We start from the raw sequence: 57,671 nt of genomic DNA, 5'->3' as shown, positions 1-57,671 counted from the left end.
GTCACCGACGGCTCGTGGAGCGCCCAGGACAACGCCGTGCTCGACGACGACCTCTACGACGGTCAGCGCAGCGACTTTCGCCTCGCGCCACCTCGGCGTCGCAGCGGCAGCCCGTCGACATACTCGACGAGGGCCTGTCCCGCTTGGTCGTACCGGACGGGCCGCAAGTGCGCGTCACCGAGGTGCTTGCGGCCGTCGCGGTCACGATGTCGCCCTCCGGTCGGACGCGGGTCGACTTCGGGCAGAACTTCTTTGACCGGGTCCGGCTGCGGGTGCTCGGGGGGCGGCATTCTCGCCGCCCGGTTCCGCCTACACGTCCTGCAGCGGGAGGGTGAGGCTCACCTGGGCGGATGGACAGACTTCCCTGATCGCGCGGCGCGCCGCCACGCGTGCTCGCTTGCCCAGGCCCAGGCCGGTGTCGGCCCAGGTGAGCAGGAAGATGTTCACCTTGTCGGGCGTAGTCCCCAGGGCGTCCGCGGCGGCCCGCCGACCACTCGCTCACCCCTGCGGTCTACGCTGGCGGTCCCGACCGGCGCCTGCTCGGCCCCAGGGGACTGCGAGGCCTTCGCACCGGTCATGTCCTCGATCATCCGGCGCGTGAGGCCCGTGATTTTGGCCTCGTTGATCGTGGCCATGTACGGAATCAGCGAACCCAATTCGGTCATGACCAGGCGGCAGTAGGCCGCGAACCGCGGCGTGCCCTCGTACTCCCAACCGCCCAGCTTCATCAGCCGGTGCGGGCTGCTGAAGTGGTGCAGCGTCACCATGGGCGTGATGCCGAACTCGTGGCACGCCTCCAGCACGTCCCGGTAGTGCTCGATCGCCGACCTGGAGACGAGGCCGTCCTCGGCCTGATCCGCGCCCACTCGATGGAAAAGCGGTAGCTGGTGAGGCCCAGATCTTGAGCAGGGCTAGATCCTGGCGGTAGAGCCGGAAGTGGTCGCAGGCGTCACCGCTCGGCTCCGCGAACCGCGAGACCCGGGCATGCTTCAACGCCCAGAAGCCACGGGCGATGTTATTGCCCTCGACCTGGTGAGCGGCGGTCGCTGAACCCCACAAGAAGGCGCCGGGAAGGTCACGTACGTACACCTTGTGGATCTTCTGTACCACCGCGGAGGCTGCTCGGCAGGCAGCTGTCATGTCAGGCAACTCATTCTTCACGCGCGGGTGTTGGGAGGGCCCGACCGTCGGCGTGCCGGAGGGTACCGCTCCCGTCGACGACGAACCGGATGATCCCGGCCACCCGGAGCATGGCCGAGACGAGGTCGACGAGGTACCCGTGCCGCCAGACGCCGAGGCGTCGACCATCAGTGGCCGCCGCGTGACGATCGCCGTACCGATCCGGACGACGTCCGCTGTCCAGACCGCTCGTCCCCGGCCGCGGGAATGATGAGTTCCTGAGGTGTCAGTCAGTCGTAGTCCTCGATCCGCCATTCGTCGTGCCAGTCCACGAAGGCCGTCTCTCCTTCGAAGCGGAGGGGCAGCCAGACATAGTCCGCGATCGACGTGTCGGGGTCGAGCAGTTCCGGGGGGAGTGCGACAGGGGTGTCGGAGGCATCCTCCGGCTCATCGCCGGAGAAGCGCCTGCGCATTTCTTCCTGGATCGGCTCGGCCAGCTCGGGTGCCAGGTGGGGCAGCCACCTGTCGGCCAGGGCGATGTAGAGGTCCTTCTTGTGCGGATGCTTGAACACCGAGCTGATCTGGGAGCGGTACGAGGTCCCGGAGGCATCGTGGGGGTGTGGGTCGCCCAGCACGGTCCACGGGCCGTGGAAGGTCCGCGCGACGGCAACCTCCGACCGGTTGGGGGCGTAGCCGGTTGTGCCCGAAGTGATCAGGTAGTGCAGTCCGTTGCGCGTGAAGTAGGCCGGCGCCTCACGGACGTACGGTGGGTGCGGGTGCGGGAAGTGGGTCGAGTAGTAGCCGGTGACGTCGGTGTAGTCCTCGGTCAGGTCGGCGCAGATCAGCTCACTGTGTACGCGCTCGAAGTAGTAGTACGCCTTGCCGTCGTCGGGATGGACGGCGAGGTCGAAGTCGCCGGCGTTCATCCCGAGGGGGCGGAGCCCCGTGCGGACGACACGGTAGGGGCCGAGGAAGTCGTCGGCGACGAGGACGGTGCTCTCTTGTGTGTGTCCCTCACCCATGATCTTGATCCAGCACACGTACTGCTTGGTCGCGGCGTTGTAGATGATGTGGGGCCGGTCGACCTGCTGGGCCGGGTGGAGAGGAGACTTCGGGTCGCCCGGCTCGGGCGGGATGATGAGTCCCCGGTCCTCCCAGTTGTAGAGGTCGGTGGAGGCGTAGCAGCGGATTCCCCAGTGCCAGATGCCGCTTCCGGGTTTCGTCTTCTCCTTGTTCTCTCCGTACCAGTAGAACGTTCCGTCGACGTACGTGATCGACCCGCCGTGCGCCTGGATGCGGTGGCCGGTCGTGTCGTACCAGAACTGGCCCGGGCGAATCGACGAGTGTGGCGCTGTACTCACGGATGGTTCCTCTTTCGGTGTGGTGGGCGGGCGGCTGCGAGGGAGTCGGCTGTGGACAGGGCCTGTTGGCCGGGAGGCAGGTCGGCAGCAGGCTCTCGATCAGCGGGCGGTATCCGGTAGGTGTCGTGGTCGCGGTCTGCCAACAACGCGTCCCATCGCCGCCGTGGTCGGCCGACGACTCCGGCCACGGCGGCGATTTTGTCGAGCGGAGGGAGCAACTGCGTGACGTCTCCGGCGGTTACCACCGGTTGGTGTCACCGCGAGCGGGAGCGGAGCCTCGCCCTTCGACGAGGACGTGGTGCTTTGCTGCACGGACATGCGCGATCGCTCCGGCTCGGTCCGTTTTCCCGCGGCCTCAGTCTTGTCCGGGTCGGGACGACTTCGGGCTGCGCGGGATGGGGTCGAGTGCGTCGACGAGCTGCCAGACAGACCGGGCTCGGGCGTATGCCGCGTAGCGGGAGATGTTCACGTCGTCCACGAACCAGGATTCTGGCGTGGCGAAGGCATGGCCCTTGGTCGTGGCACCGTCGTCGTAGATCCGGTTCGCCACGGCTTCACTCATCTTCAGGGCCTTGGTGATGAGTTTCCTGTCGCCGGTCGCGCGGCCGATGTGGACGGCGGCCGCCGTCGCCATCCAGGTGGTGCCGGGCCACACGTCGGCGATCTCAGGGACGAAGCCGCCGGGAGGCTGGATGTAGTCCATCGGGTAGTGCTTCAGGTTCTCGTCCAGAATGATGGGTGGTCCTGTGGGGATGCCGTCTGAGTCCTTGGGCGCCAGGAAGGCATCCAGGGTGTTGTGCCAGTGCGTCCGGGCGCGTTGCAGATTGATCAGATTCGGCAGGCCGAGCTGGGAAGCGATGCCCTGGGCGTAGAACGCGTCCAGGAAGACGGCGTCCGTGGGCAACACCGGCTTCTTGATGCCGAAGATGTTGCCCGTCCGTCCATCGATCCCGCCGGTACCGTCGGAGAAGCGATAGCGCCCGGTCCCGGGGTTCCAGAAGATCCTTTCGAACTCCGCTTTCGCCGCCGCCAGTTCGGTGTCGATCTCCTTCTGGACCGAGGCCGTGGCTTCGGGTATTCCGAGGGTCCTGGCCGTGGGCGTGAGCGTCGAGAGGATTTGGAGCGACAGGAGGTACAGCTGGCAGTTGTAGATGCCGTGGCCGTTGACCAGCAATTGGTCGTAGGTGTTGGCCGGATTGTTCGACGGCGGATCCGCTGGTAGGTGGGAGCCGGGCGGGCGGAAGAACTGCGAGTGCTTGAGCGTCCGCAGCATCTGGGGGTAGCCGTAGGCCAACAGGCTCTTGTCGTCTGTCTCTTGGTACAGCGCGTACACCCGGTAGATGAGCTTGTGGAAGCAGTCCCGGAACGCGTCGCCGCCCGCGGGATCGAAGAGTGCGCCGAGGTCGTCGGTGCCGGCTGGCGGTGCGCCGAAGACGGGTTCGGACGTTGCCGAGGGGGCGCCCTGGTTGGCACCCGTGGCAGTGATGAAGGGGCCGGTGTCGAACATGATCTGCTGCGGGACGCGCCCCCACTTGTCCTGCTTGGTCAGCTGTAGCCAGCCGCGTAGGCGACCGAGTTCGATGTTGGGGAACAGCTTCGTGTACAGCAGGTAACCGAAGCTGTCGACGTCCATCTCGTTGGCCGGAGCACCGCCGCTGCCGGCGTCGATCGTGTAGAAGAGGTGGGTTCCGGGGATCTCCGCGCCCAGACGTGGACCGCCGGGGGCCGGAGTGACGGTGCTGCTGACCAGGCCGGCCTCCCAGAACGAGGCATCGAAGACCATCCCGAACAGCTCGTTCAGGGCCGCCTTCCGCAACCACACCGGGTACTTCTTGTTCTCGGCGATCGGCTTCCACCACGCCTCGACAGCCGTGAGGGAGTCGTCGTGCCGCGCCAACTCGCGCTGGGCGATGGCGAAGGCCTGCTTGAACGGATATGAGTTCGGGACGTAGTCGTTGGAGGCCGTCGATGCGGCGCCGAGGAACTCGGTGTACCGGCGCATCCAGACTGCCCGACCCTCGGGCGCGGCGTCGTAGTACACCTGTGGGAAATCCCAGGACAGGGCGTAGCGGACGGTTGTCTTCTGGCCCGGCCGCAACTGCGCGCTCACGGTGACGGCGCCTGCCGAGTTCGAGTTGTCCAGCGCTTTGTTGGGCAGCTTGCCGGTGGAGGAGAACGGCCCGTAGATGTCGCCGCCGTCGCCCGCCCCGTCCCACGAGGTGGCGTACGTGAGTTTCTGGCCCGAGGCGGGCAGGGCGGCGATCGTCCACTCGGACTTGTAGGCGTCGGGCGTGTTCGTCGGGTGGTCGGAGCCCAGCGTCACACCGGCGACGCCCGACCGGGCGTCGGTGTCGAACCGGCTGTAGAAGCCGGTGCGCGTCGTGCCCGTGTCATGGGGAGTGGCGTTCGGGAAGGTGAACATCACCGAGAGGTCGATCACCTTTGTGGTGGGGTTCGCCAGTTCCACGTCGAAGAAGGCCACCGGCATCGAGGTGCGCTCGTCCTCGCGGGCCACGATCGGCGACCAGAACCGCATGGACACCTGTGACTGGAACGCGCTGTAGGTGGTCCAGCCGAACGGGTAGAGCGCGGCGTAGGTGCCGTCACCGGGGGCCAGTTGGTTCCAGCCGGGCAGGACTCCGGCGAAGTCGCGCTGCGGGGCAATGTTGTCGTGCCGGGTGGCGAGGGTTTTGACGGTCGGGGCGCCCGTGGCACCCGCGACCTGCTCACGGATGTGGAACGCCGCCTGGGGGAGTGTGCGCATCTCCCACCAGTTCGATGACTGCGAACCACCCATGTTCCACGGCCCGAAGGTCCCGAACAGGTTGTACTGGAACGATCCGGCGCCCACGCCACCGAGCGGGATGCCCAGACCGGGCACGCTCATGCCGCCGGCGAGTCCGCGCAGGCCCGTGGGCTGCCCGGTGTGGCACTCGGGATCGGCTGCAGCCTCGCAGGGGCCGTCCGGTGCGAGGCCCCAGGCGCGGACGTATGCCGCCTCTGGCACTCTCGCCGCGTTCAGCGGCGACGCATGGGTGGTCGGAACCGAGGCCAGCGCCTGGAATCCGCCGAGTTCGCCCGCGGCGACGAGGGCGGCGACGGAGAGAGCACCCCCACGGATGAACGCCCTTCGTGGAAGGGCTTCGGGTGTCGGGTCCTGGTGGGAATTGTCGGGTGAGCTCATGGGGCGTCATTGCTCCTAGGTTGCTCTTGGATGGTGCGGCTCTTGGGCAGCGGTCTGGTGACGGCGAAGGCATGCGGGAGAGCGCTGAAGAATCCGGCTCTGTCGATCGGCCTGCCTGGCGTGACCTGCTGCCTTACTGCTGTGGCACTGCGTTCTGCGCTTCGGGCTCAGGCCGAGAGAGGATCGCGTCCACTTGGTGTCGGAAGGATGTCGAGTAGGGAGAGAACTCATCTGCTTCGAGCGCCCGCACAAGGTTGGCGGCGGGTGCGTCCAGGTGCGCTCCAAGTCGTCCGGCGGCTTGGGCCTCGCCGGCTGGTGCGATGCCGCCGTCCGTGGCGGCGGCCACGACCGCGGACCATGTGATCGGGTCGTCGAGCACATCGCGGATGGTGGCGAACTCGCCTGAGGCAGAGGGGAGTTGGACCGGATCGGCGGTCTTCCAGTGGTGGTCGCCGTGCTCGACCTTCTCCGGCGTGGTGGCACCGGGCAGCTGCACGTGAGCCGTGACCCCGACCGGAACGTGTACGTCCAGTCGGAACTGCCCGTCGGCGCGTGCCCAGGCGACGCGGGCCTCGCCGTAGGGGGTGAGGTGCCGGGCCGACGCGGAGGTGAGTGCGGCGGACGGCAGGGGACGGACGAGGATCTCGCGGTAGCCGGGTGCGGCCGGTGCGAGGCCGGCGACTCGGCGGTGCAGCCAGTCCGCCACCGCACCGAGCGCGTAGTGGTTGAAGGAGGTCATCTCGCCGGGATTGATGCTGCCGTCGGGGAGCATGCTGTCCCAGCGTTCCCAGACCGTGGTCGCCCCCATGGTCACCGGGTAGAGCCACGAGGGACAGCCCGTCTGCAGAAGCAGGCGGTAGGCGACGTCGCTGTGTCCGGTCGAGGCCAGCGCGTCGGTCACCAGCGGGGTGCCCACGAATCCGGTGCTGATCCGGAATCCGCTGGCGCGTACGAGGTCCGCCAGCCGTCGGCCGGCCTCCGCGCGCTGTTTCTCGCCGGGCAGCAGTGCCCACTCGATGGCCAGGGCATAGACGGTCTGCGCGTCGGAGAGGACGCGTCCGGCGGGCGTGACGAAGGCGCGGGCGAACGCCTCCCGGACCTCGGTCGCCAGGGCGTGGTAGTGGTCCGCTTCCTGGCATCGGCCCAGTACACGGGCCGTCGCGGCCACGATCTCGGCCGAGCGGGCCAGATGCGCGGTGGCGACGACGTCAGGGTCGGCCTTTGCCCGAGCAGGGTCTTCCGGCGGTGCGTTCGGGTCCAGCCAGTCGCCGAACTGGAAGCCGCCCGTCCACAGACGGTCGGGGCCGGCGAGTTCGGTTAGCCGATCCACCCAGCTGCGCATGCTCGGCAACTGTCGCTCCAAGAGACTCTGGTCCCCGGTGCGTTGGTACAGGACCCACGGCACGACGGTCGCAGCGTCGCCCCAGGCGGCCGCGGTCGGGGACGGAGTGTGCAGCACGTCCGGCACCACGAACGGGACCGAGCCGTCGCCATTCTGTTCGGCCGCAAGGTCGGCCAGCCACGAGTCGAGGAAGCCCGCGGTGTCGAAAAGGAAGGTCGCAGTCGGCGCGAACACCTGGATGTCGCCGGTCCAGCCGAGCCGCTCGTCCCGCTGCGGGCAGTCAGTGGGCACGTCGACGAAGTTGCCGTGCATGCTGCGGACCACGTTCTCGTGGAACCTGTTGAGGAGTTCGTGAGATGAGGTGAACCAGCCCGTACGCCGCAGATCCGAGCCGATCACCACCGCCTCGATGTCCTCACCGCGCAGGCCACCTGCTACGCCCGAGACCTCTGCGTAACGGAAGCCGTGGAACGTGAGGGACGGTTCGAGCTCCTCCTCACCCCCGCCTGCCACTAGGTAGCTGTCGGTCGCCTGAGCCGTGCGCAGTGGACGGGTGCCGAGTTCCCCGTTCTCCAGGACCTCCGCGTGCCGTACGACGACTTCGCTGCCCGGCGCCAGGCCGCGAACCCGCAATCGCACCCAGCCGACCGCGACCTGGCCGAAGTCGACCAGGGTCCGGCCCGACGGTGAGGTCCACACGCGCTCGGGCGCCAACAGCCGGCCGGCGCGGACGGGAGGCCCTGTCGGGGCGACGAGCCTGTTGAAGTCGGCCGCGACCACCTCGACTCCGCCCGTGGCCGGCCGCCGTCCCGTGCCACGTCGTCGTAGGTCGGTGCGCTGGCCGTCGTAGAGGTCGTCGGCGAGGACTTCGCTCTCGCGCGCGGTCCACGAGCCGTCCGTGGCGAGGATGTGCACCTGGCCGTCGGCGGTTGTGACCTCCAACTGCGCCAGCAGCGCCAACCGGTCCCCGTAAAGCGCCCGTTCGCCGTTGAAGCCGAGCCGGCCCCGGTACCAGCCGTTGCCCAGCAGGACATCCAGCGAGTTGCGCCCCTTGTGGACCAGGTCCGTGACGTCGTACGTCTGGTAGCGCAGCCGGTTCTGGTAGGCGGTCCAACCCGGTGTCAGGACGAGGTCGCCGACTCGGCGCCCGTTGAGCGTGGCGACATACAGACCGTGGGCGGTGGCGTAGAGCCGTGCCTTGACCACTTCACTCGGTACCTCCAACAAGCCGCTCAGCACTGGAGCGGGTGAGTGCAGATCCCCGACGCCGGTCGGGCTCACGAAGGCCGCGGTCCAGTCGGAGACGTCGAGCAGACCGGCCTCCACGACGGCTGGCTGGCCCCACTCGCTCCACTCCTCCTTGTGCGCGACGCGGACCCGTACCTCGGCGGACTCCCGGGATGCGAGCGGCTCGGCCGGCCAGGGCACGAGCACCTGCTCGTTGCTGTCCACCTGGTACCTCTCGCAGTTCCCGTCCCGCGTGACCTCGACCTCGTACGCCGTCTGCTCGTAGCCCTCGTCCGCTTGCGCAACGGTCCACGACAAACGGGGTGTACAGGCGCCCATGCCAAGCACGGGGGAAGCGTCGGTGCGGTGTTCGAACCGGGGCGCGGTGGGGGCGGCAGCCACTGCCATGCGAGTCTCCAGACTTTTCAGCACATGAGGCCGGGCCCGAGACGGTGCGTCCGCGTTGCCGCGTAGAAACACCTTGCAGGCTCCCGGAAGGAGCCGCGTCGCTGGGGCCTACAGCGCTTTGCATCGTTCCACGAACGGATGGGCTTCGGAAGATGTCGGAGCTCAGGAAACCGTGATCGGCGAATGATGGTCCGGAGCTGCGCTGTAGCATGGCGTGCGTGGGAAACGATGCTGATAGGCCTGAATTGCCGGACGACGTGCGTGTTTCGGGTGATGGGACGAGGTCGCGGGGCGTTGGTGTCGCCACCGGCGCGTCAAAGTCTCCCAATGCTCGCCGTGCAACGATCCAGGACGTCGCACGGGAGGCGCAGGTCTCGGTTTCCACTGTCTCCAACGTGATTCGCGACGCCCCTGGTGTCCGTCCTCAGATGAAGGCCAAGGTCTCCGCGGCGATCAAGAAGCTGGGCTACCGGCCACAGGCCGGCGCCCGAGCGATGCGAGGACGCTCCTACACCATCGGCGTCATGCTCACCGAGTTCTCCGCACCCTTCCAAACAGAGATCGCGGAGGGCATTGCCGACGAACTGGAGCCGAGTTCGTATCAGGAGATCTTCGTCGCCGGAGGCCTCTCCACCGAGCGCCAGCAAAAGAGCATCGAAGCGCTCTCCGACCGGCAGGTGGACGGGCTCATCGTCATCGCGCCGACGATGGCCACCTCGTGGCTGGAGAAACTCGGGTCGGGAGTGCCGACCCTGGTGATCGCCCGGCACGGCGGCTCCGCCCACTACGACACGATCGTGGATGACGACCAGGGCGGCGCGCGTCTCATGGTTGATCACCTTGTGGCACTGGGCCACAAGCGCATCCTGCACACAAGCCATCCGGCGGGACGTTTGAAGAGGCCCTTCGTCCTGTCCCACACCGCGCGATGTGACGGCTACGTCAGCGCCATGAAACGGCATGGTCTTGAGCCCGACGTCATCGAGACCTCCTACTCGGAAGCAGGCGGGTACCAGGCCGTCAAGGAAGCCCTCGACAGGCCGACACCGCCGACGGCCGTCTTCGCCGGCGCGGACATCGCCGCGTTCGGTGCCCTGCGTGCAGTGGAGGAGCGCGGCTTGAGGGTGCCGCAGGACATCACCATCGCCGGATACGACAACGTCTACGCCTCGACGATCGGCCGCGTCTCCCTCACGACGGTCGATCAGTCCGGCCACCTCACGGGCCAGATGAGCGCGCGACTTCTGTTGGAACGCCTGAACGGCCGGACCCAGCCCGTGCACTACGTCGTCTCACCACGGCTGATGCCGCGTGGCACGAGCGCGGCCCCGTCGCGCAATTCCGCCCGCCGATAGCCCTGAAGGCAGACCGTTTTCGAGCACCGTCTGCACTTCGACGTTCCGTGGAACGATCTATTTCTGACTTGAGTCGACAGTGCCGCGCGTACCTCGCATCGACTGGTCGGTCGATCGTCGATGTGCGGATGAAGGTGCGCCTTTGGCGGAGAGCACCAGGTGAGAGGTGCTGTGACGTGGCCATTTGAAGAGTGCACTACGAGGGCGTTGCGGAAATGTTACCCCGCAATCACAGCGCCGTCCCTTGACGCATCCCTGCCTGCTACCTAGCCTCCATTTGAAACGTTCCAGAGAGCATTTTCGTCCGGTACGCGCCCCTTTCGGTTGGGCGCGGGACGCTTCCGCTGCGGCCTGCGGACACCCCAGGCCGAGCCTCTCTCGCGTCCGAAGGAGCCAACCATGCGGCGCACCACAAGACCTACTTTCGTAGCACTGACCATGGCGACGACCATGACCACCCTGGCGGCGCTGAGCGCATGCACCAGCACGGACTCCGGATCGGGTGGTGCGGGAGGGAAGAAGGGCACGCTCACTCTCGGAATGTCCGCCGACATCCAGGGCTGGGACCCGTCGAACCAGCCCGGCTATCAGGGCTGGACGGGCGAGGCGGTGTATCAGTCCCTGATCCAGTGCGACGCCCAGGGCAAGCCCCACCCGGACGCTGCCGAGAACTGGACGTTCAAGAAGGACAACACCGGTGTCACGTTTCACCTGCGTTCCGGTATGAAGTTCTCGGACGGGACACCGGTCGACTCTGCGGCCGTCAAGGCCTCCATCGGATACATCGGGAAGCATGGCGGCCAAGCCGCCCGCTTCGCAGCGATGAAGGTTGCCACTCCGGACGCCAGGACGGTGGCGATCACCCTTCCGAAACCGAACCCGACGCTCATCCTGCGCATGTGCGAGGCGAAGCTGGCGAGCCCGAAATACCTGGCCTCGGGACAGGTGAACAAGGCGCCCGTCGGCTCTGGCCCGTACACATTGGACAAGTCGGCGACCACCAGCGGCTCGGTGTACAGCTTCGTCAAGAACGACTCGTACTGGAACGCCAAGGCCTACCCGTACAAGAAGCTCGTCATCAAGAAGATCACCAGCGAGACGGCTGCTCTCAACGCCCTGAAGACCGGGCAGATCGACGGCTCCCTCATCACGCAGGCGACGTACAACGAGGCCAAGGCATCCGGGCTCAAGATCCTGACGCTGCACGGCACCACCACCCGGCTGCTCGTGACGGATCACCAGGGCAAGAAGATCCCGGCCCTTGGGAACCTGGACGTCCGTCGCGCCATGAACATGGTGTTCGACAAGGAAGCCATGGCGAAGGACCTGTACCGAGGGTTGGCCACCCCGGCAGCCCAGATCTTCCGGCCGGGAAGCGCGGCCTACATCAAGAACCTCAAGGATCCCTACGCTTACAACATCCAGAAGGCCAAGGACCTGATGGCCGGGGCGGGTTATGCGAAGGGTTTCACCATCGAGATCCCCTTCATGCAGGGCCAGAACCTCGAGACGCTGATTCCCGTCGTGAAGCAGCAGTTGGGGCTGCTCAACATCAAGGTCAAGCAGGTGACGCTGTCCGGTCCGAACGCCATCAGCGAACTGCTCAGTGGCAAGTACCCCATGCCTCTGTGGCAGCTCGGTAACTATGGTGAGTCGCTTCAGGACATCGCCGACTACGTGCTGCCGGACGGCATCTGGAACGTCGAGCACCAGTCGGATCCGACGGTGACGAAGCTCTATGCCAAGGTCCTGACCAGCTCCGGCCAGGAGTCGGCCGACGCCCAGCAGGACATCAACCGCTACATCACCGACCAGGCCTGGTTTGTTCCGATGGTGTACCCGGACGGCTTCTACGCCTACAGCTCGAAGGTCAGCGTTCCCACGATGAGTGATCTCAACGCCCTCAACCCACTTCTGCGGGACTTCAAGTAACCGACCGGGATGAGCGATTGGAGCCGCAGGTGTTCGGTTCTGTGATGAAAAAGCTGGTCCGGACGCTGGCTGTGCTGCTCGTCGTCAGCTTCGCGACCTTTGTGCTGATGTTCGGAAACGGGCCGGGGATCGCGCGGGCGGTCCTGGGGACGAAGGCCACCGAGTCCGACGTTCATGCGGAGATGGTCCGGCTGGGACTCGACCGGCCGCTGCTCGTGCAGTACGGGGACTGGCTCAAAGGGGTGGTCACGGGCAATCTTGGCGACTCGTTCTTCACGGGGCAGTCCGTGACGTCCACGCTGTCGTCGCGCGTGCCTGTGACGCTCGCGCTGATCGTCCTGGCACTGGTCCTGACGGCTGTGGTGAGCGTCCTGCTCGGCATCGTGGCCGCCGTCCGTGGAGGGTGGCTCGACCGGGTGGTCCAGTTCCTGGCCGTCCTGGGTGCGGCGGTCCCGCCGTTCATCGTCGCGATTGGGCTGGTCCTCGCGTTCGCCGTCTCGGTTCGGTTCTTCCCGGCGACCGGATACGTGTCCCCGGACCAGAGCATGACGGGCTGGCTCAAGTCGATAACGCTTCCGGTGCTCGCGCTGCTTGCCGGGTCGATCGCCAGCGCGGCGTCGCAGTTCCGGGGGGCGGTCATGGACACGCTCTCCCGGGACTTCGTCCGCACGCTGCGGGCACGCGGAATCAGCGAGTCCCGGGTTGTCTTCCGCCATGTGCTGCGCAATGCGGCCGGCCCCGGTCTCACCGCCCTGAACCTGCAGACGATCGCCCTTGTCGGCGGCGCCATCTTCATCGAGCAGGTCTTCGCCCTCCCTGGCCTGGGCGAGCTGAGCAACACCGCTGCCCAGCAGGGCGACGTCCCGGTGGTGATGGGAGCAGTCCTGGTGACCATCGTCATCGTGCTCGTCGTCAACGTGTTGGCCGACCTGGCGAATGCGGCGCTCAATCCGAAAGCGAGGACACGATGAGTGTGCCCGAGCCCGTGCAGCCACTCGACCCGCTGATCGAGCCAACCGCGAAGGATCGATCCGTCCTCCGCCGGATCGTGTCCGATCCTCTCGGCGTCGGCTGCCTGGCCTTCCTGCTCTTCGTCATCTTCCTGGGGCTGTCCAGCCCTTGGCTGGCACCGGTGTCCCCCAACGTCGCGGAACTCGGAGCGGTGAACGCACCCCCGTTCTCGGCAGGTCATCTCCTGGGCGGCGACGCATCGGGCCGGGACATCCTGTCGAGGCTGATGTGGGGCACCCGGCAGACGCTGCTGGCCTGTGTGGTCGTCCTGGCCGTCTCGGTCGTGCTCGGCGTGACCAGCGGCCTCGTCGCCGGCTTCTACCGGGGCAAGTTCGAAGCCATCTCCAACTGGCTCTCCGACGCCATCATGTCGATGCCCGGGATCGTGCTGCTCATCGCGCTCTATGCCAGGACCGGCCCCAACATCGTGGCCGCCATGACCGTGTTCGGCTTCCTCATCGCACCGTCGTACTTCCGACTCGTCAGGTCCGTCGTGGTCGGCGTCCGAGGTGAGCTCTACGTCGACGCGGCGAAGGTGGTCGGCCTGTCCGACCTACGGATCGTCGGCCGGCACGTGCTCTGGGCGGTTCGTGCACCAGTTGTCATCCACAGCTCGTTCGTCCTCGCCGCGGGCATCGGCATCGATGCCGGCGTGGGCTTCCTCGGTCTCAGCGATCCCGACAAAGCGTCCTGGGGCGGTGTGTTGCAGGAATCCTTCGGCAACCTCTACAACAACAAGGCTGGCGTCCTGTGGCCGGCCCTCCTCATCAGCCTGACAGTCCTGGCGCTCGTATTGCTCGGTAACGCCCTTCGCGACGTGCTTCAGTCGTCCCAGCACAGCAAGACTCTGTCGTCCCGCCAACTCAGGGAGGTGATCGGGCAGGCGCGTGGGTCAGCCGGGCCGGAAGCAGGGAAACGGTCGGCACCCGAAGCGGATGCGGTGCTGTCGATCCGGGGCCTGCGCATCGCGTACCCAGATGGTGACGACGGTGTGCGGGAGGTGGTCCACGGCGTCGATCTGGCCGTACGGCGCGGCGAGATCCACGGTCTGGTGGGCGAGTCCGGGTCGGGCAAGTCGCAGATCGCCTTCTCGACGCTGGGCATCCTGCCCCGCGAGGCGGTCATCCTCGGCGGAAGCATCCTGCTGGACGGAGAGGACCTCTTGGCGAGCGAGGACCACATGCGCCAGGCGCGTGGCCGGCGCATCGCGTACGTGCCGCAGGAGCCGATGTCGAACCTCGACCCCTGCTTCACGATCGGCGCGCAGCTTGTCCACGGGCTGCGCGCGGTGAAGAAGATGACGAAGCGCGAAGCCGAGCGAGAGTTGCTCGCCCTGCTCGCGCGGGTCGGGATCAAGGACCCCGAGCGGGTCTTCCGGCAGTACCCGCACCAGATCTCCGGCGGCATGGCACAGCGCGTACTCATCTGCGGCGCGGTCGCCTCCGACCCGGAGCTGATCGTCGCCGACGAGCCGACGACCGCCCTGGACGTAACCGTGCAGGCCGAGGTGCTGGAACTGCTGCGCGAGCTGCGCGACGAGCGCGGACTCGCGATGATTCTGGTGACCCACAATCTCGGCGTCGTGGCGGACCTCTGCGACACGGTCAGCGTGATGAAGGACGGATTGATTGTGGAGCGCAGCGAGGTGGACGTGCTCTTCGAAGCGCCCGCTGAGGAGTACACACAGGAACTGCTCTCGTCAGCACGCCGTGTCGAGATCGCGGAGGTGTGACACAGGTGGCAGAGCCGGTCCTGAAGGTCGAAGAGCTCGTCGTACGCTACGGCGGACGTCGGGGCACCGGCAGCACGGTGATCGACGGCGTTTCCTTCGAGCTGAGCGCGGGGGAGACGCTGAGCCTGGTGGGCGAGTCCGGATCGGGCAAGACGACGATCGGCCGTGCTGTTCTCGGGCTCGCACCGGTGACAGCGGGCTCCGTCTCCTTCCGCGGGGAGACCATCAGCAACATCTCGCGGGCCAGACGGCGAAAGGTCGCGCGTGACATCCAGGTCGTGTTCCAGGACCCGTATTCCTCGCTGAACCCGTCGATGGCGGTCGAGGACATCCTGGTCGAACCCCTCCTCGCCACCGGTTCCGGCCACGGACGGACGCGTGTACGGGAACTGCTGGAGGCCGTCGGCCTCCCGGCCGACTCCGGCCGAAGGTATCCCCGTGAGTTCTCCGGCGGCCAGCGGCAGCGCATCGCCATCGCCAGGGCACTCGCCCTCGACCCCTCGGTCATCATCTGCGACGAACCCACCAGCGCCCTCGACGTGACCACACAGGCCAGGGTTCTCACACTCCTTCATGACCTCCAGCGCGAGACGGGTGTGGCGTACCTGTTCATCAGCCACGACCTGGGCGTCGTGAACGAGATCAGCGATCGCATCGCAGTCCTCCACCAGGGGCGCATCGTCGAGATAGGCAAGGCACAGGACATCGCGACGAACCCCGAGCACCCCTACACCCGCAAGCTGCAGATGGCGGCTCCCGTCGCGGACCCGAAGAAGCAGCGCCTACGCCGGGCCAAGCGCCTGCAGTTCATGGCGGAAGACCCTTCTTCTGCTGGGAGCAGATCATGAGACGCATGGGCCCGCCTGCGCTGGTCGGAGAAGGCTTCCGGACTCCGGCACGGTCCCGCCGACGGCCGGACAGGCGCGTGGCGCCGGTTGCCACAGATCGCCGGCGCGGAGAACAACACGTGCACCATCCAGATCACGGTGACTTTCGGCTGGCGGGCCCAGCCGGCGGCGGCCGGGTTCGCCTGGTCGCCGCTGCGGACATCGTGTCGACGGCGGGAGGGAGACGGCGGTGATCCGTTGGGGTGTGGTGGGGCCAGGCACCATCGCGGCCGGGTTCGCCGAGGCGATGGGATCCGTCGAGGGCGGCGAGATCGTCGCGGTGGCATCCCGCTCGCTTGTACGGGCGGAGGCATTCGCAGACAAGTTTGGGATCCCGCGCAGGTATGGGGAAGCTGCCGCCATGGCCGATGACCCGGATGTCGACGTGGTCTATGTGGCGACCCCGCCGTCACGGCACGAGCAGGACACCGTCGCCTTCCTCGCGGCCGGCAAGCACGTGCTGTGCGAGAAGCCCTTCGCGCTGAACGCCGAGCAGGCCCGGCGGATGGCCCACGAGGCCCGGGCACGGAGGTTGTTCCTGATGGAGGCGATCTGGAGCCGTTTCCTGCCGTCCTACCGCACGCTGGTCGACGTGCTCGACAGCGGCCGCATCGGCGAGCCGCTCCTGGTGGAGGCCGACTTCGGGTTCCGGATGCCGGTGGATCCCGCGCACCGCCTTTTCCGGCCGGAGTTGGGTGGCGGCGCCCTGCTCGATCTCGGTATCTATCCCGTTCAGCTCTGCTTGTCGGTGCTGGGCCCGGTCGTGCATGTCGTCGCGGACGGCGAGATCGGCCGGACCGGTGTCGACGAGCAGGTCGCAGCGGTGCTCCGCCATTCCGGCGGGGGACTGGGAGTGGTCAAGGCGGCGATCCGCACGAGCATGTCATGCACCGCTCGCATCGCGGGCAGCGACGGCACCATCGACATCCCGGCGCCCATGCACTGGCCCCAGGCGCTCACCGTCACCACGCACACGGGCGGGTCCGAGCGGATCGATGCCTCCTACGAGGGCAACGGGCTGCGGTTCGAGATCGACGAGGTTCACCGCTGCCTCGCTCACGGCCTGACCGAAAGCCCGGTCATGACCCTGGACGAGACCATCGCACTGGCCTCGACCCTCGACGCCGTCCGCGCCCGGATCCCGGCCGGCGGCACACGCTCCACCGCATCCTCAAGCGGCGCCGGGCTGGCCCAATGACGACCGTGACCTGCGCTCCCACTCTGCCCGGTCGGCGCACCGCACCACATGCACCACACTCCTGACGAAAGGCGGACCCGATGGACCGTTCACCGATCGACTATTACGCCGACCCCGACTCAGGGGCCTGGGCCGAGGTCGGATTCGATCCCTACCCCGCGGGCCGCCCGCCCGTCGAGATACCACTGGTAGCCCGCCCGCCCGTACGGGTGCTGCGCGACCTGCGCGAGTACTACGACGCGATCGTCGTCGGCAGCGGCGCAGGCGGCGCAGTGGCCGCGTTTGTCCTGGCCGAGAGCGGAGCGTCCGTCCTGGTGGTCGAGCGCGGCTCGTGGTTCGGCGCCCGCGATCTGGCGATCGACCACGTCCGTAACCACCGGTTCTTCTCCGGTGGCGACCTCGACACCCCGCCCGGGCACCCTCGGGCCGTGCTGGGCGAGGACGGCGAAACGGCTGTGCAATCCGATGACGTCCGCTACCACCACAACGCGATCACCGTCGGCGGCGGCACCCGCTTCTTCGGAGCGCAGGCATGGCGGTTCCTCCCGGACGACTTCCGGATGGCCGCGTTGTACGGCGTCCCCGAGGGGTCGGCGCTCGCCGACTGGCCCATCTCCTACGACGACTTGGAACCGTTCTACGAGAAGGTGGAATGGGAAGTCGGTGTGGCCGGACGCGCCCACTTGGGCGAAGGGGTCCGCAAGCGCGACTACCCGATGGCGCCTTTCCCGCCAACCTCCGAAGCCAATGTGCTCGAAGCCGGAGCCCGAGCGCTCGGCTGGCCGACCGGCCCCGTGCCGCTACTGCTGAACACCGAACCCCGAGGCGGCCGGGAGGCCTGCGTCCGTTGCGGCCAGTGCATCGGCTTCGCCTGCCCCGTCGATGCCCGCAACGGCACCCACAGCACAGTCCTGCCCCGCGCCCTCGACCTCGGCACCCACCTGATCACCGAAGCGCAGGCCACCCGGGTGTCCGACAACGGCGACGTCGAGATCGCCGCCGGCGGCACCTCGCGCGTCATCCGTGCGGGACGGATCGTGCTCGCCGGCGGAGCCATCGAGACCGCCCGGCTGCTTCAGCTCAGTGGGCTCGGCAACGACTGGGTGGGCGACTGCCTCCAGGGCCACATCTACGCTGTGGCGTTCGGCCTGTTCGACTCCGACATCCACGACGGTCTCGGCCCCGGACCCTCCACCGCCACCCGGCATTTCTCCCACGGCAACGACGGCATCGTCGGTGGTGGCTTGCTCGGCCACGACTTCGTCAAGACCCCCGCCCTGCACTACCTGATGGGTCTGCCCCCCGGCATCGACCCGGCCGGCCCCGACGCCCGCCACGCCGCGGCCGAGACCTACCGGCGCACCATCAACGTCTGGGCGCCGATCCAGGAGATTCCGACGCGCGACGCACGCGTCCGGACCGCCTCCACCGTGACCGACGACCTTGGACTCCCCGTTGCCCGGCTGGAAGGCCTTCAGCATCCCGAGGACCTCCGCACCTTCGCCTTCCTGTCCGAAAAGTCCCAGGAGTGGCTGCGTGCCTCAGGCGCCACTCGCGTCTGGCAGCCGGACGGGGCCAGGGGCAGGGCGTTGTCGGGTGGCCAGCATCAGTCCGGCACCGCCCGCATGTCCGACTCGCCCGGCCACGGTGCCACCGACCCGCACGGCAAAGTCTGGGGTACCGATCGCATCTACGTCGCCGATGCCAGCCTTCACGTCACCAACGGCGGCGCCAACCCCGTCCTGACCATCATGGCCCTCGCCTGGCGAACCGCTGCCCATGTAGCCGCCATTGGATAACCCAGCGGCCTTCTATCCAGCAGTGAGCAGGAAACGCGGTTTTATACAACACACTGGCGGTGGCCAGTTGGGCGGGCGGGAGACCGGGGCGCCCGTCGAGCGGGCCCGGTCAACTCCGTACCGTCTGCCCGTTGTTCGAGCAGACCGGCGACTTTGTCCGCCTCTCCTTCAAGCAGGTGATGAGGGAGTTCACCGACCTGTCCTTCGGCCTCCGGCTCACAAGGGGCGAAGAAGAACCAGGCCGCGACCCACAAGTATTCGAGTACGTGCCATGCGCCTTGGGCCAAGGCTCGATCGCTGATGCGAGATGACGACGCTCTGTCCAGCGGCCGGCACCGGTACCGGCCGAGGTGACACTCGATCTGCGCGGACCTGACCACCCCGTCACGATCCGCTCCGCAAGGGCGGCGATCTCACCGGGTGGCCATCCCGATCAAGCAGCGTTCCGTATAGGCACTGCCTATACGGGGCATCGATTTTTGGTCGTGGACCTCCTTGTCTGTGACCGGCTTCACTGTGCCGGTAGATGGTGCGATGGCCGGTCGGGACCCGGTGTCGTACGCGGGTCCTCGAAGCCGGCAACGGACGGACGGCATCCCATAAGGGGTGCGTGGCTCCTGTCCGGAGGAGTGCGCAGGCGGGCCCACCCGTGCCTGGATGGAGGTTGCAATGACGCATGCCCCGAATGAAGCCGCAGGCGACGCAGTGGTGAGGAAGAAGCCCTGGTACCGGCAGTTGTATGTGCAGGTGCTGGTCGCGATCGTCATCGGGATCGTCCTCGGCTGGCAGTGGCCGGATCTGGCCATGTCGATGGAGCCGATCGGCACGACGTTCATCGCGACGATGAAGATGCTCATAGGGCCGATCGTCTTCCTCACCATCATCGGGGGCGTCGCCGGTGTCGCGGACCTGAAGAAGGTCGGCCGCACCGGCATCAAGGCATTGACCTACTTCCAGCTGGGCACGATCGTTGCCCTCGCCACGGGGCTCGTCGCCATCAACGTCTTCCGGCTCGGCGACGGCGTGCACGCCGTCCCCTCCCGGCTGGAAGTGTCGGGGGACGCCGGTCAGTACATCGCGACGGGCGAGCACCAGCATTGGTGGGAGTTCCTCACCGGCATCGTGCCGAACAGTTTCTTCGGTGCGTTCATCGAGGGGAACATCCTGCAGGTGATCTTCCTCGCGGTCATCTTCGGGATCGCGCTGAAGTCGGTGGGCAAGGTCGGCGAGCCGATCATCGCAAGTGTCAACCGCCTGACCACGGTCGTGTTCAGGGTGCTGTCGTTCGTCATGAAAGTGGCTCCGCTGGGAGCCTTCGGGGCGATGTCCTACGCCATCGGGAAGTTCGGCCTGTCGACGCTGACCAGTCTCGGCTCGCTGATCCTTCTCTTCTACGTCACTTCCCTCCTGTTCGTCGTGGTCGGGCTCGGGTCGGTGCTGGCGGCGTACGTGCGGCTGAACATCTTCCAGCTCTTCCGCTACTTCAAGGAGGAGTTCTTCCTGATCCTGGGCACCTCCACCGCCGAGCCGGCCCTGCCGGGCCTGATGCGCAAGTTGGAGTTCATGGGCGTGGAGAAGCCCACGGTCCGCCTGGTGGTGCCGACCGGCTACAGCTTCAACCTCGACGGGGCCGCGATCTACCTCTCCCTGGCCACCCTTTACATCGCGCAGGCCACCGACACCTCGCTCTCCGTCGGCCAGCAACTCAGCCTGCTCGCGGTGATGCTGCTGACGTCCAAAGGTGCGGCCGGAGTCGCCGGCGGCGGCTTCATCGCCTTGACCGCGACCCTGTCGACCGTCGGCCACGTTCCCGCCGCCGGCATCATGCTCGTCTTCGGCATCGACAAGTTCATGTCGGAGTGCCGGGCCCTGGTCAACTTCTACGGCAACGCAGTGGCCACCCTGTTCGTCGCCCGCTGGGAGAACGGCCTCGACCTGATGCGAGCCCGCCAGGTGCTGTCCGGCGAGATCCGGGAAGAGTCGCTCGCGCCGGAGAAGGATTCTGCTGCGGAGGGGAAGAAGTCCCCCGCAGCCGGGGCAGGGGTGCCCGCCGACGGGGTTGATGAGCCCACCTCCCGGGGCGATGAACCGTCTGCCGGTGCCGAACGCTCCGCGACCGGCACCGGCGCATCGACTGCGCAGCCGGCCGAGGACACGGGGGCGGTGTCGGTCAACCGATAGGGTCCACCTTCGGCATGTGGTGCGTGGCGGTGGGAGGCGCGATGGATGCCCGGCAGCTTGAGTACTTCCTCGCCATCGTGGAGCACGGCGGATTCAGCAAGGCCGCCGCCGCGCTCCACGTCGCGCAGCCCTCGTTGTCACAGGCGATGGCGAACCTGGAAGCCGATCTGGGCGTCTCCCTGTTCCACCGTATGGGCCGTGGGGTGGTGCTCAGCGAGGCCGGAGCGGAACTCCTCGAACCGAGCCGGCGTGTGCTGCGCGATCTGGCGGCAGTGCGGGACAGGGCTGCGGCCCTGTCCGGTCTGCACGGTGGGACCGTGGAGGTGGCGGCCATGCCGTCGCCGGGGATCGAACCGCTGACCAGCCTGATCCACCGCTTCGCCGAACTGAACCCGTCCGTCACGGTCAGCAGCCGGGCCGCTTTCACACCCGAGGAGGTGACGGAACTCGTCCGGAGCGGCGCCTGCGAGTTGGGGCTCCTCGGAGCCGCCAAACCGGTGGCACTCACCGGTCTCGACGTCCTGCCGGTGGAGGAGCAGCCGTTCGTCGTGGTAGCCGGTCCGGGCGGGGACATCCAGGACGGTGCGACCGTACGCCCGGAAGACCTCGGCGGGCGCAAGCTGATCGCCTCCCGCCGCGGCAGCCTGATGCGCAGCATCGTCGACGACATCACCGCGCACACCGAGGGAACCGACATCGTCACGGTGGTCGACCATCGCACCTCCATCCTTCCCCTCGTGCTGACCGGGGTCGGCATCGCCGTCCTGCCCGCCTCCTGGACCAGGCTGGCACGCCGTTGCGGTGCCGCTGTGGCGTCGATCGAGCCCACCGCGCATCTCCATGTCGCCATGATCAGCCTGTCCGCCCACCTCACTCCGGGCGCCTGCGCCTTCCTGGAGCTGACCCGCTCCTACGCCCGGCGGAAGAACCCCACGACGCCGATGCTGTAGCCGCCGGACCGATCGGGTGCGCCTATGGGCCGTATCGGAAGCGGGTCTTGGACGAGACCACGGTCCATTGGGTTGACTCGAAGACATCGATCTGGATCACCGGAGGCTCCTTGTGACCGCTACCCGCATCTTCCGTATCGCCGCCATCCCCGCCGATGGCGTCGGCGCCGAGGTCGTGGCCGCCGGCCGCGCCGTCCTCGACGCACTGGCCACCGACTCCCACGGGGCGTTCGCCTTCGAGTGGGAGGAGTTCCCCTGGGGCTGCCGCTACTACGAGCAGACCGGCAAAATGATGGACGACGACGGGCTGGAACGGCTCAAGCACTTCGACGCCATCTACTTCGGCGCGGTCGGCTGGCCCACCGTCCCGGACCACATCAGCCTGTGGGGACTGCGGCTGAAGATCTGTCAGAGCTTCGACCAGTGGGCCAATGTCCGCCCGGTGCACTTCCTGCCCGGCGTCCAGAGCCCGCTGCGCAAGGCGGACGACACCGAGCTGGACTGGATCGTCGTCCGCGAGAACAGCGAGGGCGAGTACGCCGGCCTGGGCGGCCGCAACTTCTCCGGTCGCGGGCACGGCGGTGAAGTCGCCGTCCAGTCGGCCCTGTTCACGGAGGTGGGCTGCGAGCGCATCATGCGCTTCGCTTTCGACCTCGCTCGGACCCGTACCCGCCGCAAAGTCTCCTCTGTCACCAAGAGCAACGCGCAGCAGTACGGCATGGTCCTCTGGGACGACGTCTTCAAGCGCGTCGCCGCCGACTACCCTGACGTGGAGACGGAGAGCGTCCTGGTCGACGCGATGTCCGCGAAATTCGTCCTGCGCCCCGAGGACCTGTCCGTCGTCGTCGCCTCCAACCTCAACGCCGACATCCTCTCCGACCTCGGCAGCGCCCTCGCCGGCAGTCTCGGCCTGGCCGCCAGCGCCAACCTCAACCCCGAGCGCCGTTTCCCCAGCATGTTCGAGCCCGTCCACGGCTCCGCCCCGGACATCGCCGGGCAGGGCCTGGCCAACCCGATCGGCGCGGTCGGCAGCGCCGCCCTGATGCTCGAACACCTCGGGCTTCCCGACCAGGCGGCCCGCCTGCACAAGGCGATCGAGGCGACCACGGGCGCCGGCATCCTCACCCGCGACGTCGGCGGCACCGCCTCCACCGACGACGTCACGAAGGCCCTCATCGACGCACTCGGAGCCTGACTGTAGCTCCGTCGTCAACAACCAGGCGGCCTTCGCCGTCCCCCCCATGACGCACCGGGATGTCCCGGCCTGCTTCTTATGCGGCGCGGGCGGACCGGAACAGCCCGCCCGCCGAGAGGGCGGGCACCTCGTGTCGGGCCCGGCGGCGTCCTGGCCTAACTGCCCGTTGAACCGCGTACGCAGCTGCAGTTCACCGGGTCCGCGCGCCGAGCATCCAACGGCCAGGAGCTGATCGGTGAGAAGCCGTCGGTACCCTTGGACCGCAGGTTGGAGCCCGGGTCGACATACCGCAGGTCGTTGGCGGCGGTGCTGTCGGACGCCTCGTGGATTTCCCGCGACTGCCCCGCAATCGCGCGTCCCGATTCACCCGACGTGACAGCTGACAGGGGCGGGCGGGAAGCCCGTCAACTCTGCGTCCGTGGAGCCGTGTTGGGTCTTACGAGACTCTGACGTGGGCCGCGTCAGCCTTCACAACCTTCTTCACTTCGCCAACTCTGGTCACGCAAGACCCCGGATCGGAGGAGGCGTAAGTGAGTAGGCACAACAAGCGCAGGTTGAAGCCGCGGAAATGGATCGCTGTCACTGGTGGTGGCGCGGTGGCCGTCGCAGCGGCCGTGGTTATGGTCAACGGAGCCTCCGCGGCGCAGGTTTCACCCACCCCTCGCGCCGCCTCGAAGGCCGACCACGCCGTCTTCGTCCAGGGCAACGAACTGGCCGGGAACACCATCCGCGTCTTCCGCCGGGGCGACGACGGGAAGTTGACCGCTGCGGGAAAGTACGCGACCGGCGGCAAGGGCGGGGACCAGACCGACGCGCCGACCGACTCGCTCGCCTCGCAGGGGTCGCTCGTCTACGACCACCGTTCCGGCCGCCTGCTGGCGGTCAACGCGGGTAGCGGCACCTTGACGTCCTTCGCCGTGCACGGCCAGAAACTGACGGACCGTCAAACAGTGTCCACGGGAGGCGACTTCCCGTCCGCCGTCACGGTCTCGGGGGATCTCGCCTACGTCATGAACGCGGGCGGCGCGGGCAGCGTGCAGGGCTTCCGGATCACCTCCAAGGGGCTGAAACCGCTGAGCGGTTCGAACCGCAGTCTGGCGCTGAAGAACGAGAAGGTGCCGCTGTTCAGCAGTTCGCCGGGCCAGGTCGCGTTCACGCCGGACGGCCGGGACCTGGTCGTCACCACCAAGTCGGCGAACACCATCGAGGTCTTCCCCGTGGGGAAGGACGGCCTCCCGGCGGACAAGCCGGCCGTGAACAAGTCGGCGGGCATGGTGCCGTTCGCCATCGCCTTCGACAAGTCCGGCCGCATGCTGGTCGCCGAGGCCGCCAAGTCCACCGTCACCACCTACAAGGTGCGCCACGACGGCGAGTTGAAGACCGTACAGGCGTCCCTGCCGAACGGACAGATGGTCCTGTGCTGGCTGGAGCGGGCCGGTGACTTCTTCTACGGCGGCAACACCGGCAACTCCACCGTCAGCGGCTACCGCCAGGACGCGCACGGCCGACTCGCCCTGACCAACGACGCCGGCATCGCCGCCGCGCCGTCCGGAATGTCCCAGGGCGTCATCGACCTCGCCGTCGCCGCCGACAAGTTCGTCTACGTCCAGAACGCGACCTCCGGCACCGTCGACGGCTTCCGTGTCGAACGCACCGGCGCCCTCACGAAGATCACGACGGTCACAGGCCTGCCCGCCTTCGCCGCCTCCGGCATGGAGGGCATCGCCGCGGTGTAAGAAAGCGGCCACCGCGGCAAGACGTCCCGGACACGCCCCAGCGTGTCCGGGACGTCGGGCTACTGCGTCGACTGCATCTAGCACGTTGCCCCTGACTGTCGGCACCACTCAGTGCTACCGCCGATTTATGGGACAGAGCCCGATGTGGCACATTCTCTCCATCGGCTGTGCATCGTGAAGCTGCAGGTCACGGGGCCTGGCGTGAATGGCCAGTCGGGTACTCGTGCTGGTCGGCGGCTGGTGACCATGGCGTAGATCATCGGTCTGGTCCGACTTCGGCGGGATGCCGGGTCCGCCGTATGAACCACGCGCTTGACCTCGTGTACCGCACCTCGGGTGTGACCGGTGAGACGCTCGTGGTCATGATCGGGACCGCCACCCTTATGCGGCAGATCGTCCCACGCGTCGAGAGCCTGCAGGCTGAGCGCGGCCGGGCCGATACCGAGGGGCGGCCGAGACGATCCTCAGCGCCTTTCAGCCGCTGTACGCGGCCGGCTGGGTATCGGCGTCGAGCACGGCGTTGCCGTTCGCCCTCGCCCACTCGGTCAGCATGTGGATCGGATCGATCAGTGTCGCGCCGAGCGGGGTGAGTTCGTACTCGACGCAGGGCGGCACCTTGGCGTAGGCGTGGCGGCGGACGAGTCCGTGGGACTCCAGCCGGCGGAGCGTCTGGGTGAGTATCTTGCGGGAGACGTCGCCGATCAGCTCGATCAACTTCCCATGTCGCGCGGGGTCTTGCTGAGGCCGTAGAGCGCGACCACCGTCGACTTGTCGGCGATGAGCTTAACCGTCAGACGCGCGGGACAGTCGGCGAGAAAGGGATCACCGAAACCGCTCATCGTGTCTGCGCGCCCGCGAGTTCCCGTTGGTCGGACCGCTGCCGTTCGTCCGCGGCCGGGACATCAGCGGCGTGGTCGAACAGGCGCCCGGGACATGGCTGTTCAGGCCCGGTGACGAGGTGTTCGGGATGCCGTTGTTCCCGCGGGTGGCGAACGCGTACACCGAGGTCGTGTCGGCGCCCGCGTTGCACCTGGCACGCAAGCCGGCGTCGCTCTCGCACGTCGAGGCGTCGGGGAGCGGCCTGTGTCGGTGGGCCGTCTGCGTGTGGCTGGGCGCCGGCACACTGACGTCAGCTCATTCGCAGGCACGTGCAGGGCTCGCCGGGGCTCATGTCCCTACGGGGTTGCGGTGGCCGGAGGCAGTTGGAGCGAACCGGCACGGACGGCTGTTTCATCGGAGGGGTCCCAACTGGTGCGTTAGCTGCCGTTGTCCTGGTCTGCGGAATGTGCGAATCCGACGTACATCGTCCGGTGCAGCTCCGTGATGTGCTCCTTGACGAGGCGGGCCGCCAAGGCGCCGTCGTGCATGGCGAGCGCCGCCCGTATGCGCTTGTGCTCTTCGTTGCTGCTGCACAGATAGCTCATCGGGTACGGCAGGAAGTAGAGATACAGCTCCTTGGCCACCCGCTCGTACATCACCAGAGTGGAGGGCAGCCCGGCCTCGTGGGCGATGCCCACGTGGAACCGCTTATCGGCTGCGTGGAACTCGGCCCAGCTCTCCGCCTCGTCCATCTCCTCGATGCAGCGGTCCAGTCCGTCGAGCCCCTCCTGACCGAGGCGGTCCGCGGCCAGGAAAGCGAAGCCAACCTCCAGCACGATGCGTTCGTCGATCAGCCGGTGCACCCGCTCGCTGTCCTGCTGGTACGAGGCGACCTCGGCCACGGTGTGGCGGCGGGGCTGGGCGGCGACGAAGGTGCCCCCGGAGCGGCCGGGCCTGCGCTCGACGACTCCCTCGCGCTCCAGCGCAGTGAAGGCTCGCCGGACGGTGATCTCGCCGACACCCAGCGCAGCCGCCGCGGCCTGGACGTTCGGCAGTCGCTCGCCGGGCACCAGCAGACCCAGATCGACCGCCAGGGAGATCCGCGCCCGGACCGTGTCGACCGCGCTGGTGCGGCGGATGGCCGCAAGGGCACTGCTGGTCAAGGGGCTTGGTACGCCGATGTCGTCATGGATTGCCATCCAGCCAGGGTATGCACCATCCCGGCGCAGGTCATGAAGGGCCGGGACGTCGGCCGATTTACGGAATCGATACACGCAGACCTTTACCTGATCAAAGTGAGCATGTTTCTATGACTCGCGCCGCCCTCCCCCGATGTTCGATCTGAAGGCATCCCTGATGAAGATCGCTGGCCTGCAGACCGCCGGGACACCCGGCGACGTCGAAGCCAACCTCCGAGAACTGGACGCGGCATGCCGCCAGGCCCGTGCCGAGGGCGCCGACCTGCTGGTCACCACCGAGCTGTTCCTCACCGGCTACGACATCGGCGACACCGTCCAGGACCTGGCCCACACCGACCTCCTGTCGCCGGCACAGCAGATCGCCCGGCACCATGCCATCGCTCTTGTCCTCGGTGCGCCGGAGTACGACTGCGGCGCCTACTACAACAGCGCCTTCTTCATCGACCCGGCCGGAGCAGTGCTCGGCCGCCACCGCAAAACTCACCTCTTCGGCGAACTCGACCGCAGATACTTCACCCCCGGCGACCGATCGAGCCCTGTCGTCGACTACGCCGGAGCGCGGATCGCAATGCTGATCTGCTACGACGTGGAGTTCCCCGAGAACGTGCGCGCCGCCGCGGTGGCGGGCGCCGATCTCATCGCCGTGCCCACCGCGCAGATGCAGCCGTATGAGTTCATCGCAGAGCACCTGCTGAGGGTCCGCGCCTGGGAGAACCAGGTCTACATCGCCTACATCAACCACGACGGGGACGAGGGCTCGCTGCGCTATGTCGGCCGCAGCTCCATCGTCGGCCCGTCGGCGGACGTCCTCGACAGCGTCGAGCACGGCAACCAGCTGATCTTCGCGACCGTGGATCCGGCCGCGGTCCGGGAAGCCCGCAAGACCAACCCCTACCTGGCCGACCGTCGGCCGGAGCTCCAGGCCCCCGCCCCGACCTCGACTGCACCGCTCACAGAGGACCGCACATGCTGAATGATCTCTCCACGGAAGAATCCGTCAGACCCCAGGCACCCGCGAACCTCCAGGGGAAGCTCGGGACCGGCGCCATCGTGTTCATGGTGATCGCCGCCGCCGCGCCCCTCACGGTGATCGGCGGCAACGTCCCGCTCGCCATCGCCAGCGGACCGGGCGCCGGCGCCCCCGTCGGCTTCGCGATCGCCTCACTGGTCCTGCTGGTCTTCGCCGTCGGATTCGTCACCATGACGCCGCACGTTCCCGAGGCCGGCGCCTTCTACGCCTACGCCACCCGCGGCCTGGGGGACCGCATCGGAGTGGGAACCGCTGCGGTCGCGCTGGTCGCCTACACGGCGATCCAGGTCGCCGTCTACGGCTACATGGGATGGGCCGTGGACAACGTGATCCAGTACTTCGGAGGCCCGCCCACCCCTTGGTGGCTGTGGGCACTCGTGGCACTCGGGATCGTGGCTTTCCTCGGCTACCGCCACATCGACCTCAGCTCCAAGGTGCTCGGCGTGGCGCTCGTACTCGAGATCGCCGTGGTGGTCGTCCTGGACGCGGTGATCTTCGCCAAGGGCGGCGCGCACGGCATCAACGTCGAGTCCTTCACCCCTCATGCGGCACTCTCCGGCCCGCTGGGCGTAGCCGTCTTGTTCGCCCTCACCGGCTTCATCGGCTTCGAGGCGACGGCCGTCTTCCGCGACGAGGCCCGCACCCCGGAAAAGACCATTCCACGGGCCACTTACCTGGCCGTTCTCATCATCGGCGCCTTCTACACCGTCTCCTGCTGGGCCCTGGTCCTGGCCGCAGGCACCGACGACGCGTCCGCCGTCGCCGACAAAACCCTCACCGGCGAGGGCAACATGCTCATGGACATCGGCCAGCAATACGTCGGCACCACACTGCGCGACATCATGCAGGTGCTGCTGCTCAGCAGTCTCTTCGCCTGCGTGCTGTCCTTCCACAACGTCATCGCGCGCTACACCTTCACCCTCGCCCGCAAGGGCCTGGTGCCCGCCCGGCTCGGGGCCGTCCACCCGCGCCACCACTCGCCGTCCTTCTCCTCCATCGTCCAGACCACAACCGCGCTGGTCCTGGTCGGTGCCTGCGCCCTGATCGGCCTGGACCCGCTGGTCGGCGTGTTCGGCTCGATGGCCGGGGTCTCCACAGTCGGCATGGTCCTGCTCATGCTCACCACCTCCGTCGCTGTGGTGGTCTTCTTCGCCCGCAACCCGCACATCGCCGAGGGCAGGCCCTGGCAGACTCGGATCGCGCCGGTACTCGCCGTGCTGGGTCTGCTGGCCAGCCTCTGGCTCGTCTTCTCCAACTTCACCCTCGTCACCGGCGGCAGTATGGGCGTCAGCATCGTGCTCGGCGTCATCCCCTTCGCCGCATTCGCCGCCGGAATCGCCCGCGGACCGAAGAAGAACCCCCAGCCCGCCGCACCGACCCCGTCCGCACACAGCTGATCCATCGACCCGCCCCAGCCGCGTGGTGCGGCCCTCCCGCGGTCGCGCCACGCGGCCTCCTCGTACGCCGCGAGTCATGGAGCGAAGACCGTATCCGAGCGACTTGGCGGACGAGCAGTGGGCGTTGATCGAGCCGATGATCACGGCTTGGAAACAGGATCGGGTGAGGGCGGTCGGCGCCAGGAGATCCCGGGACTTGTGGGGAGGATTTCCAGGTACTCGAAGAGCGCGGTGGACAGCTCCAGCCGCGTTCGCCGGCCGAGCAGGGGAAGTTGAGATGGGCGGCGATGATCTTCGAGGGTGCGATGCCGAGAGGGTGGGGCATCAGGAGCGCTCCAATGTGCCCGGAGAGATGGGCCCATCGGGGTGGGTGTGCGGCGTTGCAGATGGCCAGGCCCGATGCGGTCAGGCCGGTGGCTCGGTCAGGTATGCCTCCAAGAGACGTAGGGCCGCCCGTACGTCGTCCTCGGTCACCATCTCGTAGGAGCTGTGTGTGGCGGGTGAGTACGGCCAAGAGCGCGGTCGGTACGCCCTGGGCGATCAGGTGGGCACCATCCGTGCCGAAATTGGTGAAGACGGCGTGCTGGAAGGGGATGCCGTGCTCGTCAGCGAGGCTGGCGAGACGGTCGGTGAGCGGTACGTCGTAGTGCGCGGCGGCGTCCTCGTGTACCAGGCAGGGGCCGCCGCCCAGCCGGACGCTGTGGGAGCCGAGGGGTGATCCCGGGGTGTCGCTGGCCGGGCCGACCTCCAGGGCGATGGCCGCGTCGAGGCCGCCGAGGTCGGCCCGGAGCGAGGAGGCGCCGACGGCGCCGGACTCCTCTTGCACGGTCGCGGCGAACACCGGGCTGTACCGCAGGGCGGTCGGGTCCACCCGCTCGGCCAGAGAGGTCATCAGGGCCAGGCCTATCCGGTCGTCGAACGCCTTCCCGGCGATATGACGACCCACCCGGCGGGTTTCGGCCCGGTAGAGCACCGGACAGCCGACGTGGACTCCGGCGGCGAGGACGGCGGCCCGGTCCGGCAGCCCCAGGTCGAGGTGCACACCGTCCCAGGAGGGATCGGTATCGGCATGTCCGCGCAGGTGTCCGGTGGGGCGGGCGAAGATGCCGGCCACGGGGCCGTTGCGGGTCAACACCTCGGCGGGCAGGTTCAGGGCCTCGGGCAGGATGCCCAGATCGCCGCCCCGGTGGGAGGAGGACAGCCATGGGAAACCGTCCTTGCTGATGGCGCGGACCGTCAGGTGGCTTTGTAGGTGAGAGTTGAGGCCAGTAGTAGGTCAGTTCTGACTCCAGTGCTGTCGGCGGACAGTTGATGTCGGTGAGATCTGACTCCACTTGGGGGCTTGTGGTGCGAGTATCGGGGTGCATCGGCTGGCGCTGGATGGCTCAAGTGCCCTTTTCGAAGGTCGAGTTGTACGCGGCGATACGCCATGACGCTCGGGCCGAAGAGCTGTCCAGCAGGGCTTTGTCGGCCAAGTACGGGGTGGGCCGCAGGACGGTGGCGCTGGCGTTGGAGTCGGTGTGGCCGGCGCCGCGCAAGCAGCTTCCGCCCCGGATCTCGCGTCTGGACGCGTTCAAGGCGACGATCGATGAGATCCTGCGAGAGGACCTGGACGCGCCGCGCAAGCAGCGGCATACCGTCAAGCGGGTCTTCGACCGGCTGATCGACGAGCACGACGCCCGGGGCGTGACGTATTCGATGGTCCGCGCCTGCATCTCCGGACGCCGTCCGGAGATCCGGGTGGAGGAGGGCCGCGGTCCTCCGCAGGCGTTCGTGCCGCAGACCCACCGCCCCGCCGAAGTTCTCGCAGAAGCGGACAGCCGACCTTCCGCGAGACCCAACGCGACTGATCGTTCTGGCGTTGGCAGTCAGCAACCCCGCCCAGAGGTCTCACCTGGGTCCTCGGGCCTGGCTCAATCCTCCCATCACCACGGCGAGACCGTCAGTGCGACGCCCAGAACTTCGCAAACCGCACTCAGAGGCGGCTCACCGTGTCGATGTACATCTTGGTGACGTCGGTGATGAAGTCACGGCTGGTGTCGGGGCTGAGGGCCAGGGCCTGGAGGTGGTTGAACATCACGCCGTAGTGCTGCACGTCGGACGGCTTCTCCAGGTAGAGATCGCTGCTGAACCGTTCCAGATACACCACTGCGTCGGGGTTCTCGGCCAACTCCAGGACGGAGAACTGTCCTGACAGCCCCGGATGAGCGCCCACGGTGTGCGGGAGAACCTGCACCGTGATGTGCGGCTCGGTGCCAAGTGCGTTCAGGTGCTCCAACTGCTCACGCATGACGTCAGGACTGCCGACGACGCGGCGCAATGCCGATTCGTCCAGGACCACCCGCAGGCACAGCGGACGGGCCGGATCGTAGATCCGGTGCTGCCGGCGCAACCGCACTTTCAGGCGCATGCCGGCCTGTTCGGCAGTGAGGAGAGGGATCGTTTCCCCGATGACGGCGTGGGCGTAGGCGGGAGTCTGCAACAGCCCGGGGATCACCATGGACTCGTAGGCGTGGAGGGAGGCAGCTTCCGTCTCCAGGGCGATGTAGACGCTCTGGGGGACGTCGCCGTAGGCGTGCCACCAGCCCTGCTGTCCGGATTCCTTGGCCATCTGCATCAGGGAGGCGATGACCTGCTGGTCGGTCACTCCGTAGATCGCGCACAGGTCACGCACATCGCGGGCGCTGATGGCGCGGTTGCCGTTCTCCAGGTGACTGATCTTCGGCTGGGAGACCATCAGCCGCTCGGCCACTTCGGTGCTCTTCAGCCCACTGGCCAGGCGGAGCCCGCGGAGCTCTGCCCCCAGACTGCGTCTCCTGACGGTGGGGTTGATGTTCGCCGCCACGAGCGGTGTACCTCCGGCTCCAAGTCGTCCTGCTGGCCGCAGATTGCCACGGCGCAAGGTTCGTTGATCACGTGCCATGCCGTCGTGTTTCTCGGGCAGCCAAAACGGACCGTGACTTTGTCACTTGCCTCAAGGCAGGAACCGCCAGGCGTTCTACCGGGGGGATAAGGACAGGCACTGAAGAAGACGGCGCCGTCCTACGGGGGTACTCAGCACCCTTCCAGCCGGCCTGAGATACGTTGATGTCATCCGGGAAGCCACGAGTCCCGCCACTGGTGGTGCAGTTCGAAGGGCAGCGCAAGGACGCGGAGAGTCTGTTCGGCGAAGACAGGGTCCAGCGGCCACTTGGGATCCCGCGGGTCCTGGCAGCGGATCCGCCGTTCGCAGTCGTCCAACTCCGCCCGGAGCGCCAGAGCCCGGTCAAGCATCTCTCTCGGGACGGGACAGGCACAGCCTTCGAGCACGGCAGTGCGCGGTCCCGCCTCTCGCAAGGCGACGACAGCGCAGGCCAGCTCGTGGAACAACTCGGCCTGCTCTGCGGTCTCTGCCAAACGAGCCCCCACAAAGGCGATCAACTCGCCCGTGCCCGACTTCGCCCGCATAGGTTCTCCCAGGCCGCAGAACCAAAGTGATCGTCCAACCCGTGTTCCCACGCGGCCCGAACAATAACGCCCTCGAACTCCTGGCCCTGCACCGGCTCAGCCCGTTGCGGCGGGGCCTGCCAGGTGGAGTCATTTCTCACCTACAAAATCGCGTTCCCCACGCACCAGGTGGAGTCAGAACTGACCTACAAGCGGAGTCAACCGTCACCTACGAAGCCAGTCAGGCTCATCTCGTCCATGCGGGCCTGGAGCAGCAGCCGGGGCCCGCTGCCCCCCAGTTCGGCGATGACGTTGCCGACCGGGGTGCGCCGGACTCGGGCGCCGGCAGCGGTCCACCTCTTGTCGAGGTGGTCGGCGACATGGTGTTCGTGTCCTACGGGACCGGGCAGTTCGGTGAGCCCTTCAGCAGTTCGAACACGATGCGGCTCTTTCCGTTTTCACTGGCCGGAAGTGGGTGCCGGGGTACTGACGGGCAGGTTTTCGGGGTCGATGCCGAGCTTCACGAGCCGTGAGTCGACGACGCTGGCGGCGATGGAGTGGTAGCGCGGCCGGTTGACGGCGTAGGCGTCGATGGCCCGCTGCCGGGTAACCGGGTTGTCCACGAGTTCGTCGTAGAGCGGTTTGATGAAGCGCATCCGGCCGATGCGGGCGACCATGTCGAACGCCGCATCGACGGCGGGCGCGTAGTCGCTGCGCAGCCCGACGAGGATCCAGAGCTGGCGGATGTCGAGGTTGCGGTGGGTGGTGAAGCCGTAGTGCTCGTCCAGGCGGGCGAGGAAGGCGGGGTCCTGCGGGGTTTTGAGCTGGGCGACGTAGTAGTGCCACTGTTCGGCCCGCCAGTGCGCCGACGTCTCCTCGTCGGGCAGTTCCTGTCCGGTCCTGGCGACTTCCTCCAGGAGGATGGCATGGGCCCGGGGGGCGGAGTCGGGCAGGCCGGGGGCGTACAGCCACTCTTGGTAGTCGAAGTCGTTGGTGAGTTCCCGCCGGGCGTAGTCGACGAACTCCTCAGTGGTGAGGGAGGAGAACGCGAAGTCCTTGAAGTACTTCAGGACGAAGGCGTCGAACCGTTCCCGGCCCACGAACTCCTCCATCGCCCGCACGACGAGGTAGCCCTTCTCGTGGGAAACCCAGGAGGAGGTGGCGTCGGGGTCCACGCCGGTCATCTCACGGCGGAGCCTGGTGTGTTCGGGCCGGTCCGCGAAGTAGGCCAGGTCCTCGTCGAGGAGGGTCCGCACCACGGCGGCGTGCATCTCAGCGACCTCGCGCCCGTGCACCGCCTCCGACATACGGCGTTCGCCCCAGCTGGCGAAGCCCTCGTTGAGCCAGAAGTGCTCCATGGAGGTGGCGGTCACCATGTCACCGGCCCAGTGGTGGGCGATCTCGTGGCTGAGGGTGTCCACCAGGGAGCGGTCGCCGGTGATGACGGTGGGAGTGAGGTAGGTGAGCTGCGGGTTCTCCATGCCGCCGTAGGGGTAGCTGGGCGGCATCACGACCAGGTCGGCACGGCTCCACGGGTAGGGGCCGTACACCTCCTCGCCTGCCCGTACGAATTCTTCGACCCCGACGAACTCCCACGCAGCGGCGTCAAGCTCAGCGGGCTCGGCCCAGATCCGGCTGCGCGGCCCGATCTCAGCGGATTCGATGTGGCCGGCGAGCAGCACGACTAGGTACGGGGGCATCGGCTTGGCGGCGGAGAACTCGAAGGTACGGGTTCCGGGCAGGCCGGGGGTGTCGCCCAGCGAGTCGGCTGACATCAGCGCGGTGTACCCCTCAGGGACGGTGATGTGCGCGGTGTAGGTCAGGCGCACCGACATGCTGTCGTGCAGCGGAATCATCGAGCGGGCGTGGATGGTCTGGCACTGGCTGTAGAGGAAGTGGTGAGTACCGCCGGAGGTCTGCTCAGGGGTGACCCACTGCAGCGCGGTCGATTCGGCTGAGGTGGCGTAGGTGATCGACACCTTGTCCAGCCCGTCGGGCAGCGTGAACGACAGAGGCTCGCCCAGCACCTTGTCGTGTGGGCCGATCTCGAACGCGACCGGTTCACCCGCAGAGGTGCGCACTGCCTGGATGTCCAGCGCACGGGTGTCCAGGCTGACGGCTGCCGGGCCTGGCCGGTCGAACATCACCTGGACGACGCAGTCCAGGTGGCTGTGGTCGAAGTCGACTGCTGCCGTCCAGTCGATGTGCCGGATGCGCGGCTGGTCGTCGGTGAGATACGAGTGCGGGTCCGGCCGCGTCATGGAATTCTCCTCGGTTTGGTGTAGCCGGGACTGCTGAAGAAGATGGGTTGTGCCGGTCACGGGGCGTCGATTCGCTCCATGCCCGGTTCGGTCCAGGCGCCGCCGATGTAGTGACCGATGAGGGTGGGGACGGCCGTCATGAGGTCTCCGTGATCAGGTGGGCGTCGGGGGCGAGGGGCGCTGGACGGGGTATCCCCTCATGGATCAGGTGCCAGGGCGACGGGAACTCGCCGACGGGTACGTCGATCAACACCGGTTCGCCGGCCGACACTGCGTCGGTGAGGGCGCCCTGGAGTTCCTTGGGGTTGACGGCACGGGCGGAGGAGATGCCGAAGGCCGACGCGAGCTTCGCGTAGTCGGGGTTGACGAGGTCGGTGGCGAAGTAGCGGGCGCCGTAACGGTTCTTCTGGATCCGGCGGACATTGCCGTAGAAGCCGTCGTGGAAGACAACGGTGACCAGACCCAGGTCGTACTTCCGGGCGGTGGACAGCTCCTGAAGGGTCCAGGAGAAGCCGCCGTCGCCGTTGATCGACACCACCGCGCGATCCGGGTCGGCCGCTTTGACGCCGAGCGCGGTCGCGAAGCCGTAGCCGAGGGTGCCCTGGTAGCCGGGACCGATGTAGGTGCGGGGCCCGTACGCCGGGTAGCAGGCCCCTGCGGCGTAGCCGACCTGGGTGAATTCGCTGACCAGCACGCCGTTCTCCGGGAGGGCCTGCCGGATCGCGCCGAGGTATTCGCGCTGCGGGGCGATGTCGGCGAACTGTTCGTCGAGCCAGGCCCGGACGGCGGCGAACTCTCCCTCCCGGGAGTCCGGGGCGGTGGAGCCGATCTCGTCGGCGAGGGCGGCAAGGCCGAGGGCGGCGTCGGCGTGCAGACGGGTGTCGGCGACCCGGGGGCCGTGCAGGTCGGCCTCCTCGGCGTTGAGCAGGACCACCTTGGCGCCCCCGGTGTCCACCTGGGTGCCGAAGGCGGTCATGAAGCGGGTGCCCACGGCGAGCACCACGTCCGCCTCGGCGCGGAAGGCCCGCAGCGCCAGCGCGTCGAAGGCCAACCGGTGGCGGGCGTCGATGGCCCCCCGGCCGTTCTCGCTGACCAGTACAGGTGCCTCCAGCGCCTCGGCGAGCCGTACCAGAGCGGCGGTGGCGCCGGAGGCGATGCCCCCGCCGCCGACGATGATCAGCGGATGACGGGCGCCGCGCAGCGTGGCGGCGGCCTCCGTGACCGCCCGCGCGTCGGGCTCCACAGGGGAGGGAGCGACCCGGCCGGGGATGGGCGCGTCGGCGGTGGCTGCCAGCACGTCCGGCGGTACTTCGAGCGCGACCGGGCGCGGGCGTCCGCTGCGCAGTTGCCGGAAAGCCTCGGCCACCAGGACCGGCACCTGTTCCGGGCTGCGGGCGATGCCCGTCCATTTGGTGAGGCGCTCCAGAATCCCGGTCTGGTCGGGGATCTCGTGCAGCGCGCCAAACCCCTTACCGATGAGGGCGGAGTCGATCTGCCCGGCAAGCAGGAGCACGGGCGAGTTCGCGGAGTAAGCCGTCGCTACGCCGGACAGCGCGTTGAGGACCCCCGGCCCCGGCACGACCATGGCGACCCCGACCTCACCGGTGCTGCGGGCGTACCCGTCGGCCATGTAGGTCGTGGCCTGCTCATTGCGCGCGCAGATGAAGTCGATCCGGTCGGCGCGCTTGTAGAGAGCGTCCGCCGCCGGGTCGAGCTGGACCCCGGGTATTCCGAAGACGCGCGAGACGCCCTGGGCCGCCAGGGACTCGGCCAGTAGATCTCCGCCAGTGGGCGTTGCCATCACGTCACAGTCCTCTCAGGCGTGGCTCTGTCAGATGGATTCATTATATTCGATACTATCGAATGGTCGATTCGCGTCAACCGTGAACCCGGACCGTAGAATCGGATCTCGGGGCCACGATGGCGTCGGGACAGGGGAGTTTGATGGCAGCGTCGTCCAGCGGCACGGGAGCATCCAGGGAGGCCGGCTCAGCGGGGAACGGCTCTGTGGTGACGTTCAACCGGGCGCGCAACACGGGATCCATCGTGGACTCCGTGGTGGAGCAGATCGAGGAGACGATCACGCGCCAGGGGCTGCCTGCCGGCTACCGGTTCGGTACCAAGCAGGAACTGTGCGAGCAGTTCGGCATTGCCCCCGCCACTCTGGGTGAGGCGCTACGCGTCCTGCGCGGACGCGGGGTCGTCGAGGCGCGTCCCGGTCCGGGAGGCGGCCTCTTCGTCACTGAGCGCTCGCCATTGCTGCGGCTCGCCCACAGCGTGATGGAGCTGAGGCAGCGTGGTTCCACGGTCAACGAGATGATCGCCGTACTCGCTGCGCTGGACGAGGCCGTCGTCAGCGACGCCGCGGTCCACCGTACCGACCAGGACCTGCGCGATCTGGACGACCTCATGAACCGGCTGGCCGAGGTGTGGCACGACCCGGTGAACGGCCTGCATGCCAACTGGAGGCTGCACCGCAGGATCGCCGAGATCTCGCCCAACGCCGTGCTGCGCGCCTTCTACCTCAATCTGGTCGACTACATCGACGGTGAACTCGCCGCTGACGGCGACTCGGCCCCGCGGCTACCGGTGCCAGGTTTCGTCGCCGACTCCGAGCAGCGACTGGAGAAGCACCGTGACCTCGTCGCGGCGATCCGTTCGGGCGATCAGGCCAGGGTACGGACGGCCGTGGAGCGTCACGGCAGTCTCGACCGCTGACCCTCGGGCGGATACGGATCCCCGGCCCGACCCGGATCACTACACCGGCCGCGTCACCTCCCGGCAAGCCCGACACATCGGTGAAGGGCTCATCCAACCAGGCGCAAGGTCGACGCCGAGGGAAAGGCCCGGACCGCGGGCGGTTTGGCAAACTGCACCGGCAGGAAGGGGCAGGGCTGCTCCAGCAGTCCCAGTACCCCCGGAAGTCGGTATGCCCACACTGGAGTGCGGATCGCCGAGGAAACTGAGGTCCGCGTCCCGGGCGACAGTGAAGTTCTTGAAGCTGGTGTCGTCGAGCGGGACGACCCATCGGGTCATATAGGTCTGCACGGCGGTGAGCTGAGGGCTGGCCATCTCACGCAGGTTGGGGAAGGCGGTCTCTGTGACCCGCCGAGGCGCCGACCGGTGCCCAGCCCTCGGAGTTGTACGGAGCTGACACCGTGTTTGGTGTACTCGCAGGTCACCTCCAGCATGCGGGTCCGAAGGGGAGGGCGTTGACCCGCCTGGCGGCGCTGCGGGTGTCGCCAGGCGGCTTCCTCTCGTGAATCCAGCGGAACCCGCCACAGCGCGCAGCCCCCTTGAGGTCGGCGACCTGCCAGGGCCTGTCGTCCGCAGGGGCCGGGCTGTGCGAGTACCGCCGTTCCAGGCCACTGCCCGATCAGACTTGCTGCGGGTGCGCGCCGGGCTCCCATCGCGGCATCGATCCGTCCTGGGCCTGCTTCGACTCCATCCTTCCAGCGCAACGCCCCCACTCGCAGGGTCGAGCCTGTCGTACAGCTGTGCTTTCGCGTCGGCCTCCTCGGCACGCCAGATCACATTCACATGAATGACTTAAATGGTTATAGTCAATTCGGATGTTGTCTCGCCACTCAACAGGAAGCGAACCCATGTCGAACCTGCGTCTGCGTGCTGATCTCGCCGGCATCCCGGACTACAAGCCGGGCAAGACGGCCTCTCCCAGCTCGGGGCCGGGCCCTTTCAAGCTCTCCTCGAACGAGAACCCGTACGCACCGCTCCCGTCCGTCCTGGCCGCCATCGCCATTCAGGCCGAATCAGTCAACCGCTATCCGGAGACGGCCGCACGCGAACTCGTCACGGGACTGTGCGAGCGATACGGGGTGAAGGCGGCCAATGTCGTGCTCGGCAGCGGTTCATCCGAGGTCATCTCCCAGATCATCCGCGCCACAGCCGGACATGGAGACGAAGTCGTCTTCCCCTGGCGGTCCTTCGAGGCGTACCCGCTACTCACGGTTGCCGCCGGGGCCGTACCCGTCCGGGTGCCCCTCAACGAGCGGCACGAGCACGACTTTGACGCCATGGCCGCGGCCATCACCGAGCGCACTCGACTCATCATCGTCTGCAATCCGAACAACCCCACCGGTACGACGGTCGGTCGGGCGGAACTCGACGCTTTCCTCGAACGGGTGCCCAGCGACGTGACTGTGCTCATCGACGAGGCGTACGCACACTTCAACCGGCGCCCCGACACCGTGCAGGGAATAGACGTCTTCCGTCGCCGCCCCAACGTGGCACTCGCCCACACCTTCTCGAAGGCGTACGGCCTGGCCGGACTACGCGTCGGTTACGCCATCGCCCCGGCCGCCCTGGCAGCGGCGCAGCGCAAGGTGGCGCTGCCGTTCGCCGTCACCTCCCTCGCCCAGGCGGCAGCCGTTGCCTCACTACGTGCGGAGGCCGAACTCGCCGAACGTGTCGACGCACTTGTGGCTGAGCGCGACCGTGTCACCAAGGCTCTCGTTGATCAGGCCTGGGCGCTCCCCGAAACTCAGGCGAATTTCGTCTGGTTCCCGCTGGGTGCTGACGCGCTTGCCGGGGCGGAACTCTTCGAGGAACAGGGCCTGCTCGTTCGGCCCTTCGCGGGGGAGGGAATCCGGGTCACAGTGGCTGAGACCGCCGCGAACGGCCGGGTCGTCGCGGCTGCCGCTGCCTTGGTCGCTGCTGGCCTGACGGGAGGCCTCGTCACGGAGAACAGAGTCTCCAACGCATCCTGACGCGTCGGCCTCCGAGCGTTCGGGTGTGTCTGGCCAGCGGCGTAACTCGAGTCGTGTGGGCCAGCCGTCAGTTGAGCCTGTTGAACAGCGTTTCCGCCCGAGCTGACCAGTCCCGAGTCCGCGCTGCGCCCGGCTCCAACCGGCATGGCCCGCCTTACCGAACGTGGGTACCAAGTTCTGGGTGTGTTCGCCACCGGCCTCGCCAACGACGACATTGCGAAACGGCTCTACCTGTCGACGTACACGGCCAAGGCACATGGCAAGCGGCTCATGGCCGAGGTAGGGGCGCGTGACCGGACTCAACTGGTAGTCGGCGCCTACCAGACGGGCTTCACCCGAAGCTAGTCCGTTCGACGGACCCGCGGTTCCCCGGTCTGCTGTGTGGAGCCGGGGCGGACCATGCCGGTCTCGTAGGCGATCACCACGAGTTGGGCGCGGTCCCGGGCGCTGAGTTTGGCCATGGCCCGGTTCAGGTGGGTCTTGACCGTCACCGGCGTGACGAAGAGTCGCTCGGCGATGTCCTGGTTGGAAAGGCCCGTCGCCACCAGAGTCATCACCTCGCGCTCCCGGGGGGTCAGGGTGGCCAGCCGGTCCGGATCGGTGGGACCGTGCGGTGCAGGCTGCGCGAGGAAACGGGAGATCAGGCTTCTTGTCGCGGCGGGAGACAACAGAGCCTCCCCCTTCGCGACCAGCCGGACGGCGTCGAGGAGTTGTGCGGGCTCGACGCCCTTGCCCAGAAACCCGCTCGCTCCGGCGCGCAGCGCTTCGGCGACGAACTCGTCCACTTCGAACGTGGTGAGCACCAGCACCTTCACTCCGGCCAGGTCCTCGTCCTGGCCGATCAGCCGGGTGGCTTCGAGGCCGTCGACCTCGGGCATTCGGATGTCCATCAACACGACCTCCGCCTGCTCACTGCGGGCCAACTCGACCGCCTCGCGACCGTTGGAGGCCTCCGCGACGACCTCCATGTCCGGCTGGGCGTCGATGAGCAGCCGGAAGGTGCCACGCAGCAGTGCCTGGTCGTCGGCGAGCAGGACACGAATGGTCATCAGGAACCTTTCGAGGAAAGGGTGACGGGGAGTTCAGCGAACACGTGGAAGCCGCCTTCCGGCCGAGGCCGGGCGGTGACTTTGCCGCCGATCGCGGCGGCGCGCTCGCGCATACCAATCAGGCCGTGACCCGTGCCGGCGCCGTTTGCCGTGCCGGGGCGGCCGTCGTCCGTCACCGTGATCCGCAGGCTCTCCGGTCGGTAGTCCAGCGCCACTTGGACGTGCGTGGCCGCCGCATGCTTGTGGGCGTTGGTGAGTGCCTCCTGGATGATGCGGTAGGCCGTCAGATCCGTGGTGGGCGCCACCCATTCCGGCTCGCCACTGCGTACAACTTCCACGGGTAGGCCACTGGTGCGGAAGGAGTCGACCAGGTCGTCGAGGCCGCTGAGGCTCGGAAGGGGGTGACGGGGTTCGGGGGCGTCGTCCGACTCGCGGAGCAGGCCGACCATGGCGCGCAGTTCGTCGAGTGCGTTACTGCTGTTCTCCTTGATGTGTGCGAGGGCCTGGTACGCCGTGTCCGGGTCAGTGCGCATGAGGTGTTGGGCCACCCCGGCCTGGGCGTTGACCAGAGTGATGTGGTGGGCGACGACATCGTGCAGGTCGCGGGCGATGCGGATGCGCTCCTCGGTGACCCGGCGGCGGGCTTCCTCCTCCCGGGTGCGTTCGGCGTCTTCGGCGCGGGCCACGACCCGGGCGAGGCGGATGCGGCGCCTGCCGACGGCGTCTCCGAGGGCGGTGGCCGCGATCGCCAGGTCGAGTCGTGCGAGAGCTTGTGCGGAGAAGGCCGGCTGCGAGGTGGCCATCGCGTAGGTGGTGGTGATGGCGATAGTCGCGGTGAGCCCCACGGCCCAGGCAGAGCGACGGTCAGTGTGGGTCGCGAAGGTGTACAGGGCGACCAGGCTTGCCGCCGGGGCCAGCCAGTATCCCGGCGCGTTGGCCATGTGAGCCAGGTCGATACCGAGCGTGACGACGACGACCGCCAGGGGCCAGCGGCTGCGTACGACCAGGGGCGCGCAGGCCAGGACCGTCCAGCCGACTCCTTCGGCGCGGGGGAGGTGCCAGCCGTCTTTGCCCGCCGCGTTCGCCACCACGGCGATTGCCACCAGCAGCGCAGCCGGGAACGCGTCCCTGACCCGATCATGGCGAGTCCACCAGCTGAGCCATGTGTGTGTCACTTGCACCCCTTTACCGTACGCAGCGCGGGCCGGGGCGAGCGGCCCCGGCCCGCGCTGTCGACGGCTGATTATCAGTCTGGGATCCCGGCCGACTGTGGCACGCGAACCGGGTTCGGGGTCCGGTCGGCGGGCTCATCGGGCGGGCCTTCCACCGAAACGCGGGGAAGGGTCCGGTCCAGCCAGCGCGGCAGCCACCAGTTCGCGCGTCCGCATAGGTGCATGAGGGCGGGTACGACGACCATCCGGATGAGCAGGGCGTCGAGCGCGACGGCTACGGCGAGGCTCAGACCGAATTCGGCGATCATGCGCATCCCGCCGAAGACGAAGGAGCCGAAGACGCAAAACATGATGGCGGCGGCCACGGCGATCACCCTGCCGGTCTCGGCCTGGCCGACCCGGACCGCGCTCCGGTTGTCCCCGGTGCGGGCCCATTCCTCACGCATCCGGCTGACCAGGAAGACCTGGTAGTCCATGGAGAGTCCGAACATGACGCCGATGATCAGGATCGGTACGAACGACTCGATCGGACCGGCCGACCCGGCTCCCAGCAGACCGCTGCCGAAGCCGTGCTGGAAGACGAGGACGATCGAGCCGAAGGCGACACCGATGCTGAGGATGTTGAGCAGCGCACCGACGGCCGGGATCAGCAGACTACGGAAGGCGATGGTCAGCAGCAGGAAGCCGAGCACGGCGATCACCGCCAGGAACATCGGCAGCTTGCCGATCAGCACCGATGCAAAGTCGTCGTTACTGGCCGTCGTACCCCCGATGTACACGTGTATCGAGGTGCCCTTCTCCAGCCGTGGGACCACGTCCGAGCGCAGATGGTCGATGAGATCGGACGTCTTGACGGACTGCGGTGACGTGGTCGGCACCACGCTGATCACACCGACGTCCTGCCCGTCGCGCATCGGGGCCGCAGAGACGCTCGCCACGCCGTCGACCTGGCGAAGCTTGTCTGCCAGGTCGGCAGCCGCGACCTTGTCCGCGGCGCTGGGCGCCTGGACGGCCAGCACGAGCGGGCCGTTGAAGCCGGGGCCGAAGCCGTCGGCCATCATGTCGTACGCCTGACGGTTCGTCGACGATGTCGGCAGGTTGCCGTCGTCGGCCGAACCCAGGCGCAGGGACAGCGTCGGGAACGCGACGGCCGTGACGATCACCACGGCGATGGCTCCGAGGATCCTCGGCCGGGCCTGGACCCGCGCTGCCCACCGCCCCCACAGCCCGGCCTCGTCGGGATGGTGATCGTGACCGGCCAACTGCCTGCGCTGCTTACGGCTGAGGACCTTGAGTCCGATGAAGCCGAGAAGTGACGGCAGCAGGGTGATGGCGGCCAACACGGTCAGGATGACGGTGATGGCGGCGCCGATGACCATGCCGTTGAGGATGCCGAGGCGCAGCGTGAACATTCCGAGGAGCGCGATGACCACGGTCAGACCGGCGAAGATCACCGCGCGGCCGGAGGTGTTGAGGGACTTCGCCGTCGAGTCGCCGACGCTCATGCCGTCCATGAGGTTGTGGCGGTGGCGGTTGACGATGAACAGCGCGTAGTCGATGCCGACGCCGAGGCCGATCAGCGCGCCCAGGGTGAGCGTGGTGTCGGGGAGGGTGACGACATGGCTGAGCAGCATCACGGACAGGGAAGCGGTACCCACGCCGGCGACGGCCGTGATGATGGGCAGCACAGCCACCCACACCGCCCGGAAGACCAGTAGCAAGATGACGAACGCCGCGACGATGCCGAGCCCTTCACTGGCCGGGTTCGACGCGGGGGTCACGGAGAAGGCCTGGCCGTTGAGCGCGACATGCAGCGTCCCGGACTCAAGTGAGGTGGCGAGCTTCTCCACCGTCTTGGTCTGTGCCTCGCTGCTGCCCTCGGCGAAAGCAACGGTCGCGTACGCCGTCGTACGGTCCTTGCTGATCTGCTGATGACCCGCTGCTGTGTACGGGCTGCCCACGGACACCACACCTGGCGAGTGTGCGACCCGGTCGAGTGCGTTCGCGATGTTCCGCTGCACCGAAGCATCGGTCACCGTGCCGCTGCGCACCTGCCAGACCACGGTCCCGCTCTCGCCTGCCGAACTGCTCGCGCCCTGCTTCAGGAGAGCCATGGCCTTGGCCGAGTCGGTGTTCTGCGCCGTCGTGCTGTTGCCGAAGTTGGTCCCGGCCACGCTGAGCCCGGCTACCAGGGCGAACAACAAGCCCACCCAGGCCAGAAGGACGACGAGCCGGTGCCTATGGCACCAGCTGGCTAGAGCGGACATTTGGGGTCCTCCGGAGTTGTGCCACAGGGTTGTGCCGGCGATCTCCGGCATCGTCTCGAAGGTCGCACCTACGCGATCTCTCGTCATTGGTCCAGCGCAGACACTTGCGCCTACTGCGATCGCAGCAGACATCCGCGGCCAGTGGCGTAGCCCCTGAGACCTTGGCTTCGGGAGCGACCTCCACGCCTCTGCACCGTGGTGCGGAGGCGTGTGTGCAAGAGCGAGCCGCACAGCGGGTCGTGGACGAGGTCGTCAAGGTCACCGCAGGCGTCGAGTTGAAGTATCTGGCCGACTTTCTCGGCCAAGGTCATACGTGAGATCAGTTCGGCGACGCGTTCGTCGACAGGCGTACTCGGATCGAGGCAGGGCTCGGGATGCGGAGTTTTGGGGGCCGGTGGCGCGCACGGGCGGGTGGTTCATCCAGCCACTCCGTTCTGAACGGGCAACCGCGAGAGCTCGACGTCGAGGGTGTGATGTCCGGACGGCAGTTCGCGGTCGGCGTGGCCCGGCCAGCGAAAGACCGCGCTGCTGCCCATGGGGATGGTCATCGAGACCGTCACGCGGTCGTCCTGCCGGCGCCATTCGATGGAGACTCGGCCGTGGGGGGTCTGCAGTGCGCACCGAGCCCAGTCGATGCCCTCCGCAACCTGCGGTGCCACCAGGACTTCGCGGTAACCAGGGGTCAGGGGCGCGATGCCTCCGACGGTGCGATGGATCCAGTCGGCGACTGCCCCGAGCGCGTAGTGGTTGAAGCTGGTCATGTCGCCCGGGTTGATGCGGCCGTCCGGCAGCATTGAGTCCCAGCGCTCCCAGACGGTCGTCGCGCCCATGGTGACTGGGTACAGCCATGACGGGCATTCGCGCTGGAGAAGCAGGCGGTACGCGGCGTCGATGTGCCCCGTCGAGCTCAGAGCGCCGGTGACGAAGGGCGTTCCGGCGAAGCCGGTCGAGATCCGGTGGCCGCTCGCCTCGACGAGTTGAGCCAGCCGGTCGCCGGCCCAGGCCTGTTCCGTTTCGTCGAGCACCCCGAACGCGATAGCCAGCGTGTAGACGGAGGCGCAGTCGCTCTTTATGCGCTGATTGCCGACGTAGTGGCGACGGAACGCGCCCCGGATGTTCGCGGCCGTAGAGGCGAATGCGGCGGATTCCACGGATTTACCCAGCAGCTGTGCCGCCTGCGCGACGAGCATCATCGTGCGGTACGCGCACGCGGTTGCTACCACGCCAGGGTCTGCTTTGGCGCGTTCGGGGTGTTCGGAGGGGGCGTCCGGGTCGAGCCAGTCGCCGAACTGGAAACCTGTGTCCCACAGGCCCGAAGGGGACAGCGATGCGCGGACCCTCCGCGCGTGGGCGAGCATCGTCGGGAACGTCTCGCTGAGGATCGTGATCTCGCCGTACGCCTCCCACAGTGCCCAGGGAACCCAGACAGCAGCGTCACTCCACAGGGCAACCGGGTGGCCGGTCGGTGGGCCGGCTGCCGCGTCGACGGCATGCTTGAGGATGTCAGGAACGACGAGCGGGACGACACCGGCGTGGGAGTGCTCAAGCGTGAGGTCACGCAGCCAGTCGAGGAGGAAGTCCTTCACGTCGAACAGGAAAGCGGCCGTCGGCGCGAACGCTGAGAGGTCTCCCGTCCAGCCGAGGCGTTCGTCGCGTTGCGGGCAGTCGGTGGGGACGTCGACGAAATTGCCCTGCATTCCACGGACAACGTTCGCGTGGAAGGTCGTCAGATCTGGGTCGGAGCACTCGAACTCACCGGTCCGACGCAGGTCGGACGAGATGACGACGGCGGTCACGGCGTCATCGACCGGAAGCCCTTCCGGCCAGTCTCTGAGCTCGGCGTAGCGAAACCCGTGGAAGGTCATGGTCGGCTCGAAGGTGTCGTCGCCGCCGCTCAACGTGAAGTGGTCGGTCGCCAGAGCCGAACGCAGTGGTCGTACGCACAGCTCGCCGTCTTCGAGAACCTCGGCGTGCCGTGCCGTGATGACCGTCCCCGCTGGTCCGCGCACACGGAGCTTGAGCCAGCCAACGATGTTCTGTCCGAAGTCGACGAGGATCGAGCCGGAAGCGCTGTGCCATGTTCTCTGCGGCTGCAGGTGGGCGATCCGTCGTACCGGCGGCGCGGGGTCGAGGCTGAGGTGGCTGCTGTCGTAGTCCACGATGCGGACACCGGCCCAGCCTTCGGCCTGAAATCCAGGGTGCAGCCAGGCATCGTCCTCACGTCGGGCATCGATGGCCTGACCGTTGTACAAGTCGTCGGCGACCACCGGCCCGGGGCCGGACATCCACGACTCATCGGTCGCGACCACCGCCTCGTGCCCGTCGGCGTAGGTCAGCCGCAGTTCTGCGAAGCCAGCGATGTCTGGACCGTAGCGATGCGTCTCTATCCAGCCCAGACGTCCGCGGTACCAGCCGTTGCCGACTGTGATCGCTAGCGTGGAGGTCTCGTCGACGAGATCGGTCACGTCGAGTTCGACGAAGTGCAGTCGCCACTCGTAGCTGGTCCACCCTGGAGTCAGTACGGCGTCCGTCACGGGCCGTCCGTTGATCCAGGCCTCACAGATGCCCAATGCGGACAGTCGCAGGGTGGCCGCGACCAGTCCTCCGTGCCCTGGCTCGGTGGAGAACTCCCGGCGGAACCGCGGGGCTGAGTCGATGTCGTTTTCGGGCACGATGAAGCGCCCCGTCCAGATGGTCACGTAGATTCCAATTCACCAAGGAACGGTGGGGGGATAACGATGGGCTCAGCCCTTGAGGCCGCCTGCAAATCCTTGGACGATGTAGCGCTGCAGAGCGAAGTACGCAATCAGGATCGGCACGATGCTGATGATGATCCCGGCGAAAATAAGATTCCATTGGGCGCCGTATTGGCCCACGAATCCGTAGACGGCAACAGTGATCGTCTTGTTCCCCGAACCCGACAGGTAGAGCAGTGGTTGCAGGAAGTCATTCCAAGTGAACACTGCATTCAGGATGATGACCGTTCCTGTGATCGGCCGCATCAGGGGGAATACCACCGACCAGAAGGCGCGGAATGCGCTGGCGCCGTCGAGCGCGGCAGCCTCTTCGAAATCGTGGGGCAGTGCGCGCATGAAGCCGGCGTACAGGAAGATCGTGAACGGCATCGATTGGCCGACGTTCGCAAGAATGACGCCGCTGAGCGAGCCGAGCAGGTGGATGTCGCGCATCGTCTGGTACAGCGGGAGCAGAGCGAGCTGCATCGGAAGCAGGAGTCCCGCAAGGAATGCGAAGTAGCTGACGGTGGACCATCGAGAGCGCAGCCGGGAGAGGGGGTAGGCCGCGGACGAGGCGAAGATGACCAGGAAGACGATGGTCAGGACCGTGACGATCGCGCTGTTGATGAGCCCGCCGCCGAGAGCGCCCTGGTGCCAGGCATCGGCGAAGTTTTGGAGGGTCGGATGCTTGGGAAGTGCAAGGGTCGAGCTCTGGTCTGCAGGAGCCTTGAAGGCGGTGTTGAAGAGCAGAAAGATTGGGAAAATGAACACCAGGGCTGTCAGGATCATGACGGCCTCAAGTACCCCTGTCCTCCATGTGTAGCGATACATCTCAGCCTTCGTTCTTCGAGATCATCCGATACTGAAACGCCGATGCGGCAGCCACGAACAGGGTTAGTACGACGGCCAGGGCGGCGCCGTTACTGAATCGCCCCAACTGGAAGGCGTTTTTGTAGATCAGCGTCGAGATGGTGTCGGTGGCGCCGCCGGGTCCACCCTGGGTCATCACGAGGACTTGGTCGAACAGTTTGAAGCCCCCGATAAGGGAGAGCATCAAGTTGATCGTGATCGCCGGAGCCAGCATCGGCCGGACGATGTACCAGAATCGCCGGATCGGGCCGGCTCCGTCGATCGCCGCCGCTTCGATCACCTCGTCGGGAATTCCCTGGAGTCCTGCGAGAAAAATGACCATGGAATATCCGACGAACTGCCAGATGACGACCGCGATGATCGCCCAGATCGCGACTTTCGGGTCGCCGAGCCAGTTCTGGCGCATTCCGCCGAGGCCGATGTCCTTGAGGATCTGGTTGAGTGCCCCATCCGGGGCGAGGAGGTTCTGCCAGAGGAACCCCACCGCGATCGACGTGATCACCACCGGTGCGAAGAAGAGAACCCGCAGGAAGTTCCGCGATTTGATCTGCGAGTTCACGCCGAGGGCGATGAGCAGGCCGATGGCATTCTGAACAACTGTGACAGTTACAGCGATCAGCAGGGTGTTCTTGATCGCTGTCAGGCTGTTCGTGTCGTCGAAGATCGACCGGAACTGATGGAAGCCCACCCAGTGCCTGACCGACGAGACACCGTCCCAGTCGGTGAAGGCGAAGAGGCTGCCCTGTACCGCAGGAACGATCACCGCGAACGCGTAGAGAGCGGCTGCGGGAAGAACGAACCACCACACCGACTGTGCGTAACTGCGATACCGACGCCTCGATCTCAAGGCTGGCGCGTCCGTGCGCGCCGGAACAGTGCTTGTTGTTGCCATGATGAGACTCCTTGCTGTCCCTCGCAGAAGGACAGCGCGGTGCACACGTTCCTTGCGTCGCGCTGTCCGTTCTTCCAGCTCATCCCTTGTAAGCGGCATCCATTGCGGCGAGTACGTCCTTGACCGAGGCCTGTCCGCCCAGGAGCTTCTGCATCTCGTCCTGGTAGACCTGGGTCATGTTGGCGTTCGGCCAGGTCTGGTCTGGGAAAGCGGCGGTCTTGTCGCTGTGCACCTGGTCGGAGACCCCCGCCAGAGTCGGCGCGGGCTTGAATCCCTCCACCGCGGTGCTGGGGAAGATGGATCCGGCCTTGACCGCGATGTCCATGCCTTTCTTGGACATGTAGAAGTCGAGGAACTTCTTCCCCAGCGTGACGTTGCCCTTGGCGTTGACGCCGTATCCCGCGCCCAGGCCGACCGGCAGGACTGTCTGCGAGGGGTCGTCCGTTGCGGGGAGCGCGGCGGTCTCGAACGACGTACCGCTCGGGGCGTACTTCTCGATGTCCACGATCTGGTTGCTCACCGTCACGATGCCGAGGGCGCCCCCCGTGGCGACCTGCTTCTGCGCGATCTCGAGGCTCGTTCCGAGCGAGTCCTTGGTGAAGCACCCGGCGTCGAGCATCTGCTTGTACTTCGTCAGCGCCGTAGTCCACTCGGAGTCGCTGAACGTCGCCTTGCCGGCCGCCTGTTGCGCCGAGAAGTCCGGGTTCGGTCCGTACACGAGAGTGGCCGTGAGAGCGAAGGGAAGGTAGTTGAAAGTACCGCCGGCGAGTCCAGCCATCGCGTAGGCAACCTTGCCCTTGGCCTTCGCGGCCGAGCAGAGGCCGAGCACCTGGCTCCACGTGGTGGGTGCCGTCTTTCCGACGGCCTTGAGTGCCTGCGTGTTGTACGTGGCGGGGACGATGGTCGAGTTGTTGGCGACCATCAGCACCTTGCCGTCGGCGCTCATGACTTTCTTGGTCGCTTCGTTGAATTTCGAAGCCCAGCTCTCGGAGGAGAGGTCTGCGAGGTACTGGCCCTTGGCCAGGGTCTGTGCCGAGATCGGGTTTCCCTTGCCCGGGAACACGACGTCGACATCGGATGCGGTGCCCGAGACGAGCTGGGTGTTGATCTGCGTCAGGATGGCCGGCCAGGGATAGCCGGTCGACTTGACCTTGACCCCCGGATTGTCCTTCTCGAACTGGGCAATGACCGCCTTCATCACGGTGTCATTGGACCAACCGGCAACCGTGAGGGTCTTGCTGCCGCTGCCGGAGGTGGCCGAGGCGGAATTCGGGTCGGTCGAACATCCGGCCAGTGCCAGAGCTGTGGCCGCACCGACACTGGCGACCGCGAGTGCGCGGTTTCTTCGCATGAAATTCTCCATTGGATTTCAAACGTGGAGCCTGGACGTTACGGGCCCGCACAAATCGGGACTCGTCCGGCGATGTGCTAGTGACCGTAGGACTCGAGGGTGAGAGTGTCAACCGGTCTACAAAAACTGGCTCGCGAAGCTCCAAGGCGGCCGGTGGGGCGGTGATCTGGAGCAGAAGTGCTGCTCAGGCAACAGTGCTCAGGCGTGCGCGATCGGATTCGGCGGCGACCGGTCTACAAGATCGGGGCGTGAACCGGATGTGCGGTGGTAGCCTCGCGCATGGTTTCAAGAAGGAGGGCAACCGTGGGATCGGATGCGTCCGCCGGTGCTGCTAGGCGTCCGTCGATGGACGACGTGGCCCGGGCTGCTGGAGTGTCCAAAGGGGCGGTGTCCAAGGTGATCCGCAACGCGTACGGGGTCAGCGATGCCATGCGGACGCGCGTGGAGGACGCGATCCGGGAACTGGGGTACCGGCCCCGCATCGCGGCCAGGGCCATGAGGGGGTCGAGCTTCAGCATCGGTCTGGAGATCCCCAACCTCGGCAACGACTTCCTGACCCAGATCATGCAGGGTGCGGCCGCGCAGTTGGCGGGTTCGAGCTACCAACTCATGATCGCCCCAGGAATCGGCGAGCTCAGCGGTGAGCCGGTCCTGGAGAATCTGGCCGACCGCCAGGTCGACGGACTCATCGCGATCTCGCCCGAGGTCACACCAGCCTGGCTCGAGACCCTTGCCCTCGAGCTTCCCATTGTCCTCATCGGACGCCACGACGCCTCCGCCAACTACGACACGGTCACCAATGACGACGTCGCAGGTACGACGTTGGCCCTCGACCATCTGCGCACCCTCGGGCATGAGCGGATCGCGCACCTCACGATGCGGATGCAGCCGGAGGCCCAGGCGCGCGCCCCGCACTCGCTCCGCCTGCTGACGTACGAGCAGATGACCGCCGACGCCGGCCTGGACTCGATCGTCGAATACTGCGGTGACGCACAGGACGACGCTTACGCCGTAGCACGCGAACTGATAAGCCGTGATCCCTCGATCACTGCCATCTTCGCCGGGCACGACACCCTGGCGATCGGCGTGCTTCGTGCGCTCGCGGATCTGGGACTGACCACCAAGGACGTCTCCGTAGTGGGGTATGACGACATCCAGCTCGCTGGCCACCCGATGGTGTCCCTTTCGAGCGTCTCGCAGTTCGGCGAGAAGATGGGCGCGATCGCGATAGAGCTGCTGATGGAGCGGATCTCCACCGGGCGAACGGCTGCGCGCCACTACCAGATCCACCCGGAGCTACGCGTCAGAGCCTCGTCGCAGGCCGCACGCAGCCGCACTCTGCCCGAGAGCCGCACGGGAAGCTGAGCGCCGGACACCCAGAGCCAGACCGAGTCCGGTGCATTGGATCTGCCGAGGGTCAGCGCACGCATCAGGATCGGTTGAGTTCGATCAGGCCGAGTCGGGCGGCTTCTGTGACGGTGCCGGCGCGGTTCTCGGTGCCGAGCTTGCGATAGATGCGGACGAGATGGGTCTTGATCGTTGCCTCAGCCAGATGCAGGGTGCCGGCGATTGTCCGGTTGGTGTGTCCATGAGCCAGGAGCCGGACGACCTCGATCTCGCGCTCGCTCAGCAGCGGACCCGACTCGGCAGGATGCCCGATGAACTGTGCCGCCGCTTCCGGTGCCAGCGCCATCCCTCCGGCCGCCGCGGCGCGTATGGCGCGGAACAATTCCTCGGGAGGGCCCGCCTTGAGGACGTAGCCGCGCGCGCCGGCCTCTACGGCCCGCAGGACGTCGGCCTGGTGGCCGTGGCTGGTGAGTACGACGACCCGGGCAGTGGTGGAGGTGGCCAGGATCCGGCGGGTCGCCTCGACGCCGTCGATGCCGCTGCTCGCCGTGCCGGTGTCCGACAGCCGGAGGTCCATCAGCACCACATCGGGGTGTAGCTGCTCCACCTGATGCACCGCGTCGATGCCGTCGCCGGTCTCGCCGGCGACGGTAAAGCCGGGTTCGCTGTCAAGGAGCGCGCGCAGACCGGCTCGTACGACAGTGTGGTCGTCCACGATCAGAATCCGCAGTGCTGGACCAGGATTTTGGTTCATCGGGCGCCCACCGGGATCCGGTCCTTGGCCTGCAGGGTCGCCCGGACGCGGGTGCCCTGTCCAGGCGTGCTGTCGATGGTGAGGGTGCCGCCGAACACACCCAGCCGGTCACGTGCCGCGGCCAGCCCGAATCCGCGACCTGTGCCTGGCGGTTGCAGGGCCGTGGGGCTGAACCCCACTCCGTCGTCCAGGACCTCGATGGCCGCGCTCCCCGCGTCGCCGTAGGTCAGAGTGACGCGTACGTGCCTGGCGCGTGCGTGTTCGCAGGCGTTGGCCAGGGCTCCCTGAGTGACCCGCAGGAGGGCCACGGCCTGATCTGTGCGCAGGGGGCAGGGCTCGTACTCGGTACGGAAGGTGATCCCGGGCGACCCGGCTACGGCGCCGGTGCGGGCGCACAAGTCGCGCAGCGCCGCCTCCAAGCCGTCCCGTGCGAGCAGGGGCGGAGTGAGGTCGTCGATGATGCCGCGGGTCTGCGCGAGATGCTCGCCGAGAGCTCCGGTCACCGACCGTACCTGCCGCCGGGCAATGTCTGGTCGGCGGTCCCAGTCCCGTTCGGCGGCCTGCAGCAGCATGCGGCTGCCCGAGAGTTCCTGGGCGAGCGTGTCGTGCAGGTCCCGAGCGATCCGGGCTCGCTCGGCGAGCCGTCCGGCCTCTCGCTGCTGCTGTGCCAACTCGCCCCGTGCGGCGGTGAGTTCGCGGGCAAGTTGCTGCTGAGGTGGCTGGTCAGCCGGGGTTCGGGAGGATATGGAGCCTGGCGATCGCGTGAGTGATGACGTCGGTCCAGGATCATCGGGCCGTGAAGCGCAGCCAGTGGCGGCGGCCGGCCTTCACGAGCTAAGCGGCGGCGGAGATCAGCCGCAGGCGCCGCTTGTTGGGTGCCCAGCGGTGGGTCTTGCCGGTCAGGGTGAGCATGGGCACCCAGGTGAGATGGGCGAGTCCATGGAGGCCGATCCCTAGTTGCTCGATACAGCCGTTGCGGGCGTCACGGCCATGAGGCGGTACGAGGGAAGTTCCAGGGGTGCTCCCGCGATGAACCGGATGGCGAATTCCTGGCCACCTCGACCTGCCAGGTATAGGCGACGCGGCTGTTCCGATGCGGGGTGGGTGATGGTGGGCAGGTCGGGTGCGTCCCAGAGCTTGCGTGCGGTCGGGTCGGCGCGGACGGTTTCGATCACGGCTCGCAGACGATCGTCGGTGCGCCACTGTTCGGCGTGCACGCGCAACTGGGCCATCATCGGCATCGCCCACTCCTCTTTCCAATTGACGAGTTGTCTGCGCGCTTCAGGCCAGGTGAGGGCCCATTCCATGACGTTGAGGCCGTGCTGCATCCACGGGAAGTACTCCAGGGCCTTGGCGTTGTAGACCAGCACATCCCACCGGTGGTCGTTGAGGTAGAGCGCCCAGGTGCGGCTGTCCTCGACGAAGGAGCGGATCGAGTCGGGGAGCAGTGCGCCGAGGTGGCTGACAGGGGCTTCCGCGGGGGCGTGACCGCGGGTGACGCGGTAGACGATGTCCCATTCCTCGTCGTTCAGGTCGAGGATGCGGCGCACGGCGTGGAGAAAAGCGTCGCTGTAGTTGCCGGGACGCGCTCCCTCCAGGCTGCCGTACCAGCGACGGCTCACGCCGGCCAGTTGGGCCGTCTGATCCTGCGTGATCCCGACAGTGCGGCACGTCCCGAAAGCCGCCTCAAAGCCGGGGATGTCCGATGTGTTGCGACGTGCCCGTGCTTGCTTAAGAATGCGGGTGACGATCTGGCCCTGCATCTCACTCTCATTCATAACGTTCTCGTAACGACAGGTGGTGAGATCCGGGTCACATTCCCGGTGTATTCACGGCCCTCGTTTCCTGCTGACCATTCACCGCATCGCGTCCTGTAGGCAAGGGAGTTGACGTTGCGTGCCTCGTCCTGAATTCGGAACGCAAAACCCCTGCATCAAGCAATGGGAACTGTCAGTTCCCACCCTCAGGATAAGCACAAGCTTTGCGTTCCTTTGGATCGAGTGACGACGTCCTACTGTCACTGGCACCGCTGCGGCGAGTGGATCTCCGCGACGGCGAACCAGTCCAGCTGACTCGTGTAAAGGATCTTCATGTCGCGCTCCGTTCTGATCACCGGCGGAAACCATGGAATCGGGCACGCTGCGGTCTGCGCATTCCTCCAGCACGGCGATCACGTCGCGTTCACCCACTACACCGAAGGCGCCTCCTTCGATCTCGTCCACGACGGAGCCCTGCCCGTGTACTGCGACATCACCGACCCCGAACAGGTTGAGAGCGCCTTCAAGGAGGTCGAGGCCGACCAGGGGCCGGTCGACGTTCTGGTGGTCAACGCCGGCATCACCCGGGACAACCCGCTGCGCACGCCCGAGGAGGCCTTTGCCGCGGTCCTGGACACGGACCTCACGGCCTCCTGCCGGCTGGCCACGCGGGCCGTCCGTGCCATGTTGAGGACCAAGCGCGGCCGGATCATCCTTGTGCCCTCGGCCGTCGCACTCAAGGCCGAGGCTCAGGCCGACTACGTCGCTTCCACGGCGGGCCTCGTCGACTTCGGTCGCTCGCTGGCCAGGGAGATCGGCCCGAGCGGGATCACCGTGGACACCGTGAGCCCGGGCCTGACCGGCATGGCCATGGCCGGAGACGTTCCGCTGGGCCGGATCGGGAATCCGGAGGAGATCGCCTCGGCCATCGCCTTCCTGTTCAGCGAGGAAGCCGCGTTCGACACCGGCGTCAGGGTGCCGGTCGGCGGCGGCATTTCCGTGGGGCAGTGACTCCTTGACGACGACCGTCTGTGTCGTCGTACGGCACCCACAGTTGACGCGGGTGGAACAGTCCACCCTGCGGCAACTGGAACGGGACACCCTCGCGGGATCTCTGGCCGTGCGGAAGACGATGGTGGGGGATCGCCGCGAGATGGCCGCACACTCCGACGGCGACCTTCGCCAGCTCAAGCTTCCGTATCACCGGGGCCGGGAAGCCGCTGTACGCATCGTCGCCCGCGACCATGCATAGCTACCGCTGAGTGATCGTACGGATGGAAGGCCGCCGAACCGGCAGCGCCTGATCGGGTCAGGGGGCCGGCGCGCATCGCGATTCCGGCGGGAGCGAACTCACGCGTTGTCGAGCAGTCCGGGGTCGTCCGACTCGTCCGACATTCCCTCCAGCCGACGGGCCAGGTCGATCGCGACGTTCGGCAAGTCCAGGCCCGATGCTCTGAGCCCGTTGGCGTGCACGGTGGTCCGGCGCGCCCTCGTCGCGTATGGCGGAAACCACCTTGGTCTCCGCGTGCTGCCGCTCGGCCTCCACCTTGTCGAAGAACTAGACCGGGAGCACACAAAAGACGCCGACCAGCGCTCAGACGGTCCGCGTCTTCGGTTTGGACCCGGTGCGGAGCTGCTGCATAGCGCCCGCGGAGACGGCCACGCCGGAGGCGTCGCGGACGCCGAGCGATGCCTCCCTCAATCGTCCAGCGCGGTGTTCCATGCCTGGTCAGGGTGGGTGCGAAGAGGCTGGACTTGTGCCATGGGTCGCCATATGGTCCTGGTCCCCGCACAAAAGGATCACCGGCGGGGATGGGCCAGGAGGGGAGGGACGATGCACGCACGCGGGCCATGACGCGGACCGGGGAAACGAGACCGGCGCCCGGGAGCTACCAACTCCCAAGCGCCGGGCCGGCACCCCGAAGAGCGCCGATTCACATCTCGCGGGCGGCGGGGCCTCTGCACGAGAACCGCCGCACCGCGCTCCTACGAATCACGGAGTATCGCATGCCCGTCATGCCGAGCGGAATTCCGGCCTGCCCGGACCCCGACCGCCCGCACCGTCTCGCCGCCCAGCTCGCCGGCATGATCCCGGGCGTGGCCACCATCCGGGTCGGCCTCAGCGACCCGAAGGAGACGTGGCCTCACCCGCACGTCATCGTCAAGGACGAGGCCGGTCAGACTATGGAGTTGAGCCGGATCGCCGCCAGGGTCGCGGCCCGCTGGATCCTGCGGGTCTGGCCGGAGGTGGACTGGACCCGGCCGCACACCTTCGACCTCGCCGACGCGACCCTCACCCGCAGCGACCTGCTCGCCGCCCGTCGGGGCCGCTGACATGGCGCGGATCCGAACCGTCAAGCCGGAGGCTTTCGTCTCCGAGTCGCTCGCCGAGGTGAGCGTCGAGGCCGAGCGGACCTTCTTCGGGCTGCTCACCCAGTCAGACGACCACGGTCGGCACCGCGACAACGCCGCGATCATCGCCGGGCTGCTCTGGCCGCTGCGCGCCGAGCACACCTCGGTCCACGTCGAGGACGACCTCCACCAGCTCGCGAACGCCGGTCTGCTCTGCCGGTACACCGGCTGCGACGGCCGCCGCTATCTCCACGTCGTGACCTGGTCCGCGCACCAGAAGATCGACAAGCCCAGCCAGTCCCGTCTGCCCTCCTGCCCGCAGCACCACGGCGGCGACCGGTGCGGTGCCTGCAAGGGCATCTGTACCAAGCGGACCGAGGAGTCGCCGACACCTCCCCGAGGGCTCGCCGAGGTTTCGCCGCATGCTCCCCGAGCCCTCGATCTGCCCGCGCAGCCCGCCGCGACGCCTCCCGGCCACGCAGACGGAGCTCCCGCCGCCCGGCAGGACGCCCTCGACGGCATGGCCGACACCCCTAACCAGGTGGACACGAAAACAGCAGGTCAGACGGCATTCTCCGAGGACTCCCCGAACCTTCCCCGAAGCCTCTGCGAGGGCTCGGCGCCTGGATCTAGGATCTTGGATCCTGGATCTTCTTTCCCTACGGGGCGCACGGCGCCCGCGGTCACCGTCTCGGCGAACCAGCTCGTCGGCGAGTACATCGCTGCCTGCGACGAGCGCCCGCCCAGCGATGTGATCGGGCACCTCGGCCGGATCGTCAAGAAGCTCCTGGGCGAGGGCATCGCCCCCGAGCACATCCGGGCCGGGCTGCAGAACTTCGCCGCCAACCCCAAGCACCCGAGCGTGCTGACCAGCATGGTCAACGAGGCCATGAACGCACGCCCCGGCGGTTTGGCACGACCGGGAATCCGCCCTACCGTGCCCGCTCACCAGGCGTGGACCAACCCCGCCAACGCTGCTGCTGCCTATGCCGAGGAGCTGTGATGCGCACCCGTAACCGCGAACCGCAGCCCCTGGGCGGCACGGGCACCGTGGACCGGCTGGCCCGGATCCTGGCCGCCCGCAACATCGACCCGGCCGCCGTCACCGACCTGGCCGACGAGCCCGAGCCGTACTCCCCGCTGGACGCCCTCCTGGCGGGGATGCCCCCGCGCTACCGGGCCGCCGTCGCCGACCACCCCCAGGTCCTGGCCTGGGCTCGGGAGGTGGCCGAGGCGGCCGTCGCCCCCAGCCGGGGAGCCCGGCGACAGGTCACCACCGGGCCCAGCCTGCTGATGGCCGGGGTCGTCGGCGCGGGCAAGACGCACCAGGCGTACGGCGCGGTCCGGCGGCTGGTGCAGAGCGGAGTCGGCGTGCGCTGGCGCGCGACCACCGCCGCCGACCTCTACGCCGACCTGCGCCCCCGGCCCGGGGCCGACAGCGAGCGGGAGCTGGCGGCCGTCAGCCGCTGCCCGCTGCTGATCATCGACGACCTCGGCGCGGCGAAGGCGTCCGAGTGGGTGGAGGAAGTGACGTACCGGCTGATCAACCGCCGCTACAACCACATGCTCCCGACCCTGATCACCACCAACCTGGCGATCAAGGACCTCCGCGCCTACCTCGGCGACCGCGTCACCAGCAGGCTCGCGCA

The 57,671-nt window shown here is 67.4% G+C and carries 46 protein-coding genes and 5 pseudogenes (1 of these 51 running past the window's edge); 26 read left to right on the top strand and 25 right to left on the bottom strand.

Features of this window, described 5'->3' with window-relative positions:
• Positions 1 to 309 precede the first annotated feature (309 nt).
• The 6 genes and pseudogenes from OG504_RS04020 to OG504_RS03995 all read right to left on the bottom strand — a co-directional run bounded on the left by OG504_RS04020 (position 310) and on the right by OG504_RS03995 (position 8,641).
• Complete coding sequence (locus OG504_RS04020; RefSeq protein ID WP_405988422.1) at positions 310 to 447, bottom strand: hypothetical protein; 138 nt, start codon at positions 445 to 447, stop codon at positions 310 to 312.
• Positions 444 to 866, bottom strand: a complete 423-nt coding sequence (locus OG504_RS04015) for a family 1 glycosylhydrolase (protein ID WP_405988421.1) — start codon at positions 864 to 866, stop codon at positions 444 to 446. Before OG504_RS04015 ends, OG504_RS04020 begins: the two co-directional genes overlap by 4 nt.
• Positions 867 to 912: 46 nt before the next feature.
• Positions 913 to 1,140 (bottom strand): annotated as a pseudogene (locus tag OG504_RS04010) (family 1 glycosylhydrolase); the annotation flags it as partial.
• A 269-nt stretch (positions 1,141 to 1,409) separates the two neighbouring features.
• A complete protein-coding gene (locus tag OG504_RS04005) occupies positions 1,410 to 2,480 on the bottom strand; it encodes a family 43 glycosylhydrolase (RefSeq protein WP_329348990.1) in 1,071 nt (356 codons plus the stop codon).
• 355 nt (positions 2,481 to 2,835) lie between these two features.
• The gene (locus OG504_RS04000) at positions 2,836 to 5,664 is read right to left on the bottom strand and encodes a GH116 family glycosyl-hydrolase (protein WP_329348989.1); all 2,829 of its coding nucleotides are present in this window, start codon (positions 5,662 to 5,664) and stop codon (positions 2,836 to 2,838) included.
• 133 nt (positions 5,665 to 5,797) lie between these two features.
• Complete coding sequence (locus OG504_RS03995) at positions 5,798 to 8,641, bottom strand: family 78 glycoside hydrolase catalytic domain (protein ID WP_329348988.1); 2,844 nt, start codon at positions 8,639 to 8,641, stop codon at positions 5,798 to 5,800.
• A 218-nt stretch (positions 8,642 to 8,859) separates the two neighbouring features.
• On the opposite strand from OG504_RS03995, the gene OG504_RS03990 reads away from it, so the two are divergent.
• From OG504_RS03990 to OG504_RS03935, 12 genes are all read left to right on the top strand, one after another.
• Positions 8,860 to 9,996: a LacI family DNA-binding transcriptional regulator gene (locus tag OG504_RS03990; RefSeq protein WP_329348987.1), complete on the top strand. Its 1,137-nt coding sequence runs from the start codon at positions 8,860 to 8,862 to the stop codon at positions 9,994 to 9,996.
• Between the two features lie 399 nt (positions 9,997 to 10,395).
• On the top strand, positions 10,396 to 11,928 hold the full coding sequence (locus OG504_RS03985; protein WP_329348986.1) for an ABC transporter substrate-binding protein: 1,533 nt from the start codon (positions 10,396 to 10,398) through the stop codon (positions 11,926 to 11,928).
• A gap of 17 nt (positions 11,929 to 11,945) precedes the next feature.
• On the top strand, positions 11,946 to 12,899 hold the full coding sequence (locus tag OG504_RS03980) for an ABC transporter permease (RefSeq protein WP_405988420.1): 954 nt from the start codon (positions 11,946 to 11,948) through the stop codon (positions 12,897 to 12,899).
• Positions 12,896 to 14,671: a dipeptide/oligopeptide/nickel ABC transporter permease/ATP-binding protein gene (locus OG504_RS03975; RefSeq protein WP_329348984.1), complete on the top strand. Its 1,776-nt coding sequence runs from the start codon at positions 12,896 to 12,898 to the stop codon at positions 14,669 to 14,671. The genes OG504_RS03980 and OG504_RS03975 overlap by 4 nt, the downstream gene beginning before the upstream one ends.
• A 5-nt stretch (positions 14,672 to 14,676) precedes the next feature.
• On the top strand, positions 14,677 to 15,519 hold the full coding sequence (locus tag OG504_RS03970) for an ATP-binding cassette domain-containing protein (protein ID WP_329348983.1): 843 nt from the start codon (positions 14,677 to 14,679) through the stop codon (positions 15,517 to 15,519).
• Positions 15,520 to 15,748: 229 nt separating this feature from the next.
• A complete protein-coding gene (locus OG504_RS03965; protein ID WP_405988419.1) occupies positions 15,749 to 16,756 on the top strand; it encodes a Gfo/Idh/MocA family protein in 1,008 nt (335 codons plus the stop codon).
• An 80-nt stretch (positions 16,757 to 16,836) separates the two neighbouring features.
• Positions 16,837 to 18,555: a GMC oxidoreductase gene (locus tag OG504_RS03960; protein WP_405988418.1), complete on the top strand. Its 1,719-nt coding sequence runs from the start codon at positions 16,837 to 16,839 to the stop codon at positions 18,553 to 18,555.
• Positions 18,556 to 18,686: 131 nt separating this feature from the next.
• Positions 18,687 to 18,866, top strand: coding sequence for a hypothetical protein (locus OG504_RS03955; protein WP_329348980.1), 180 nt, complete (start codon positions 18,687 to 18,689; stop codon positions 18,864 to 18,866).
• Between the two features lie 358 nt (positions 18,867 to 19,224).
• Positions 19,225 to 20,736, top strand: a complete 1,512-nt coding sequence (gene dctA, locus OG504_RS03950) for a C4-dicarboxylate transporter DctA (RefSeq protein ID WP_405988417.1) — start codon at positions 19,225 to 19,227, stop codon at positions 20,734 to 20,736.
• A 41-nt stretch (positions 20,737 to 20,777) separates the two neighbouring features.
• Positions 20,778 to 21,686, top strand: coding sequence for a LysR family transcriptional regulator (locus OG504_RS03945; RefSeq protein ID WP_329348978.1), 909 nt, complete (start codon positions 20,778 to 20,780; stop codon positions 21,684 to 21,686).
• 112 nt (positions 21,687 to 21,798) lie between these two features.
• The gene (locus OG504_RS03940) at positions 21,799 to 22,881 is read left to right on the top strand and encodes a tartrate dehydrogenase (protein WP_405988416.1); all 1,083 of its coding nucleotides are present in this window, start codon (positions 21,799 to 21,801) and stop codon (positions 22,879 to 22,881) included.
• A 596-nt stretch (positions 22,882 to 23,477) separates the two neighbouring features.
• The gene (locus OG504_RS03935) at positions 23,478 to 24,617 is read left to right on the top strand and encodes a lactonase family protein (RefSeq protein ID WP_405988415.1); all 1,140 of its coding nucleotides are present in this window, start codon (positions 23,478 to 23,480) and stop codon (positions 24,615 to 24,617) included.
• A gap of 474 nt (positions 24,618 to 25,091) precedes the next feature.
• Here OG504_RS03935 and OG504_RS03930 read toward each other — a convergent pair.
• Positions 25,092 to 25,456, bottom strand: a pseudogene (locus OG504_RS03930) (winged helix-turn-helix transcriptional regulator).
• 5 nt (positions 25,457 to 25,461) lie between these two features.
• Here OG504_RS03930 and OG504_RS03925 point away from each other — a divergent pair.
• Positions 25,462 to 25,731: pseudogene (locus OG504_RS03925) on the top strand (NADP-dependent oxidoreductase); the annotation flags it as partial.
• Between the two features lie 142 nt (positions 25,732 to 25,873).
• Here the strand turns inward: OG504_RS03925 and OG504_RS03920 are convergent.
• On the bottom strand, positions 25,874 to 26,635 hold the full coding sequence (locus OG504_RS03920; RefSeq protein ID WP_405988414.1) for a FadR/GntR family transcriptional regulator: 762 nt from the start codon (positions 26,633 to 26,635) through the stop codon (positions 25,874 to 25,876).
• A gap of 157 nt (positions 26,636 to 26,792) precedes the next feature.
• Here OG504_RS03920 and OG504_RS03915 point away from each other — a divergent pair, with 157 nt between their 5' ends.
• The 3 genes and pseudogenes from OG504_RS03915 to OG504_RS03905 form a co-directional block, all read left to right on the top strand.
• Entirely contained in the window at positions 26,793 to 27,608 is an 816-nt protein-coding gene (locus OG504_RS03915) for a carbon-nitrogen hydrolase family protein (protein WP_329348974.1), read from the top strand.
• Entirely contained in the window at positions 27,602 to 29,062 is a 1,461-nt protein-coding gene (locus OG504_RS03910) for an APC family permease (RefSeq protein WP_329348973.1), read from the top strand. The genes OG504_RS03915 and OG504_RS03910 overlap by 7 nt, the downstream gene beginning before the upstream one ends.
• Before the next feature lie 76 nt (positions 29,063 to 29,138).
• Positions 29,139 to 29,228, top strand: a pseudogene (locus OG504_RS03905) (IS5/IS1182 family transposase); the annotation flags it as partial.
• A 387-nt stretch (positions 29,229 to 29,615) separates the two neighbouring features.
• Here OG504_RS03905 and OG504_RS03900 read toward each other — a convergent pair.
• Positions 29,616 to 30,176, bottom strand: a pseudogene (locus tag OG504_RS03900) (hypothetical protein); the annotation flags it as partial.
• 275 nt (positions 30,177 to 30,451) lie between these two features.
• On the opposite strand from OG504_RS03900, the gene OG504_RS03895 reads away from it, so the two are divergent.
• Complete coding sequence (locus tag OG504_RS03895; protein ID WP_405988413.1) at positions 30,452 to 31,075, top strand: hypothetical protein; 624 nt, start codon at positions 30,452 to 30,454, stop codon at positions 31,073 to 31,075.
• On the opposite strand, the gene OG504_RS03890 is transcribed toward OG504_RS03895, so the two are convergent.
• The 4 genes from OG504_RS03890 to OG504_RS03875 all read right to left on the bottom strand — a co-directional run bounded on the left by OG504_RS03890 (position 31,038) and on the right by OG504_RS03875 (position 36,550).
• Entirely contained in the window at positions 31,038 to 31,907 is an 870-nt protein-coding gene (locus tag OG504_RS03890; RefSeq protein WP_329348970.1) for a helix-turn-helix transcriptional regulator, read from the bottom strand. The two genes, OG504_RS03895 and OG504_RS03890, sit on opposite strands and share 38 nt — an antisense overlap.
• Positions 31,908 to 32,152: 245 nt before the next feature.
• Complete coding sequence (locus OG504_RS03885) at positions 32,153 to 32,458, bottom strand: hypothetical protein (RefSeq protein ID WP_405988412.1); 306 nt, start codon at positions 32,456 to 32,458, stop codon at positions 32,153 to 32,155.
• 488 nt (positions 32,459 to 32,946) lie between these two features.
• On the bottom strand, positions 32,947 to 34,749 hold the full coding sequence (locus OG504_RS03880) for a M1 family metallopeptidase (RefSeq protein WP_405988411.1): 1,803 nt from the start codon (positions 34,747 to 34,749) through the stop codon (positions 32,947 to 32,949).
• Positions 34,750 to 34,885: 136 nt separating this feature from the next.
• Complete coding sequence (locus tag OG504_RS03875; protein ID WP_405988410.1) at positions 34,886 to 36,550, bottom strand: thiamine pyrophosphate-dependent enzyme; 1,665 nt, start codon at positions 36,548 to 36,550, stop codon at positions 34,886 to 34,888.
• A gap of 143 nt (positions 36,551 to 36,693) precedes the next feature.
• Here OG504_RS03875 and OG504_RS03870 point away from each other — a divergent pair, with 143 nt between their 5' ends.
• From OG504_RS03870 to OG504_RS03860, 3 genes are all read left to right on the top strand, one after another.
• Positions 36,694 to 37,467 (top strand): FadR/GntR family transcriptional regulator, encoded by a 774-nt coding sequence (locus OG504_RS03870; RefSeq protein ID WP_405988409.1) that lies wholly within the window; start codon positions 36,694 to 36,696, stop codon positions 37,465 to 37,467.
• Positions 37,468 to 38,354: 887 nt separating this feature from the next.
• Positions 38,355 to 39,476, top strand: coding sequence for a histidinol-phosphate transaminase (hisC, locus tag OG504_RS03865; protein WP_405988408.1), 1,122 nt, complete (start codon positions 38,355 to 38,357; stop codon positions 39,474 to 39,476).
• A gap of 144 nt (positions 39,477 to 39,620) precedes the next feature.
• Positions 39,621 to 39,821 (top strand): LuxR C-terminal-related transcriptional regulator, encoded by a 201-nt coding sequence (locus OG504_RS03860; RefSeq protein WP_329348964.1) that lies wholly within the window; start codon positions 39,621 to 39,623, stop codon positions 39,819 to 39,821.
• Here the strand turns inward: OG504_RS03860 and OG504_RS03855 are convergent.
• The 7 genes from OG504_RS03855 to OG504_RS03825 all read right to left on the bottom strand — a co-directional run bounded on the left by OG504_RS03855 (position 39,818) and on the right by OG504_RS03825 (position 49,812).
• A complete protein-coding gene (locus OG504_RS03855; RefSeq protein WP_405969154.1) occupies positions 39,818 to 40,525 on the bottom strand; it encodes a response regulator in 708 nt (235 codons plus the stop codon). The two genes, OG504_RS03860 and OG504_RS03855, sit on opposite strands and share 4 nt — an antisense overlap.
• Positions 40,525 to 41,700: a sensor histidine kinase gene (locus OG504_RS03850; protein ID WP_405969153.1), complete on the bottom strand. Its 1,176-nt coding sequence runs from the start codon at positions 41,698 to 41,700 to the stop codon at positions 40,525 to 40,527. Before OG504_RS03850 ends, OG504_RS03855 begins: the two co-directional genes overlap by 1 nt.
• Positions 41,701 to 41,771: 71 nt before the next feature.
• Positions 41,772 to 43,964: an MMPL family transporter gene (locus tag OG504_RS03845; RefSeq protein WP_329348961.1), complete on the bottom strand. Its 2,193-nt coding sequence runs from the start codon at positions 43,962 to 43,964 to the stop codon at positions 41,772 to 41,774.
• Between the two features lie 416 nt (positions 43,965 to 44,380).
• Entirely contained in the window at positions 44,381 to 46,663 is a 2,283-nt protein-coding gene (locus OG504_RS03840; RefSeq protein ID WP_405988407.1) for a family 78 glycoside hydrolase catalytic domain, read from the bottom strand.
• Positions 46,664 to 46,708: 45 nt separating this feature from the next.
• On the bottom strand, positions 46,709 to 47,488 hold the full coding sequence (locus OG504_RS03835; protein WP_329348959.1) for a carbohydrate ABC transporter permease: 780 nt from the start codon (positions 47,486 to 47,488) through the stop codon (positions 46,709 to 46,711).
• 43 nt (positions 47,489 to 47,531) lie between these two features.
• The gene (locus tag OG504_RS03830; RefSeq protein ID WP_329348958.1) at positions 47,532 to 48,461 is read right to left on the bottom strand and encodes a sugar ABC transporter permease; all 930 of its coding nucleotides are present in this window, start codon (positions 48,459 to 48,461) and stop codon (positions 47,532 to 47,534) included.
• A 79-nt stretch (positions 48,462 to 48,540) separates the two neighbouring features.
• On the bottom strand, positions 48,541 to 49,812 hold the full coding sequence (locus OG504_RS03825; protein ID WP_329348957.1) for an extracellular solute-binding protein: 1,272 nt from the start codon (positions 49,810 to 49,812) through the stop codon (positions 48,541 to 48,543).
• A gap of 303 nt (positions 49,813 to 50,115) precedes the next feature.
• Here OG504_RS03825 and OG504_RS03820 point away from each other — a divergent pair, with 303 nt between their 5' ends.
• Positions 50,116 to 51,177, top strand: coding sequence for a LacI family DNA-binding transcriptional regulator (locus OG504_RS03820; RefSeq protein WP_405988406.1), 1,062 nt, complete (start codon positions 50,116 to 50,118; stop codon positions 51,175 to 51,177).
• Positions 51,178 to 51,241: 64 nt separating this feature from the next.
• Here OG504_RS03820 and OG504_RS03815 read toward each other — a convergent pair whose 3' ends face one another.
• The 3 genes from OG504_RS03815 to OG504_RS03805 all read right to left on the bottom strand — a co-directional run bounded on the left by OG504_RS03815 (position 51,242) and on the right by OG504_RS03805 (position 53,676).
• Entirely contained in the window at positions 51,242 to 51,913 is a 672-nt protein-coding gene (locus OG504_RS03815; protein ID WP_405988405.1) for a response regulator, read from the bottom strand.
• Positions 51,910 to 52,584, bottom strand: a complete 675-nt coding sequence (locus OG504_RS03810) for a sensor histidine kinase (RefSeq protein WP_405988404.1) — start codon at positions 52,582 to 52,584, stop codon at positions 51,910 to 51,912. Before OG504_RS03810 ends, OG504_RS03815 begins: the two co-directional genes overlap by 4 nt.
• 282 nt (positions 52,585 to 52,866) lie before the next feature.
• Complete coding sequence (locus OG504_RS03805; protein WP_329348951.1) at positions 52,867 to 53,676, bottom strand: XRE family transcriptional regulator; 810 nt, start codon at positions 53,674 to 53,676, stop codon at positions 52,867 to 52,869.
• 327 nt (positions 53,677 to 54,003) lie between these two features.
• Here OG504_RS03805 and OG504_RS03800 point away from each other — a divergent pair, with 327 nt between their 5' ends.
• Together OG504_RS03800 and OG504_RS03795 are read left to right on the top strand one after the other, a co-directional pair.
• Positions 54,004 to 54,681, top strand: a complete 678-nt coding sequence (locus OG504_RS03800) for an SDR family oxidoreductase (RefSeq protein WP_329348950.1) — start codon at positions 54,004 to 54,006, stop codon at positions 54,679 to 54,681.
• Between the two features lie 4 nt (positions 54,682 to 54,685).
• Positions 54,686 to 54,922 (top strand): hypothetical protein, encoded by a 237-nt coding sequence (locus tag OG504_RS03795; protein WP_329348949.1) that lies wholly within the window; start codon positions 54,686 to 54,688, stop codon positions 54,920 to 54,922.
• 98 nt (positions 54,923 to 55,020) lie between these two features.
• On the opposite strand, the gene OG504_RS03790 is transcribed toward OG504_RS03795, so the two are convergent.
• Together OG504_RS03790 and OG504_RS03785 are read right to left on the bottom strand one after the other, a co-directional pair.
• Positions 55,021 to 55,143, bottom strand: coding sequence for a hypothetical protein (locus tag OG504_RS03790; protein WP_329348948.1), 123 nt, complete (start codon positions 55,141 to 55,143; stop codon positions 55,021 to 55,023).
• 121 nt (positions 55,144 to 55,264) lie between these two features.
• Entirely contained in the window at positions 55,265 to 55,393 is a 129-nt protein-coding gene (locus tag OG504_RS03785) for a hypothetical protein (protein ID WP_405988403.1), read from the bottom strand.
• 284 nt (positions 55,394 to 55,677) lie between these two features.
• On the opposite strand from OG504_RS03785, the gene OG504_RS03780 reads away from it, so the two are divergent.
• The 3 genes in view from OG504_RS03780 to OG504_RS03770 are tightly spaced (at most 1 nt apart) and all read left to right on the top strand, a layout consistent with a single transcriptional unit that may run on beyond the window.
• Positions 55,678 to 56,004 (top strand): transcriptional regulator, encoded by a 327-nt coding sequence (locus OG504_RS03780; RefSeq protein ID WP_405988402.1) that lies wholly within the window; start codon positions 55,678 to 55,680, stop codon positions 56,002 to 56,004.
• A 1-nt stretch (position 56,005) separates the two neighbouring features.
• The gene (locus OG504_RS03775; protein ID WP_405988401.1) at positions 56,006 to 57,025 is read left to right on the top strand and encodes a hypothetical protein; all 1,020 of its coding nucleotides are present in this window, start codon (positions 56,006 to 56,008) and stop codon (positions 57,023 to 57,025) included.
• Positions 57,025 to 57,671, top strand: the 5' portion of a protein-coding gene (locus OG504_RS03770; protein WP_329348945.1) for an ATP-binding protein. Its footprint extends 61 nt past the window's final position; only the first 647 of its 708 coding nucleotides appear in the window; its start codon is at positions 57,025 to 57,027; the stop codon falls past the right edge of the window. The genes OG504_RS03775 and OG504_RS03770 overlap by 1 nt, the downstream gene beginning before the upstream one ends.

It is taken from the genome of Streptomyces sp. NBC_00986, assembly GCF_045162565.1.
In the GTDB taxonomy this organism is placed as follows: Bacteria; Actinomycetota; Actinomycetes; order Streptomycetales; family Streptomycetaceae; genus Streptomyces.
The sequence above is the reverse complement of the archived record's forward strand: the minus strand, read 5'-3'. Positions and strand labels throughout refer to the sequence as shown.

Bases quoted from the DNA above. Each gene is read 5' to 3' on its own strand.
- OG504_RS03825 (WP_329348957.1), bottom strand. From the start codon at position 49,812: ATGCGAAGAAACCGCGCACTCGCGGTCGCCAGTGTCGGTGCGGCCACA.
- OG504_RS03985 (WP_329348986.1), top strand. From the start codon at position 10,396: ATGCGGCGCACCACAAGACCTACTTTCGTAGCACTGACCATGGCGACG.
- OG504_RS03880 (WP_405988411.1), bottom strand. From the start codon at position 34,749: ATGACGCGGCCGGACCCGCACTCGTATCTCACCGACGACCAGCCGCGC.
- hisC (WP_405988408.1), top strand. From the start codon at position 38,355: ATGTCGAACCTGCGTCTGCGTGCTGATCTCGCCGGCATCCCGGACTAC.
- OG504_RS03855 (WP_405969154.1), bottom strand. From the start codon at position 40,525: ATGACCATTCGTGTCCTGCTCGCCGACGACCAGGCACTGCTGCGTGGC.
- OG504_RS03870 (WP_405988409.1), top strand. From the start codon at position 36,694: ATGGCAGCGTCGTCCAGCGGCACGGGAGCATCCAGGGAGGCCGGCTCA.
- OG504_RS03775 (WP_405988401.1), top strand. From the start codon at position 56,006: ATGGCGCGGATCCGAACCGTCAAGCCGGAGGCTTTCGTCTCCGAGTCG.
- OG504_RS03920 (WP_405988414.1), bottom strand. From the start codon at position 26,635: ATGGCAATCCATGACGACATCGGCGTACCAAGCCCCTTGACCAGCAGT.
- OG504_RS03915 (WP_329348974.1), top strand. From the start codon at position 26,793: ATGAAGATCGCTGGCCTGCAGACCGCCGGGACACCCGGCGACGTCGAA.
- OG504_RS03860 (WP_329348964.1), top strand. From the start codon at position 39,621: ATGGCCCGCCTTACCGAACGTGGGTACCAAGTTCTGGGTGTGTTCGCC.
- OG504_RS03945 (WP_329348978.1), top strand. From the start codon at position 20,778: ATGGATGCCCGGCAGCTTGAGTACTTCCTCGCCATCGTGGAGCACGGC.
- OG504_RS03830 (WP_329348958.1), bottom strand. From the start codon at position 48,461: ATGGCAACAACAAGCACTGTTCCGGCGCGCACGGACGCGCCAGCCTTG.
- OG504_RS03805 (WP_329348951.1), bottom strand. From the start codon at position 53,676: ATGCAGGGCCAGATCGTCACCCGCATTCTTAAGCAAGCACGGGCACGT.
- OG504_RS03785 (WP_405988403.1), bottom strand. From the start codon at position 55,393: ATGGAACACCGCGCTGGACGATTGAGGGAGGCATCGCTCGGCGTCCGC.
- OG504_RS03815 (WP_405988405.1), bottom strand. From the start codon at position 51,913: ATGAACCAAAATCCTGGTCCAGCACTGCGGATTCTGATCGTGGACGAC.
- OG504_RS03995 (WP_329348988.1), bottom strand. From the start codon at position 8,641: ATGGCAGTGGCTGCCGCCCCCACCGCGCCCCGGTTCGAACACCGCACC.
- OG504_RS03960 (WP_405988418.1), top strand. From the start codon at position 16,837: ATGGACCGTTCACCGATCGACTATTACGCCGACCCCGACTCAGGGGCC.
- OG504_RS03845 (WP_329348961.1), bottom strand. From the start codon at position 43,964: ATGTCCGCTCTAGCCAGCTGGTGCCATAGGCACCGGCTCGTCGTCCTT.
- OG504_RS03910 (WP_329348973.1), top strand. From the start codon at position 27,602: ATGCTGAATGATCTCTCCACGGAAGAATCCGTCAGACCCCAGGCACCC.
- OG504_RS03780 (WP_405988402.1), top strand. From the start codon at position 55,678: ATGCCCGTCATGCCGAGCGGAATTCCGGCCTGCCCGGACCCCGACCGC.
- OG504_RS04000 (WP_329348989.1), bottom strand. From the start codon at position 5,664: ATGAGCTCACCCGACAATTCCCACCAGGACCCGACACCCGAAGCCCTT.
- dctA (WP_405988417.1), top strand. From the start codon at position 19,225: ATGACGCATGCCCCGAATGAAGCCGCAGGCGACGCAGTGGTGAGGAAG.
- OG504_RS03875 (WP_405988410.1), bottom strand. From the start codon at position 36,550: ATGGCAACGCCCACTGGCGGAGATCTACTGGCCGAGTCCCTGGCGGCC.
- OG504_RS03835 (WP_329348959.1), bottom strand. From the start codon at position 47,488: ATGATCCTGACAGCCCTGGTGTTCATTTTCCCAATCTTTCTGCTCTTC.
- OG504_RS03800 (WP_329348950.1), top strand. From the start codon at position 54,004: ATGTCGCGCTCCGTTCTGATCACCGGCGGAAACCATGGAATCGGGCAC.
- OG504_RS03975 (WP_329348984.1), top strand. From the start codon at position 12,896: ATGAGTGTGCCCGAGCCCGTGCAGCCACTCGACCCGCTGATCGAGCCA.